This is a genomic window from Sphingobium sp., assembly GCF_049304695.1.
Classification (GTDB): Bacteria; Pseudomonadota; Alphaproteobacteria; order Sphingomonadales; family Sphingomonadaceae; genus Sphingobium.
This window is the reverse complement of record NZ_JBAQOK010000045.1, coordinates 57,672-115,342: the sequence shown is the minus strand read 5'-3', so window position 1 is coordinate 115,342 and position 57,671 is coordinate 57,672. Positions and strand designations below refer to the sequence as shown.

The window sequence follows — 57,671 nt, the reverse complement described above, 5'->3', positions numbered from 1 at the left end:
GGCGCTGTCCATCTGCTGTCGCCGCGATTGGCGCGGGTCAGCATCTCACAAACGGATCGCCCAGAGCCATGACATCATCCCCCGCCATATTGCTGGTCCACCCCAGTGACAGCGTTGCCGTCGCGATGACGGCCCTGACGGCGGGGCAGACCGTTGTCGTGGCGGGGACCGACATTGTCGTGGCGGAGGATATTGTGCAGGGGCACAAGATGGCTGTGCGCGCCGTGGCGACGGGCGATCCGGTGTTGCGATATGGCTTTCCGTTCGGGGTAGCGACCACGCCGATCGTGCCGGGCGTGCATGTGCATAGCCATAATGTCCATACGGCGCTGGGCACCGGCAATGACTATCGCTATGCCGCCCCGTCGCAACAGGATGCGCCCGGCCCCAGCACGCGCACATTTGAGGGCTATGTCCGCCCTGACGGCATGGTGGGCACGCGCAACGAAATCTGGGTCATTCCTACGGTCGGCTGCGTCGGACGCACGGCGGAGCGGCTGGCCGCGCAGGCGAGCCGTGCGCTGCCGCCCGGTATCGATGGCATCCATGCCTTTCCCCACCCCTTTGGCTGTTCGCAGCTGAGCGATGATCTGAGCGGCACGACTGGCATCCTCGCCGCACTGGCGCAGCATCCCAATGCTGGCGGTGTGCTGCTGTTGGGGCTGGGTTGCGAATCCAACCAGATGGCGTTGATGCTGGATCGCATCCCCGAAGGGCGTCGCGACCGCATCCGCACATTGGGCGCGCAGGTATCGAGCGACGAAATGGCGGACGGGCTGGCTGCTATCGCGGAACTGGCTGCGATTGCCGGGCAGGATCGGCGCCAGCCCGTGCCACTTTCTGCCCTGCGGTTGGGTGTCAAATGCGGTGGTTCGGATGGCTTGTCAGGATTGACCGCTAACCCCTTGATCGGGCGTGTCGCCGATGCGGTGGGGCAAGCGGGCGGCAGCGTATTGCTGACCGAAATTCCCGAAATTTTCGGCGCGGAACAGATATTGATGGATCGCTGCGTCGATGAACCGACGTTCGACGCGCTGGTCGATCTGGTGCGCGACTTTAAAAATTACTTCGTCGCGCATGGTGAGCCGGTGTCGGAAAATCCCAGCCCCGGCAATATTCGCGGCGGCATCACGACGCTGGAGGAAAAGTCGCTGGGCGCGGTGCAAAAGGCAGGGCATGTGCCTGTCACTGGCGTCATCCCCTATGCCGGGCGCGCCAGCAAGCCGGGCCTGACCGTGCTGGAGGGGCCAGGCAATGACGCCGTGTCTACAACGGCGCTGGCTGCGGCGGGCGCGACGCTGACGCTCTTTTCCACAGGGCGCGGCACGCCGTTGGGTAGCCCGGTTCCTACGATCAAGATCGCGTCGAACAGCGCGCTGGCGACGGCCAAGCCGGGCTGGATCGATTTCGATGCGGGCGCGGTGCTGGACAAGGGCATGGAGGCAGCTACCGATGATTTGCTCGATACAGTCGTGGCGATCGCATCAGGCCAGCTTGCCCGCAACGAGGTGAATGAAGAGCGGTCCATCGCCATCTGGAAGCGGGGCGTAACGCTGTAAGACTTTGGGCATGTGACTGGCATGGCCCCCGCCTGCCTGGTAAAGGCTCCCTTGTGACACTTTACCAGCGGGCAAAGTGTCACGGGCGACAAAATGCATGAGTGGTTAAAAAAGCGGATTCCCTTCCGAGTCGCACTGTGCTTGATTCACGATATGTTTCACGCCCCCCTCTCTCCGCGCATTCCCCAAGGCAGCGACCTGTCGCAATTGCTCGATCAGCTATCGCACTGCTGTTCTCGCCCGCGCTATGCCTTCATGCTGCTGACGCTGATCGCCGATGTCGCCAAGCCTGACGGCAGCGCGGGGCCGATGGTGCGGGTGGGACAAGCGCTCGTTCCTCTGCGCGATTGGCTGTGCGATGCGTTGACGCCCATGGGACATCGCGATCCCCGGCGCATGGCGCTGGTGGAGAGAGTGCGGGAGGAATTGCGCAACGACGGTCGGTTGACGGACGAGATGGCGGCGGACGATGCGCTGGTCCAGGCAGAAGTGCGCGACCAGGTGCGCGCTTCGGGTAAGACGAACTTGAGCCGGGCGGCATCCGAGCTGGTGAAGGCGGGGCTGTTGAAGCGGCATTATCAGGGATATCGGGTCGATCACCTTAATCGCGGGGCGCAGCGGCAAGCGGTCTATACGCTGACCGGGCGAGCGCGGGCGCTGGTGAACGCGCCCGCCCCCACCGCGCGGGACGGCAGGAGCGTCCGACCGCGACAAGGTGATCTTTTTGCCAGCTAATCATCCGCTTGTGCAACGTGCATGGCCTGTGCGAAGTTATGAAGCATGATGACAGACATAATATCCAATCCCCTGCTTGACGCTCAGTTGCACCCACGTTTCGGTACGATCGAACCGGCGCATATCCTGCCAGCCGTGGAGAGCGCGATCGCCGATCATCGTGCCGCAATGCGCCGATGCGCCGATGAACAGGGTTTCGCTGCCGTATTTCTGGCCAAGGAAAGCGCCGATGCTGCGCTCAGTCGTGTATGGGCGACGGTCAATCACCTTGTCGGTGTGGCCAATACGCCAGAGCTGCGCGCTGCCCATGCGGAGGCGCAGCCGTTGATCGATGCCTATTTCGCCGAAGTGGGTCAGGACCGCGCGCTCTATGATGCGCTTTTTGCGCTGCCCACCGACGATCTGGGCGAAGCGGAATCCCGTGCGTTGTCGCTGACGCTGCAAGGCTTCATCCTGTCGGGCGTGGCGCTGGATGGCGATGAGCGGGAGGCGTTTGCGGCCAACAGCGTGGAGCAGGGGCGCATCGCGACCGAATTTGCCAATGCGGTCATGGACGCGACCGAGGCGTGGACGTTGCTGATCGAGGATCCGGCGCGGTTGGATGGCGTGCCGGAAAGCGACCGCGACGCGATGGCGCGGGCGGCGCAGGCGCAGGGCAAGACGGGCTGGCTGGTCGATTTGCATGCGCCATCGGTGCGGGCGATTACCGGCTTCGCGCAGGACCGCGATCTGCGACATGCAGTCTATGAAGCCTATGGTACGCGCGCGTCCGATCAGGGACCGGATGCGGGGCGGTTCGACAATAGCGACCGGATCGCGCGGCTGCTGGCGTTGCGGCAGCAATCGGCGGCGTTGCTGGGCTATGCCGATAGCGTCGCCCTTTCGCTGTCGACCAAGATGGCGCGTGATGGCGATGAGGTGGACGCGTTTCTTGTCGATCTGGCTGAACGCGCACGGCCGCGCGCGCAGCAGGAATTGGCGGAGATTGCGGACTTTGCCCGCGATTTTCTGGGCATCGACGAGCTACAGCCGTGGGATATCGCGTTTGCGACGGAACGGATGCGGCGGGAAGTCCATGCGCTGGACGAGGCAGTGATTCGCGCGCATCTGCCGCTTTCCAGGGTTCTGAATGGCCTTTTCGCGTTGGTTGGCGAGCTTTATGGCCTGGAGGTGCGGACCTCTGACGCGCCGGTGTGGCATGATGATGTGCGCTATTTCACGCTGCACCAGCAGGGCGAGGACGAGCCAGTCGCTGCGCTTTATTGCGATGTGTTCGCGCGGTCGGGCAAGCGCGGCGGGGCGTGGATGGACGTGTGTCGTCCGCGTTTGCGCGAAGCCGATTTCAGCCAGTTGCCGATCGCCTATCTGGTCTGCAATTTCGCCAGTGGCAGTCCCGATCGCCCCGCGCATGTCACGCATAATGAGATGGTGACGCTCTTCCACGAAATGGGTCATTGCCTGCACCATCTGCTGACGCAGGTGGACTTACCCTCGGTCGGTGGCATCGCCGGGGTGGAATGGGACGCGGTGGAATTGCCCAGCCAGTTCATGGAGAATTTCGCCTGGGAGCCGAACATGCTGCGCCGGGTGTCCGCGCATGAGAACACGGGCGCGCCGCTGGATGACGCGATGATCGGGCGTATGCTGGCGGCACGGCGTTTCATGGGCGCGTTGGGCCTGTTGCGGCAGGTGGAATTTGCGCTGTTCGACCTGCGCCTGCATCGCGCGGCGGCGCAAGTGGACGGGCCATCGGTCGGAGAGGTGCTGAACGGCGTGCGGCAGGAGGTCGCCATGATCCAGCCGCCGCACTGGCATCGCTTCGCCCATGGGTTCAGCCATATTTTCGCAGGCGGCTATGCGGCGGGCTATTACAGCTATTTGTGGGCGGAGCGGCTGTCGGCCGACGCGTTTGAAGCCTTTGCCGACGCGAAAGCGGATCGGGCCGTGTTGGGCGGCCAGTTTCGCGACCATGTGCTGGCGCGGGGTGGATCGCGTCCGGCGCTGGACAATTTCGTGGCGTTTCGCGGGCGGGAGCCGGACTCGGCAGCACTGCTGCGCGCATTGGGACTGGCGGCCTGATCTGGCGCGCCCTTTTGCGCCCCTTGATCACGGCCCGCATACCGCCCTATGGGCGACAGCCTTATGATCCGGTTCGATAGTCTTTCCAAACGCTTTCCTGACGGCACTGCCGCGCTGACGGATGTGGATTTTGCGATTCCCGCCGGGGCGATCTATGGCATTATCGGGCGGTCGGGCGCGGGCAAGTCAACGCTGTTGCGGCTGATTAACGGGCTGGAACGGCCCAGTGCCGGCGATGTTGTCGTCAATGGCGCGCCGCTGTCGACGATGGATCAGCCATCGCTGCGCGCGTTGCGCAGGCGGGTCGGCATGATCTTTCAGTCGTTCGGCCTGCTCGCCAACCGGACCATTGCAGGGAATGTCGCTTTGCCACTGGAGTTGGCGGGCGTTGCGCGGGCCGAACGGGATGCGCGCGTCGCCGCCCTGCTCGACCGGGTTGGCATTGCGGACAAGGCCGACGTCTATCCATCGCGCCTGTCCGGCGGGCAGCGGCAGCGGGTGGGTATTGCGCGCGCGCTGGCGACGCACCCGGATATCTTACTGTGCGACGAAGCGACCAGCGCGCTCGACCCGGAAACGACGCGATCGGTGCTGGACCTGCTGCGTGATTTGAATCGTGAGATGGGGCTGACCATCGTATTAATTACGCATGAGATGGAGGTCGTGCGCGCCGTGTGCGATTGCGTCGCGGTGCTGGATCAGGGGCGTCTGGTGGAGGCCGGGCCGGTCGAGGCTATCCTGTCGGGGTCGCGTGAACAGGCGACGCGCGCGCTGCTGGGGGACGCGCGATGATGGACGGATTTTTTGCCAACATCGTCTGGTCCGACATCGGTCAGGCGACGATGGATACGCTGACCATGCTGGTCGGGTCGCTGGTGCTGACGATCCTGTTGGGCGTTCCGCTCGGCGTGCTGCTGTTCTTGACGGATCGCGGGCAGATGGACCAGAATATTGCGGTCAATCGTTTGCTGGGCGTAGTGGTCAATATCCTGCGTTCCATTCCCTTCGTCATCCTGCTGATCGTCATGATCCCGCTGACGCTGATGATCGTCGGCACATCGCTGGGCGTTGCAGGTGCAATCCCGCCGCTGGTGGCGGGCGCGGCGCCCTTTTATGCGCGGCTGGTGGAAAATGCGTTGCGCGATATTCCGCGCGCCACGATCGAGGCAGCGCAGGCGATGGGGGCGAGCCGGATGCAGATTATCGGCAAGGTGCTGCTGCCCGAAGCACTGCCCGGCCTGATTTCCGGCGGCACGGTGACGGCAATCGCGCTGGTGTCTTTTACCGCGATGGCGGGCGTCGTCGGGGCTGGCGGTTTGGGCGATCTGGCGATCCGCTATGGCTATCAACGCTTTCAGGCGGACGTGATGCTGGTGACGGTCGTGCTGCTTGTCCTGCTGGTGCAATTCATCCAATGGTCCGGCGACTGGCTGACGCGCCGGGTCGATCATCGTTAAGGATTTCCGCCATGCTGCGCCGCTCGTTTTTCTATATCATGCCTGCGCTGATCCTGGCGGGTTGCGGTGGCACGGGCCAGAATGCAGCGTCCGATCCGGCGGTGCTGACGGTGGCTGCGACGGCTGTTCCCCATGCGGAAATATTGGAGCATGTCCGCCCGGTGCTCGCGAAGAAAGGCGTGAAGCTCGATATCCGGGTGTTCAACGACTATGTGCAGCCCAATCTTCAGGTCGAACAGGGCGCGATCAAGGTCAGTTATTTCGAGACCGGCCCTTATCTGGACGAATTTAACAGGGCGAACAATACGACGCTCAAAGCCATAGCGGGCATCCATATCGAGCCGCTGGGCGCCTATTCGCGCAAGTGGAAGAGCCTGGACCAGTTGCCGATCGGCGCGACCGTCGCCATTCCCAATGAACCGAGCAATGGCGGGCGTGCGCTGCGTCTGCTTCAAAAGGCGGGGTTGGTGCGGTTGAAGCAGCCGGACAATCCGCTGTCCACCATCCACGACGTTGTCGCCAACCCCAGGAAGCTGGTGTTCCGCGAACTGGAGTCGGCCACCCTGCCCCGCACGCTGGGCGAGGTCGATCTGGCGCTTATCAACACCAATTATGCGCTGGACGCCAAACTCAATCCGACGCGCGATGCATTGGCGATCGAGGACAGCAAATCGCCCTATGTCAATTTCGTCGTGGGCAAGCCCGGCGCCGAGGCCGATCCCCGCGTCCAGAAACTCGTCGCTGCCCTGCGCAGCGACGATGTGAAACGTTTCATGGCGGAGCGGTACAAGGGCGCGGTTTTACCCGCGTCCTGATCGCGCTTATTTGAGCAGCACCAGCTCCTCCGCCATGCTGGGATGCAGGGCGACGGTGTCGTCGAACGCCTGTTTGGTCAGGCCAGCCTTGACCGCGACTGCCGCTGCCTGAAGAATTTCGGGGGCGTCAGGGCCGATCATGTGCAGGCCGACGACGCGGTTGGTGGTGGCGTCCACGATCATCTTGTAGAGCGCGCGTTCTTCACGTCCGGCCAGAACATTCTTCATCGGGCGGAAGTCGGACATATAGACCTTCACCGTGCCCAGCTTGTTCTTCGCCTCCGCCTCGGTCATGCCGACGCCAGCGAGCGGGGGATGGCTGAACACGGCTGATGGCACACAGTTGTAATCGACGGTTCGCGGATCATTGCCGAACACGGTGTCGGCAAAGGCATGGCCTTCGCGAATGGCGACGGGGGTCAGTTGCAGCCGGTCAGTCACGTCGCCTACGGCATAGATGCTATCGCAACTGGTGCGGCTATAGTCATCGACCTTGATCGCGCCCTTGTCGGTCAGTTCGACCCCGGCGGACTCCAGACCTAGCCCGTCTACATGCGGCTTGCGCCCGGTCGCGAACATGACGACGTCACAATCGATCGGATCGCCATCCTGGAAGCGGACATGCAAAGAGCCGTCCTCCCGCTTTTCGATAGCCTCCATCTGCGCGTTGAAGCGGAAATTGATGCCCTTCATCGTGGAAATCTGAAGCAGGCGATCGCGGATGCTTTCGTCATAGCCGCGCAGCAGGGTGGAGGATCGGTTGACGATCGTCACACGGCTGCCAAGCTGATGGAATATCCCGGCAAATTCATTGGCGATATAGCCACCGCCGACGATCATGATGCGCTGCGGACATTCGTCCAGATGAAAGATTTCGTTGGAGGTGAGACCATGTTCGGCGCCCTCGACTTCCGGCGTGATCGGCCAGGCACCAGTTGCGATGAGGATATATTTGGCGGTGATGTCGCGCCCGCTCGCCAGTTTCACACCATGCGGGCCAGTGATGGTCGCCCGTTCGCGAATGACTTCGACTTTATTGTTGTCGAGCGTGTTGCCGTATAATCCTTCGAGCCGATCCACCTCCGCCAGCACATTGTCGCGCAGCACCTGCCATTCGAAACCACAGTCGGGGACATTCCAGCCGAAGCGGCGCGCGTCTTTCAGATCTTCGGCGAAATGCGCGCCATAGATCAGCAGCTTCTTTGGCACGCAGCCGCGAATGACGCAGGTGCCGCCGACGCGAAATTCCTCCGCCACAGCGACCTTTGCGCCATGGCCGGCGGCAACGCGCGATGCACGCACGCCGCCTGACCCCGCACCAATGACGAACAGGTCGAAATCATAGTCGCTCATGGCTGCCTCCGCTGCGCCGTTGATCGGATCGCGCCCGCATATGGCGCGTCGGGCCAAGAGTTACAAACGGCTTTTGGGGTAAGGTCAGACCGGCAGCGCAGTGGTATATTTGGTCATCGACAGCGCGAAATGCGACGCCGCGCCCGCGACTGTCGCTTGAGCGAGCAATGTGTGCATCAGGAAGAGATTATAGTCGGCCACGTCGCTGACCACGATCCGCAGCAGATAATCCCATTCCCCCGACATGGAAAAGCACTCCACGATTTCCGGGCGACTATCGACAAAATCCTCGAACGCCTTGCGCGCGTCAGGTGCGTGGCTGCGCATGCGGATGTTGCATAGGACGTTGACGCCCCGGTCGATTTTCTGAGGGTCGAGCAGGCGCACCGATCCGGCGAGGATGCCCGCAGCTTCCAGCGCCTTGACCCGTCGCCAGCATGACGCGCTGGATGCGCCGACCTGCCCGGCCAGGTCATTGTGGCTGATGGAGCCATCCTCTTGCAAAATTGAAAGGATTTTCCGGTCTATCTCGTCAATATGCTGTGGCGGCTTCATCATATGTCCAGATCATGAGGTCTGGTGTCATTCTGGCATAGCCGCCACGTTGCGGGAAATGTTTTTGGCCTTGCGCGGTCAGTGGGCGGGCATCACCATGGCCCTGCATTCGCCAAGGCCGATCGCGACGAAGCCATCCGCATGCGCCCGCGCCCGCAGGATGATTTCGTCGCCATCCTCTACAAAGGACCGGGTTTCACCATTGGGTAGTGTGATCGGCTCCCTGCCCCCAACCGACAATTCCATCAGGCTGCCGAAACCATCGCGGGTCGGTGCGGAAATGGTGCCCGTGCCGAGCAGGTCGCCGGGATTGAGATTGCACCCGTTGGACGCGTGATGGGCAACGATCTGCTGCACGGTCCAATACATGCTGGTGGCCGGGCCATGGCTGAGGCGGATGGCGGCAAGTCCCTCCTCTCGCATGCGGGCGGTCAGCAAGTGGGCCTCCAGCGTCAGGGCCAGCGCGCCATGATTTTGATCGGCGGTGTCGAGCAGATGCGGCAGAGGCGCCGGGTCGCCTTCCGGGCGAGCGGGCTGAGCGATGCGGAAGGGAGCCATGGCTTCGGCGGTGACGATCCAGGGAGAGATGGTGGAGTGGAAATTCTTGGCGAGGAACGGGCCGAGCGGCTGATATTCCCAAGCCTGAAAATCGCGCGCGGACCAGTCGTTGAGCAGGCAGAAACCAGCGATATGATCGCCAGCTTCCCTGATCGGAATAGGCGCACCCAGCGCATTGCCTGCACCGATCCACACGCCCAGTTCCAGTTCATAGTCGAGCCGGGCAGTCGGGCCGAAGCTGGGCGTGTCCCGATCGGGCGTCCTGGATTGGCCGGAAGGACGGCGCAGCGGCACCCCCGACGCACAGATGGAGGAGGCGCGTCCGTGATAGCCGATCGGCACATATTTATAGTTGGGAAGCAGCGGATTGTCGGGCCGGAACTGTTTGCCCACATTGTTGGCATGGTGGATGCCGACGTAGAAGTCGGTATAGTCGCCGATCCGGGCTGGGACATGCAGCGTGCAGTCTGATGCCCGATGCAGCAGCGGCGACACCAGATCGCGGTAGGCCGGATCGCTGAGCAGCGCGCTGATGCGCCGTCGCAGCGCGCGTCGGTGGCCGCTGGCAAGGCCCAGCAAGCTATTGACGCTATCCGACTGGCACGGACGGTGGATATCTGCCTCCAGCAGCCCCGCTGCGACGCAGGCGCGCAGGTCCAGGATCATCGCGCCAATGGCGATGCCGATCCGTGCTTCCTGCCCGGCAGGCGCAAACAGGCCCAGCGGCAGGTTCTGGATGGGGAAATCGGGATGGGTATCAGTGCCTTCGACCCAACTGGTGCGGGCGGGATCATGGGTCTCGTCGGTGGTCCACCAGCTCATCGGTTTTCGTTTCCTACGGTAGAAAGATCGGCCTTTTCAAAGCCTTTCCAGCAATCGTCATAATCGGATTGCAACAGTGGAGTGGTCATCCCCCAGCCGGTCGGCGCGATCGGGTAACGGCTTTCGATCATGAAGGCCATGCTATCTTCTATTCGCTGAGGCGTTAGCGCGGTGGCGCTCGCTTTCGCATGGCTTTGGACATCGGGTCCATGCGCCGACATGCAATTGTGCAGGCTCCCGCCACCCGGCGCAAAGCCGCCTGCCTTCGCATCGTAACTACCATCGATAAGGCCCATATATTCACTCATGATATTGCGGTGAAACCAGGGTGGCCTGAACGTGTCTTCGGCCACCATCCAGCGCGGTGGAAAGATGACGAAATCCATGTTGGCGGTGCCCTCAATGTCGCTGGTGCTGGTCAGGACGGTGAAGATCGATGGATCGGGGTGATCGAAACTGACCGTACCCATCACATTGAAGCGCCTCAAATCATAACGATAGGGGGCGATATTGCCATGCCATGCCACAACGTCGAACGGGCTGTGCGGCAATGTGGTGGACCAGAGTTGTCCATGGAATTTGTGGATGACTTCGCAAGGGCGATCGACATCCTCATAGGCCGCGACGGGACATTCGAAATCGCGCGCCTGAGCCAGCCCGTTGGCCCCGATCGGACCCAGTTCGGGCAGACGCAGCAACTGGCCGTAATTTTCACAGACATAGCCATGCGCCACATCGTCCAGCAGTTCGACCCGGAAGCGGATACCGCGAGGGATGAGGGCGATCTGCAGGGGAGCGATGGTCAGCACGCCCATTTCCGTCACGATCCGCAAGCGACCCGCGCGGGGGACGATCAGCCATTCGCCATCGGCGGAAAAGAAGGCGCGATCTACCATCGATGCGTTGGCGGCGTAGAGATGGATGCCGCATCCCCATCCCGCCCCGACATCGCCATTTCCGGCATATGTCACCAGACCGTCGATGAAATCGGTGGGCGTTACGGGATCGGGAAGCGGATTCCAGCGCAGCCGGTTGGGCGACGGGGGATGTTCGGTAAATGGCCCGGACCGCAGCAGGCTATGGCGCGCATGGGGCGTGAAGGGTGCGTGGCTGGCCGTGGGGCGCATCCGGTAGAACCAGCTGCGACGGTTCTCCGCACGCGGCGCGGTGAAGGCGGTGGCGGAAAATTGTTCGGCATAGAGGCCATAAGCCGGGCGCTGCGGCGAATTGCGCCCGACCGGCAAGGCGCCCGGCACCGCCTCCGTTTCGTGATGGTTGCCGAAACCTGTCATGACCGGCTCAACCGCTGCGCTCGCCATGGTCTCCACGCCTTGCCTTACGCCTCTACGCTAACGACGCCGCGCCGGATCTGGTCCAGTTCGATACTTTCGAACAAGGCCTGAAAATTGCCGTTGCCAAAGCCTTCATTGCCTTTGCGCTGAATGATTTCAAAGAAGATCGGACCGAACATATTTTCGGTAAAGATCTGGAGCAGAATCCCCTCATCCGTTTCCACGCTGCCGTCTATCAGGATGCGGTTTTTCTTCAGCCGCTCCATATCCTCGCCATGGCCCGGCACGCGCTGGTCCACCAGTTCATAATAGGTTTCGATCGTGTCCTGCAACTGCACGCCGCGCGCGCGCAGGCGTTCGACCGTATCGTAAATGTTGTTGGTGGTAAGCGCGAGATGCTGGATCCCCTCACCATTATATTGGCGGATGAACTCTTCGATCTGGCTCTTGTCGTCCTGGCTTTCGTTGAGCGGGATACGGATCGCGCGATCAGGCGCGATCATGGCCTGACTGAACAGGGCAGTCGCCTGCCCCTTGATGTCGAAGAATTTCTGTTCCTCGAACCCGAACAGGGTGCGGTAAAACTCGCTCCAAACCCGCATGTGGCCGCGCCGTACATTATGGGTCAGATGATCCAACAGGTCGAGGCCGACATTGTTGCGCGCTTCCGCTTCCTGCCAGCCGGGAAATTCGGCCCAGTCGGCATAGGGGTCCACGCCGTCATGTATGAAATAGAGATAGGAGCCGCCGATCCCCTGAATGACGGTATCATCCTCTTCCGTGGGCCTGGCGCCATTGTCCTGCGCCCATGCCATCGCCGCATGCGGATCGGCGACGCGGAAAGCCATCGCGCTGGCGGACGGGCCATGTTCGCCACGGAATGCGGCGACCCGGCCCGCATCGTCGCGGTTAAGCATCAGGTTGATGCGGCCCTGCTTATAGCGTGTGATATTCTTGGACGGATGGCGGTGGGTGGGCACGAAGCCCAGTTGCTGAAACTGCGCGGCCATTGCTTCGGGGTCGGGCGAGGTAAATTCCACGAACTCGAAGCCATTGAGGCCCAGGGGATTGTCATGCGCATTGGTCATCGGGCGATCCTCTCTGTGGATTATGTAATGCTGGTTGCGGTTCGGCGGGAATGGGCCTGCGTGCCGAGATGATGCACATGGTCGTCAGGCAGCACGACGTCGGGCGCGATGTCGCTTTGCCCTTCCAGAGCGCGATATAGTGGCGCGAAGTCGGTATCGAGCGTCTGCTTCAGCAGATCCTCGAAACTGTCGACGATGAAATAGCTCTGCTGGAAGTCGTCGATCCGATATTGCGTGCGCATCAGCCGCTGAAGATTGAAGTCGATGCGATGGGGCGAGGGATCGTCCAGTGCAAAGCACGATTCCGCATGGGAGGAGACGATCCCCGCGCCGTACAGCCGCAATGCGCCATCGCGACGGATCAGGCCGAATTCGACCGTATACCAGTAAAGGCGCGCCAGCCGATCAATCGCGCCCAGTCCCTGTGCCCGCAAACCGCCTTCACCATAGGCCTGCATATAATCAGCAAAGACCGGGTTCGCGAGCAACGGGACGTGGCCAAAGACGTCGTGGAAGACATCGGGTTCTTCCAGATAATCGATCTGGTCGGGCGTGCGAATGAAGCGCCCAGCGACGAAGCGGCGATTGGCGAGATGTTCGAAAAACACTTTATCGGGGACCAGTCCCGGCACGGCGACGACCTGCCACCCCGTCCGCTTCATCAGTCGTTCCGACAATTCGCCGAAGTCCGGGATGCCGGGGCGGGCGATGCGCAGGACGTCGAGGCCGTCGATAAATTCTGGCACAACCCGGTCCGGCAACATGCTGGCCTGTCGCGCGAACAGCCTGTCCCACATGGAGTGGTCCTGCGGCGAATAAGAAGCCCAGTCCTGTCCTATGGTCCAGTCATTTGCAATGCCTTCCGGCGGTGCTGGCTGTGCATGTGTCATTTGCAGACTATGCCATATCCCAGATGAAAAGAAGTTTCTTTATCGGTTTTTTCGCCAGCTGTTCTGAAACGATTTCACCACAAAAGCGGCATCAGTGATATGAATATATCAGTTCGATGCAGCGCGCCTGATTTCGACACTGATCTGGCCAGCACATTTGCAACGGCACGGAAGGATAAGATGTATAAGCCCTTTTGCACCAGTCACCTTTGACAAAATGCAGGATGATTGTCACAACAGTCGCCGAAAGGTCGGCAATGTTATCGACCAACATATAATCATGACAGGATATAATATGGCCGACAGCGCACAGCCGGATATCACGATTTTGACCGTTCAGTTGCTGAGCGCCTATGTCACTAACAATCTGGTTCCCAGCAATGAACTTGCCGCGCTGATCCAGACAACACGCGCCGCACTTGTGGCCGACACTCCGGAAGCCGCGCCCGAAGTCCCCGCGCATGTGCCGGCCGTCAGCATTCGCAAAAGCACAGCGTCGCGCGACCATATCATCAGCCTGATTGATGGCCGCCCCTACAAGACGCTCAAGCGTCATCTGGCGACGCATGGCCTGACGCCCGACACCTATCGCGCGCGTTACGGATTGCCCAAATCCTATCCGATGGTCGCGGCGGACTATTCCGAACAGCGGCGGGCTGTGGCGCAAAAGCTGGGCCTGGGCCAGCGTGGCACGGCGGCGCGGATGAGCGGGGCCAATGCAGCAGCCGTGACCAGTGCCGACACGGCACCGCCGCAGCCTGCCGACGAAGCAAAGCCCGTTGCGCGCAAGGGTCGTGCGAAGGCCGACGGCAAAGCGCAGCCAGCCGTTGCGACCGAAGTCAGCGCTCCTGCAGTCGCCGCGCCTGCAGCAGCAGTGGAGAAGCCCGCGCGCCGTGCCAAGGCGGCCGCCAAGAGCGCGGCGGACCAAAGCCCCAAAGCCCCTAAAAAGGCGAAGGCCGTTACCGCCCCTGCGCAGGATAGTGCGGCGCCGGCAGACAAAGCGGCGCCCAAGTCTTCGCGTAGCCGGTTGAGCATCCGGGCTGGCAAGAAGGTTGCCGAGCCGTCCTGATATAAGAAGCGCGCCGGGCCTATTGGCTGATCGCTGATTGCGCCTGCCTGATCTGCCTGCGATGGCGATCAGGCAGGCGTTTCGGTCAGTGCCACGATTTCGAAATCATGCCGCGTCCAGCCGCGCATGCGGGCCGCGTCCTGCAAAGCGATGCGCTTCTTTTTCGCTTCGGCCAATGACCGGCTATGGCCCCAGAAGATTTCGGTCTTGCCATTTTCCAGAACGGCAACGACGCGCCAATAATGGGTGAAGGCGTCCGTCGTCGGCCCGATCGTCTTCACATAACCATCGGCCATCGTGGCGGTGAGATAGCGGCGCGTCTTCGTCTTCATACGTGCAATGCATAGCTGCATCGGCTTGCCGCGCAAATACTCGACGGCGCTTTGACCAGAGGTTAGCATCGCCCATGACCTTATCACCAGAATTGGCCATCCGGATGCGGCGGGCAACGTTCAATGCGGCGCTGGCCGAAGGCGACCTGACGATGATCGGCACGCTGCTGGCGCCCGGCGCGATCCTCGTCACCGGGACCGACAGCGCGCTGCTGCCCAATCGCAAGGCCCAGCTTGCCGCGTGGAAGCAGGAATTCAAGGCGAAGGCGCCGACCCTCTATGTCCGCACGCCAGACAGCATACAGATTTCGCCAGTCGAGCCGGTCGCGATGGAGGTAGGGCATTGGCAGGCCAGTTCCCCTGACAATCGGACGCTGGCGTCCGGCAGCTATAGCGCCAAATGGCGGGAAGTTGCGGGGGCATGGATGATCGAAGCGGAAATATATGTGACGCTGGCCTGACGTCGAAGGGAATGAAGATGCAGGGTTCGGGCGGGACGGACGCTCCCATGTCCAGGCGATCGATCGTCGTGGCGACGCTGTCGACGGTGGTCGAATGGTATGACTTCACCCTCTATCTTTATCTGGCGACGGTGCTGTCCCGCACCTTCTTTGGCGGCGGGGCCGGGGCGCTGGACGATGCGCTGGTGGGATTTGCCATCGCCTATCTGATGCGGCCGCTGGGGGCGATCCTGTTCGGGCATATCGGCGATCGCTATGGTCGGCGGGTGACGATGTTGCTGTCGATGGCGTTGATGACGGCGGCGATGCTGGCGACGGCGCTGTTGCCGACCTATGCGCAGGTGGGGCCGTGGGCAGGATGGATGCTGCTGTTCCTGCGCTGTGTCATGGCCTTTTCAGTCGGGGGTGAATATACCGGCGTGGTCGCCTATCTGATGGAGGGCGCGCCGCGACATCGGCGGGGGCTGGTCACGTCGCTGGCGGCGGCGGCGAGTGAGATTGGCGGATTGCTGGCCGTCGCCCTGTCCGCAATCACCGTCGCTTCGCTCGATCAGGCCAGTCTGGACGCGTGGGGATGGCGGGTGCCGTTCTTCGTCGGCGCAGCGCTGGCGGCGATGGTGTTGCTGGCGCGATCGACGATCGAGGAGTCGCCCGATTTCCTGCAGCAGCAGGCGAAGGGCAGCGTGCCGCGCAATCCGCTGCGCCACAGCCTGACCCACCATCGCGCCGCGATCGCGCGGGGCTTTGCGATTTCGGCCCTGGGGTCGATCACCTATTATGTCGGCATCGTCTATGTGCCGAGTTTCCTGACCAGTACGAAGGCAATGGACGAGAGTATGGCGTTGCAGCTGTCCACCATCGCTGCAGTCGCGGTCGTGCTGATCACGCCGCTGGTGGGTTTGCTGGCCGACAGGATCGGGCGCAAGCCTGTGCTGGTCGCGCTGGCAGTCATCGGCACGTTGCTGCCGGTGCTGATGTTTTCGATCATGGCCAACGGACCCTATGCGCTGGCGCTGGGCGGGGCGATCCTGCTCGCGTGCCTGGGCGGGGGCGTCAGTGCAGTGGGGGCAGTCACGACGGCGGAGCAGTTTCCGGGCGAAGGGCGATTGAGCGGGCTGGCATTCGGGGCGACGAGCGCGACGGCGATCTTTGGCGGGCTGACGCCCTACCTGTCGCATATGCTGGTCAGCAGGACAGGATGGATGCCAGCGCCCGGCGCGATGATTGCGATCGTGGCGCTGTGTGTATTGCCGGTTTTGCTGCGTTTGCCGGAGACGGCGGGGCGGAAAAGGGCGTGCAATTTCCAGAGTGAGACATAGGCATAAACGCCTATCTGGAAATCAGGTCGTTGCGCTTCTGTAACGATCTCGCTTTGCCTGTACCGCGCGGCGCGCTTCGGCAAGGGCGCGTTCCTCCGTGGCGAAGAGCAGGCTGTCGAGGACGGCGGACAGATGGGCGCGCATCGCCGTGCGAGCCGCAGCCGCGTCCCCCGCACGCAGGGCGTCGAGCACGGCACGATGTTCGTCCACCACCGGCTTGATATTGGCGGTACGCGCCTTTTCATGCAGCAGCGAGGCTTCGGGCGAGGAGAAGCGCAGCGTCCACAATTGTTCGACCGCCTGATAGATGGCCTGATTGCGGGTCGCACGGGCGATGGCGAGGTGGAAGGCGCGATCAGCCTCCACCGAACCGGACGGATCCTGATTTTCACGCGCAATTTCCACGATCAGCGCTTCGATCTCCGCCAGATCCTGCGCGGACACCTGAGTCGCGGCGAGCGCCGCCGCCTCCCCTTCAAACAGCAGGCGCGCTTCGGTGAGTTCGAAGGCGGAAATGCCGAAGCCGGGAATGTCCCCTGCCCCCGGCAGGCGCACGACATAGGCGCCCGATCCCACCCGCACTTCGATCAGCCCCTGCACTTCGAGCGCGATCATCGCTTCGCGCACGGTGGGGCGCGAGACGCCGTGAACGGCGGCCAGTTCGCGTTCGGCCGGCAAGCGCGTGCCGACGAGATAGCGGCCCTGCGCCAGGTCATCCAGCAACGCGCGGGCAAGATCCTGATATAGTCGCTCCTGACCCACCGCCGATTGTCGCTCCCACTTGTATAAACTGTTCTGACCACTGGTCGATGATGCGACGATGGTCAACTCAAACGCCGTGCCTTGAGCAGGTTATTCGCAGGGGAACCGGGCCACCCCGGCTATCTTTTCCGGCAATCGGAACGATCTTTTGCGATGTGGGGTTGAGATGGGACAAATGATTTGGCCGAATGTCTGAAAGGAGACATGGTGGAGCAACGAGACGACTGGCATCTGACGGACGCAGTGAAGCATGGTCCCGGTCGGGGCGATCCTTTTGCAGCCGCAGTGCGGGCGACGCGGATGCCCATGGTCATCACCGATCCCGCGCAGCCCGACAATCCCATCATATTTTGTAACGAGGCGTTCCAGAATTTGAGCGGTTATGGCCGCGATGAGATTATCGGCCGCAATTGCCGGTTCCTTCAGGGGCCAGACACAGACCCGGCGTCCGTCACGCAAATCCGAAATGCCATTGCGGAAAAGACCGACATTGCGATCGACATATTGAATTATCGCAAGGACGGATCGACATTCTGGAATGCGCTTTATCTCAGTCCCGTGCGCAACGATGCGGGTGAGGTACAGTTTTTCTTTGCCTCGCAACTGGACGTAACGCAGCGGATCGAGGCGCAGAAGGCGATCAGCCAGCGGCACGACGAGATCGAGCAGGAGGTGCAGCGTCGCACGGCGGAACTGAACGCCGCGCTGGAGGCCAAGACGCTGCTGCTGCACGAGGTCGATCATCGGGTAAAGAACAACCTGACGATGATCGGGTCGCTGTTGCGGTTGCAGGCCCGCATGATCGAGGATCCGGCGATCGCCGCCAAGCTGGAGGCAATGCTGGAGCGGATCGACGCGCTGGCGACGGTCCATCGGCGGCTGTATCAGTCCGATGATGTCACGCGGTTTGACGTCGGCGCGTTCACCGCCAATCTGGTCAGCGACGTGATCGGCGCGAGCGGGCGCGAGGACATCGAGGTCGTGACTCATATCGAACCCGTGGAGGTGCCTTCGGGCGTCGCCGCCGCGCTGGGGCTGGTATTGAACGAGGTGTTCACCAATGCGGTCAAACATGCCTTTGCCCATGGGCGGCCGGGCACGCTGATCGTGGAGGTGAGCAAGGCGGATGGCGAGGCGACTATCGTCATCACAGACGATGGTCCGGGCATCGGGCCAGCGATGGAGCAGGCCGATGGTTTGGGCCATATGCTGATCCAGCGCCTGTCGCGTCAGGTCGGGGCGACCGTGACGTGGAACGACCATAACCCAGGGACAGTTGTCCGCATTATATTCCCGACAAAGGATTGATCATGGCGCGCGCCAAGGCACCACTTGCGGTCCTTATCGTCGAGGATGAAGCGTTACTGGCGATGGACATCGAATATATGATCGAGGATGTCGGTCATCGGGTCATTGCAGAGGCGGCGTCGCTGTTCGATGTCGAGGCACTGGCCCCGGATTTATGCCCCGACATCGCTTTTGTGGACATCCAGTTGGCGCGGGACACGAACGGTATCGACGTGTCACGCCTGATCCGGCAACGCTGGCCCAAGACGTTTATCATTTTCGTGACAGCCAATCCCAAGAAAATTCCCGAAGATTTTGCCGGGGCGCATGGCGTCATTCCCAAACCCTTTTCCAAAAGCGGGCTGGTGTCGGCCATGCGCTATATCGAGGAAGGGGTGTGCGATCCGCCGCCGACTTCGCCCCAGCCTTCGAGTTTTCTGGCGTCTCCGGCTTTTGCGCAGAGTTGGCAGCGATAAAGGCGTGGGAGTTTAAAGCTGACATCACGCCCCATCCTTTCGGCTGAAAAATTTAATCGCGGCGCTGGTGACTTCTCGACTTCGCTCGAAGCGAACGGAGGGAGGCGATGAGCCAAACTATCGTTTCCGGGGCGACGGAGGCGGAACGATTGGCCGGCCTGGCGGTTGGGATTTCCACACAGGAGAAATTCGCATGCCCGAAAATACCAGCGGCCCGACCGACACCGCTCCGACCAACCTGCTGCTGTCTTCCAACAAAGTCGATAGCACCAAGGTAGCGAGCCGCGATGGCGATTCGCTGGGTTCGGTGCATAGTTTCATGGTCAACAAGCGGACCGGCGAGGTGACCTATGCGGTGCTGAGCCTAGGCGGCTTTTTGGGCATGGGCAAAAGCTATTACCCGCTGCCGTTCGAGTTGCTGTCCTACGACCATGTGGCGGACGGATATATCGTGACGGTCGATCGGCGATTGCTGGAAGGCGGGCCTAGCTGGTCCAACAATGCGCCTGATTTCAATCAGGCCTATGCCGACCGCGTGTCCAACTATTATGGCGTCGCGCCGCAGGATCTGTCGCTGACCTGACGGCAGGGCCGGCACAGAATCGTTATCATCCCGCACGCTGGCGAAGGCGCGCGCCCCCGAATGAATGGAGATCATCGCATGAAGAATATACTGGGCACTGCCATCGGCGCATCGATCGACCGTCGTGATGGCGACAGTGGCGTAAAGGGCGCGTTGCTGGGCTATTTTGCGTCGGGCGCGGTCAAGACGGTTGCGAAGCTGGGCATATTGGCCGCTGTCGGCGCAGGCGCGGTGCATATGGCACGGCGTATCGCCAATCGATAAGACAACTATCCGGTCGCGATGATGATAGGGTGCGTGCATGCCCGATTATGTGACCGACCGGATCGTCCTGTCCCCCGACGACATCGACCTGTCCCGCTCGCCTTTACGGGCGACGCTGAACGCTGACACGTTCGTGCTGGGGGTGTTCAATCCGGGGATGACCCGGTTGGGCAATGGCAATATTCTGCTGATGGTGCGGGTGGCCGAAGCCTTGTCCGTGCCGGTGAAAGACGGCCATATCCGGGCGATCCGCTGGCAGGACGGGCGCTATCTGCTCGATAGCTGGTCGATCGACAGTGTCGATACGGCCGATCCGCGCGAATTTCTGTTGCGCGGGCAAAGCTGGCGCGTGATGGGGCTGACATCGCTGTCCTGGCTGTTGCCGGTGGAGATGTCGCCTGACGGGCTGGACATCGTCGCCATCCATTATGATCGCGCGATCGCGCCGGTGGCGGACAGCCAATGCTATGGCATCGAGGATGCCCGGATCAGCCGGATCGACGGTCACTATTGGATGACGACCTGCACGGTCAGTCCACAGCGGCATGGGACGACGTTATATCGGTCGGACGATGGGCTGGACTGGCGCTGCGAAGGGCTGGTGCTGGATCATCAGAACAAGGACATGCTGCTGTTCGAGGGGCTGATCGACGGCAAATTCTGGGCGCAGACGCGACCGCTGGGGCATCTTTATTTCGCCTATCCGCCCGACAGCGAGTGGCGGGCGGGTCCGTCGATCAATCTGGCGACATCCCCTGACGGGCTGCACTGGCGGCCCCACGAGCAGCCGGGCATCCGGCCCCATGCCGACACGCTGGCGACGGCGCGGATCGGGGGTGGCGCGCCACCGATCCTGACCGACGATGGCTGGCTTACGCTGTGGCATGGGGTGGAGCCGAATGAGAGCGTCGGCACATATCGCACTTACTGGTCCATGCTGGACCGGGACGATCCGGCACGGGTCGTGCGGACCGACCATGCGCCGTTGCTGGAGGCGTCCCCTGCCCTGACCGCGCCGCTGGCGGACAGGCTGTATGTGCAAGACATCGTGTTTACGACGGGCATCGTGGATGCGGGCGATCATTATATCGTCGCGTCGGGCGAAGCGGATCTGGCTTGCCGCATCACTCATGTCCCAAAGGACATATTTGTCACGCAATAAAGAATCTCACTGATCCAGATTAGTTGTTGCTGCGCTGCGGCAACTTTAGGACTAGAGGATGCGTTAAGCTGAATAACCATTCATGCGTGTTTCGCGCAAGATGGGTCAGCAGGATGATAAACGATGAAGCAAAGGCCGCTGGATACGCTCGTCACTAATCCAAAGCATATCGCGTTGATCGGCAATAGTATGCCGCGCCGCTGTGGCATCGCTACGTTCACGACGCATTGCCATGATGCTTTGCACGAGGCCTATCCAGAGATGCGCATCGACAGCTATGCGATGGACGATGGCGCGGACGGGATCGTCTATCCCGCCGCCATCCACGCCATCGCCCGCGACGACCGCGCCGCCTATGCCGAAGCGGCAGCCCGTATCGAGGATGGCGGCGCGCAGGCGATCTGGTTGCAGCATGAGTTCGGTATATTCGGTGGACCTGCCGGGGAGATGATCCTGCATCTGCTCGAACGCACGCGCCTGCCGCTGGTCGTGACGCTGCACACCATTTCCGAAAAAGCCAATGCGGACGAGAAGCGTGTGCTGGCTGCCCTGCTGCGTCGCGCGAGCCAGATCATGGTGATGGCAGGCCAGGGCCGCCGCATCCTGATGGAATCCTATGGCGTGGACGAGGCGATCATCGCGGTCATCCCGCATGGCGTGCCAGACCGGCCCTATATCGCGCCTGCCGCGATGAAGCCGACATTCGGCTGGGACGGGCGGAAAATCATCCTGACCTTCGGCCTGCTGGCGCCGGACAAGGGCATCGACCATATGATCCGGGCTATGCCCGCGATCGTCGCTGAACATCCCGACGCGCGCTATGTCGTGCTGGGCGCGACGCACCCCAATTTGATCCGCGAACAGGGCGAAGCGCTGCGCCATGGGCTGATGCAACTGGCACAGGATCTGGGCGTGGGCGAGAGCGTGGAGTTCATCGACCGCTATGTCGCGCAGGAAGATCTGCTCGATTATCTCCAGGCGGCCGACATTTATGTGACGCCTTACGTCAATCCCGCGCAGATCGTGTCGGGGACGCTGAGTTATGCGATCGGCATGGGCAAGCCAGTGCTGTCGACGCCTTATGTACAGGCGGTGGAAATCCTGGCGGAAGAGCGCGGCGTGGTCGTCCCCTTCCGCGATCCTGACGCGATGGCGGCGCAGATCGTGCGGCTGCTGTCCGATAATGCGCTGCTCGATAGCTATGCACAACGGGCCTATGGCTATGGCCGCGAGATGATCTGGAGCGCGCTGGCGCGGCGGGTCAATGACCTTATCAAGGCGGCGATCGCCGTACACCCGGCCCGGCTGGTCCCCCGGCGCAGATATGCCGTCCTGCCCGCCGATGCCACCGCCGTGCTGCGCATGAGCGACGCGACGGGCATGTTGCAGCACAGCATATTGACGATTCCCGACCGCAATCACGGCTATTGCATCGACGACAATGCCCGCGCGCTGATCCTGATGACGCAGATCGAAGATATGGACGAGGATCTGCGCAATCACTGGATGACCACCTATGCCAGCTTCATCCAGCATGCGTGGAACCCTGATTGCGGGCGCTTCCGCAACTTCATGGGTTATGACCGGCGCTGGTGCGAGGAAGAGGGGTCGGAGGATAGCTGCGGCCGTACCCTCTGGGCGCTGGGCGTCACCATACGCGACGGACAGTTCGCCACGCATCGTGAGTGGGCCGCCCGGTTGTTCAACGTGGCGCTAGACCCGATGGCGTCGGTTCATTCGCCGCGAGCGCAGGCTTTCGTCATATTGGGCGTGGGTGCGCTGCTGGATCATGACCCCACTCATGTGCGGGCGCGGGAAGTGATGGAGGACTTCGCCGATCGCATCGCTGCGTTGATGGATGTGTCGCGGCGGCCCGACTGGGCATGGTTCGAGGCGGTGCTGGCTTATGACAATGCGCGGTTGCCCGAAGCATTGCTGGTCGCGGGTCGGCATCTTGACCGGCAAGACCTGATCGATCGCGGGCGGGATACGCTGGCGTGGATTGCCGACAAGCAGCAGACGCCCGAAGGCTATTTCCGCGCTGTCGGATCGGAAAGTTTCGGGCGCGCGCACAAGGCACCCCTGCCCTACGACCAGCAGCCGCTGGAAGCGCAGGCGACGGTGGATGCAGCGATCGCGGCGTGGACGGTCGATCCCGATCCGCGCTGGATCATGCTGGCGGATGCGGCCTATCGCTGGTTCCTGGGGCAGAATGATCTGGATACGCCGCTGGCGACTCCGACGACCGGCGGGTGTTTCGATGGACTGACACCACTCGGCGCGAACCTTAATCAGGGCGCCGAATCGCTGATCGCGCTGCAATTAGCATCCTGTGCGATGAAGAGGCTTTCCCAAAGCCTGTCAGTCGTGGCAGAACGCGATCCGACGGGAGCGCCTGCTCTCGCCTGATCGGCTATGACTGCACGGGATTGTTTTTTTGCAGAAGATTGATGCGCTGCCGCTGCGTTTGACCGCCGATGCCACACGAGTCGTGGTTCGGCCTTTTCACTTGAGCTGGCAGTCGCAGCCGGGCACGCCCAGCCGCACGCAGCGCATCACCGAAGCGGTGCTGGCGCTGAGCGAGGCGCAGGTCAACGATCAACTGACGCATGTCCTGTTGGGATTCGACGCACGCCACTGGCAGACGCGGCGCGTGTTCATGACTCGCTTTGCCGAGATCGCCAAGCTGATGAAGCTGGACGACCGGGGCATCAGCGACGCGCGATGCCAGTTGCTGGGCGCTTATTTCTGCCACGAATATAGCTATGCCGCCGCCGCCCTGATGAACCCCAGCGTCGTGCCGCACCCCGACCAGAGCGGCATGGCCAAGGGTAGCCAGCGTATCGTCATTTCCCTGCGCGCAGTGGGTGAAGGCCATATCAGTTCCATCGCCTTTCGCGAGGGCATCATCACGCAGGACGGCGACCTGCATCTGGCCCATGAACCGCCCTTCGCCACGGCGGCGGATGCGCTGGGCGACGAGGAAACCGAGCAGACCGGGCCGGTCACCATCTATCGTCATGCCGACAGCACATTGTCGGGCACGGTCATATTTCCAATCACGTCGGCGCAGGCCAATGGACTGGAAGATCTGCGGATGGTCCAGTTTCATCATGATGACGGATCGACCGAATGGCTGGGAACCTACACCGCCTATAATGGCCGTGAGATTCAGTCCGAGATGTTGCGCACATCGGATTTCCGCAGCTTCGACCTGTGCCCGCTCAGCGGCAGCGCCGCGCGCAACAAGGGCATGGCGCTGTTCCCGCGCAAGGTGAACGGCAAATATATGATGATCGGGCGGCAGGATGGGGAAAATCTGTTCCTGATCCAGTCCGACACGCTGACCGAATGGGGCGAAGGCGAACTGATCCTGACGCCGCGATATCTGTGGGAACTGGTGCAGATCGGCAATTGCGGCGCGCCGATCGAACTGGACGAAGGCTGGCTGCTGCTGACCCATGGCGTCGGCGCGATGCGCGAATATTCGATCGGGGCTGTGCTGCTGGACAAGGACGACCCGTCGAAGGTGCTGCGCCGGTCGATCGAACCGATCCTGGCGGCGGCGGAAAATGAGCGGGAGGGCTATGTCCCCAATGTCGTCTATACATGCGGCGCGACGCGGATCGGGGACAAGATCTTCATGCCCTATGGCGTGGCGGACAGTTCGGTCGCGTTTACGTTTATCTCGATTTCGGAGATGTTGTCGTTGATGGATTGAAGGGGGTGCTCGGGTTGCTGAAAAAGATTAATCCGTCGTGCAATGGCCGGTTGCGGAATGACCGGAACATAGCCGGGTTGCAGAGATAACTGATGTTTACGGTGTCGGGTGTCGGCCACCTCACCCCATTCAGCAGTGCGGCAATGAACGTCAGGTTAAGTCGAGAACCCTCGGTCAGGCTTGACGTGCGCCAATCAGACATCCGGGCGAGCAACCTTGACGTGAGTCTCCCAGCCTGACAATAGAAAACTCGGATGATATTGTAATGGAAACACGCCCTCCGGGGAGTCTAACTGGGTTCGATTCCCGGTCATCAAAGGGCATTTTCTAAGTGCCTTTTGATGACCGGGGATGACATGAATGCCAGCAACGCCTGAGAATCTCTACAAAGCTCATGTGAAGAATTTGCGCGCGGTAGATACGGCGCTCGAACGAATGCTGCGTGAGCTAAACGGATCCCTAGCTCGGTGCGACGACACCACCTCCGATGCTTTGCTCAAGACGACAATGCTTCTGCTCGGCGCTTGGGCTGAGGATCGTCTAAGGAAGATGCTTTTTGAGCCCAATGGATTCAGTCCTGCCGATCGGCTCCAGATAACAAGCGCGGGTTCACAAATTGAAATTTGGAAAGCAGCGTTGGAACGAGGATTCAGGAAGCGATATCAAATTCCGTCCGCTAATCTGTCACAAATGCTGCCTTTTACTCCAAGAGCCCGTTATGCAGCGCTCTTGAGCATTATAAACGATGACCTACGACCAATAGTTGAGGTGCGAAACAAGCTCGCCCACGGGCAGTGGGTAAGGCCGCTCAACTCCGAAAACGATGATTACTCGCCGACACATACGCAGCAGATAAACGGAGAGAATGCTCATTCTGTTAAATGCAAGCATCGGCTTCTTGAATACCTCTCTCAAATTATTCACGATTTGGCAGTCGGCGTTGGAGCATTTGAGCGTGACTTCGATGAGCATTATTTAAATTTGGAACATGCCAAACGTGAAATTACTTCTCGCTCTTATCCACAATGGCTTGAGGCGATGCGCGCCAAATATCAGAGAGGGCGTCTTCGGCGAGCCTTGTAAGTGTTAGATGACCTATTTGCCGGTAGGAGGCTTGGATGCTCATCGGCACCCTTATCATACCGAGAAGACGTTTTAAAATTTTGTCCAGAATTTTTCGTTTGGTCGGGCTCCGTGCCTCTCGAATTGCCAGCTTATCAGAACTCCACCATGCGCGGCACTGCCTGCGAACAGATACTGTGTCACAAACCTAGTCATAATTCGAAATTCCGCTTTCGAGAACGACAGTATCGCTGACGAACTACGAAAAATTGAGCATAGCTTCTCTTAGCGGTTCAAACGCATCAACGAATCTCTGCCGAAGACATCGAAAATAGCTTTCGACAATAATCAATCGGCCTGCCAGACGTACTTGCTATGCAAAAGAAAATGGAACCTTAATTTCATGAGTTCCATTTACTTTCATACTTGCGCGTCTCCGGGCCAATAGACCCAGAGACGCGCAGTCATTTCCATCAGGCCAAGATACGCACGCCCGGTTCGCGGTCGTAGAAGCGGGCGCTGGCGGCGGTGATGAAACCGTCGTTCAGGCCCGTTATACCCTGGTCGGGTTCGACGCCTGCCTTGTCCAGCAGCGGCTTGGCGGCTTCGTTTGCGCCAATCGCCTTTAAGTGGCCGAAGGCGTTCATGGCGAATTCTACCGCTGCGCCTTCCTTCATCAGCATCGCGCAGCCTTCTTTCGACAGGATGATCGCTACTGCGTCGAACAACTGGCTGGGGGTGCCGGCGAGTTGGCCGTCGGCCTTTTGCTGCGATCCGTCGGACAGTTTGGCGCCGCCGACTTTGGGGGCGACGATGACGGGCTTGCCCTTGGCCTTGTCGATCATCGCGATCGTTGTCTTGAGTTCTGCGGCGTCAGTGCCGTCTGCGATCAGGATGCCGACGGCGCGGCCTTCCAGCGTGGGCTTCATGTTCTTGTGGATGGAGAGCGCATCCGACGGTGGCATGTCGACCGGCGCTTTGGCAGGTTTGGCGGCGGCGGGGAGTGGTTTGGCGAGGCCGTCGGCGACGCGCTTGGCGAGATCTTCGTCCACGTTGCGCAGGTTGGCGAGCATGCGGCCCGGCACCTGATCGAGCAGGCCGACCTTCGAAAGTTCGAACACGAAGGAAGAGGCGATATGCGCCTGCTCGCTGGGGGTTTGCGAAAGGTAGAAGAGGCGCGCCTGACTGTAATGATCGGCGAAAGTATCGGGGCGCACGCGCAGCTTATCGCCGCTTTCATGCTCGCCGGTCGGTGCGGTCGTGGTGGCGAAACCGCGTGCGGGGCTTTCGCGCGGGCCACCTTCCTCACCATGATCGGCCAGGCTGTTGGGTTCGTAGTTGGCGCGGCCCTTTGGAACATTCATCTGCATCTGGCCGTCGCGCTGGAAATTCTGGAACGGGCAACGCGGGGCGTTGACGGGGATCTGGTGGAAGTTGGCGGTGCCGAGGCGCGACTTCTGTGTGTCGAGATAGGAGAAGAGACGACCCTGCAACAGCGGATCGTTCGAAAAATCGATGCCCGGCACGATATTCGCGGGGCAGAAGGCGACCTGTTCGGTTTCGGCGAAGAAATTATCGACATTGCGGTCGAGAACCATGCGACCGATGATGCGGACGGGGATATCTTCTTCGGGAATCAGCTTGGTGGAGTCGAGCACGTCATAGGGCTGCGCATCGGCGAAGGCCCGGTCGAAGACCTGAATCCCCAGTTCCCATTCGGGGAAGTTGCCGGTGTCGATCGCTTCGAACAGGTCGCGGCGATGATAGTCGTTGTCGGCGGCCTGTAGTTTCAAGGCTTCGTCCCAGATGGTCGATTGCAGGCCGAGTTTGGGCTTCCAGTGGAATTTGACATAGCTGGCGTTGCCCGCTTCGTTGACCAGCAGGAAGGTGTGGATGCCAAAACCCTCCATCGTGCGCAGGCTGCGCGGCAGGGTACGGTCCGACATGGCCCACATCAGCATATGGGTGGTTTCGGGCATGAGCGAGGCCCAGTCCCAGAAGGTATCATGCGCGCTGCCCGCCTGCGGATAGCCGCGATCGGCCTCCATCTTGACTGCGTGGACGAGGTCGGGGAATTTGATCGCGTCCTGAATGAAGAAGACAGGGATGTTGTTGCCGACGAGGTCCCAATTGCCCTCGGTCGTGTAGAATTTGACCGCGAAGCCACGCACGTCGCGGGGCGTGTCCACTGATCCCGCGCCGCCAGCGACGGTCGAGAAGCGGGCGAAGATTTCGGTCTTTTCGCCCTTTTTGAACAGGGCGGCCTTGGTCAGGTCGGAAATGTCGTCGGTGGCTTCGAAATAGCCGTGCGCGCCCGAACCGCGGGCATGGACGATCCGCTCTGGAATACGTTCATGATCGAAGTGAAAGATTTTTTCGCGCAGGACGAAATCTTCCAGCAGCGTGGGACCGCGTGCGCCGGACTTCAGGCTGTTCTGATTGTCGGAAACGGCAATGCCCTGATTGGTGGTCAGGACGGTGGCTGCGTCGGCGGATGCGCCCGCGACCTGATGCGTTTCGCCGCCAGTGGTTGTCGGGGCGCTTTTCGATGTGTCGGCCATGCTATGTCCTCTTGTGATTATTGTCGCCGAAATGGCGAGGGTGTCAGGTCAGGCGGCGATGTCCATGCGCGCTTCGCGAAATCGCGTGGCAGCAGTGACCTCGTCGGTGTGGACGTGGAAGCTCACCAGATCGACAGGGCCAAAAGCAGTGGTCAATGCGGTGTCGGCAGCGTCGCGGCCACAGGCCATCAGGATGCGGCCGATGCGCGGCACGCGATGGCGGGCGTCGAAGGCGTGCCACTGGCCACCCAGATAGACTTCGAACCAGGCGTGAAAATCCATCGGGATATCGACCGGATCAATGCCGATGTCGCCCAGATAGCCGCTGCAATAGCGAGCGGGGATGTTCATGCAGCGCGCGAGGGTCACGGCCAGATGTGCGAAGTCGCGGCATACGCCAACGCCTTCGCGATAGGCTTCGGCAGCGGTGCGAGTGTTGCGGGCGTAGCAATAGCCATAGGTCAGGTGATTGTGGACGAAATCCACGATCGCCTGCACCCGGTCCCAGCCGGAGTTTATATGGCCAAACGAACCCCAGGCAACGTTGGACAATATGTCGGTTTCGCAATAGCGGCTACCCGACAGATACATCAGCACGTCCGCTGGCAAATCGCTCACGTCATGCTGTTGCGCATGAGGACTTTGCGGGTCGATCAAGCCGCTGTCCTCGATCATGAAATCGCAGGACAGGCGCGTGATACCGGGTTGGAGCGTGAAACGGGTGCAGATGTTGCCATAAGCATCGGTAAAATCCTGCAACGCCATGCCGCGATCATTGTCGATGATATGGGGCGTGCGCAGATCGGCCAGCCGATCCGGGCGCACCGACAGCATGGAGATCATCGGGGTTGGCGCATAAGCCCGGAAAGCAAGATCATAACCAGCACGAATGAGCATGAGCAACTCCACCTGTCGGATGTTTCAGGGGCTATCCGCCCGGATCGATAAGTTGGCCTAAACCGCAATAGGTCGGATCGATTGCAGAAGAGAGGAAGCCAGTCGCCCGGACACCACTTGCTAGCCTGCTCAAACCCGCATGATGTGGAGCGGTTGGCGCGAAGGATTGTTCCGCCCACTGATTTAGATTATGACGAAAACCGGATCACCGGGATCCTGTCAGGACGGGTCGACCGATTGCCCGCGCGCATGGATGGCGGCGCGGATCAACGCCTGCCCTGTTTGTTCGGCGGCATCCGCCGTCATGGAGACGGCGACGCCATTGGGGCCATCAAGCAGCACGACGCCATGATCGGCCACGGCGTTTCCGGCTTTATCGTGAACATCGGTAATGCGCATAGCGTCTCCTCCAGACTGGCGTCCTGAAACGGAGGAGGATGCTTGCTGGTTCCTCAACTCATCCTTCGATATATAGATAGGCCGGATCGAATTCACCCAGTTGCGCCAGCCCGGCGCGGTTGAGGACATGCACCTGCCGCCCCTGCACGTGCAAAAGCCCCCGATTTTTCAGGACGCGCAGCATGCGGTTCATATGTACGGGGGTGATGCCGCAGGCTTCGCCAAGATCATGCTGCGTCATGGGAAGGTCGAAATGCATGCCATCGCTGAGGCCCACGACGCGCAGCTTCGCTTCGATCTCGCAGAAGAAATGTGCGACCCGCGCGGCGGCGTCCAGGCGCCCCAGGCGGAATATCCATTCGCGGTGCATCGCTGCATCGATCAGGGTGCTGAACCAGAGCAGCTTGGCAAGCTGAGGCCTCTCCCGCACCAATATGTCGATATTGGCGTGGGGCACCGTGGCGATCTTGCATGCGGTGATGCTGGCCATGTCGTGGTCGAGATATTTGAGCGGATAGCCGTGAAGATCGACGAAATCACCGGGAACATGCACCGCGACCAACTGCCGCTGCCCTTCCCGATCGTCCATATATCGGCACAGCAGCCCTTCCATCAGATAGGTGCTGACATGTACAGGTTCGCCCTGACGGATGAGGGTCGTACGCGCAGGCAGGGTGCGCACGTCGCTGACGGAGGCTTCAAGGGCGGCGCGATCTTCGGGCTGCATCTGGTCTTTTCGACGGTGGCTGAGAAAATCGTTGAATATCATATGCCCTCATTGCACCAGCGCGCAGGACCGGACGGCTGGTACACACAGCATAGAGGGTTTTGTCATTGCGCGCGAAAATTTTTACCGGCCGTCAAAAAGGGATGATTGCCCCAGGATGTGATGGCCCGACGCCGTAAAATTCCAGCGCCGCTCCGGCGAAAAGCCGATCGTGCGCTGGGCCATCCACCCCCGCCAATGCAGCGGCTGTGCGATGCCAGTCGGCATAGTCGTCGCCAGCCAGATGCACGACGGGCCAGTCGCTGCCCCACATCAGGCGATCGGCAAAATAGTCCAGCAGATGCGTGGCATAAGGGGCCAGATCTGCAGATGACGCGCCAACGGCCTGTTCGGTGCGCAGACCCGAATATTTGCACCATAAGTCCCGCGTCGGCCAGCCGCGCGATGTCCGCGCGCCAGGGATCGAGGCCATGAGCCGCGATCAGAGGCTTGGCAGCATGATCGATCACGATCGGCAGGTCCGGCCAGCGCCGCGCGAAGCGGTAGAGCATGGGCAGATGGCGCGGCTGGATGAGGGCGTCGAAGCGCAGGCCATGCGCAATCATCGCTTCGATCGCGGGCGAGAGGGCATCGTCCAGCAACCATTGCGTGTCGGCGATCGATTGGAGCATGGGCCGCAGCCCGCGCAATTTGGGGTGCCCGGCCAGTTTTGCGATGCGCGCCGGGGCTTGCGCGTGGGCCAGATCGACCCAGCCAACTACGCCCAGAACGGAGGCTTCGCGGTCGGCGAGCGCGAGCATCCAGTCGGTGTCCGCATCGGTCGGTTGCGACTGGACGAGGATGGTGCCTGTCAAGGACAGGCGGCCCTTCACTTCGGCGGCAAGATCGGCAGGCCCGCGATCGCGATGGATAGCGGCTTCGGCGGAAGTCGGCCAGACATGGCCGGGGGTGGACAGCGACCAATAATGCTGGTGCGCGTCGATGAGCTGCATGGTGTCTATCCTGCTGGCAGGGCTGGCTGAATGGGCGCGTCGTCGTGCAGGATGCCGGCCTGTTTGAGGTCCGTCCACAGGTCTGGCGAGATGGGATGGGCCATCCAGTCGACGGCCTTTTCCACTTGATCCGCGCTGCGAAAACCGGCGATGACTTTGGATATGGCGGGGTGATGGAGCGGAAATTGCAGGGCAATGGCGGGGAGCGCGACCCCGTGCCGAGCGGCGATGGTTTCGATCGCGTGGACTTTGGCGATGATGCGTGCGGATGCCGGGGCATAGTCGTAGATCGGCATGAGCGCCTGCGTTCCGGTCACGAGGATGCCGCCGTTGAACGGCGCGGCGAGCCAGACCTGCGTCCCGCTGGCAAGGCAGGCGTCCAACAGGCGATCCAGCGCGGATTGATCGAGCAGCGTGTAGCGGCCTGCGATCAATATGGTGTCGATCCGTATTTCCGCCATGACAGCCAGACAGGCATCGATTTCGTTCACGCCGACGCCGATCTGCGTGACGCTGCCCTCCCCCCGCAGCCTATCCAGCGCCTTCAACCCGCCCCCGGACGTCAGCGCATCCCAATGGCGGTGATTGTCCGTGCCATGCGTCATCGTGCCGATGTCGTGGACCAGAAGCGTGTCTACGTGCGTCAGGCCGAGGCGATGGAGGCTGGCTTCGTGCGAGCGCAGGATTCCGTCGGCGCTATAATCATAGCTAGTGCGGAAAGGCATGGGCGATTGAAAGCCATCATGCAGTTCACCTCGTCCCATGGCGGCATCCGGGTGCAACAGCCGCCCCGCCTTGGTCGAGAGGCTGTAGCCATCGCGTCCGCGCAGCATGTCGCCCAATCGCCGTTCCGACAGACCACGGCCATAATGAGGGGCGGTGTCGAAATGGCGCAGGCCGCGCGTCCATGCGCGCTCCAGCGTTGCGCGCGCTTCGTCATCGCTGACGGGAGCATAGAGATTGCCCAGCGAACTCGCGCCGAAGCCGAGTTGCTGCAGGAGAGGTGTGTGCGGGATGTTCACGCCATTATGCGACGCGTGCCGCCGTGCGTGCATACAGGGCGACCACAATAAAGCAGAGGATGGGCAGGAGCATCGAGAGGTGCAGCGATCCGGTTTGCAGCGCGATCTGCCCCATCAGTGGCGGAATGATCGCGCCGCCGACTACGGCCATCACGAGGCAGGAGGAGCCGAGCGGCATCAGCGGGCCAAGGCCAGTGACGCCCAGCGAGAAAATCGTGGGATACATGATCGACATGAAGAAGCTGGTCAGCGCCAGCGCACCGACGGCGATGTATCCGGTTGAGGCCAGCGCCGTTCCCGTCAGGGCGATGTTGATGAGCGCGTAGAGGCCGAGCAGGATCGCAGGGCGGACCCGCGTCATGAGCGCCGCCCCCATGAATCGCCCGATCATGAAGAGGATGAGGCTGAACGACAGGAGGAAGGCCGCCTGCTTTTCGCTGACCATCGGGAGCGTATCCTTCACGAAGTCGATGAAAAAGCTCCAGATGCCGACTTGCGCACCATTATAGACGAGTTGGGCGATGACTGCGCCGCGCAACTGGGGGCGGGAGAGGACGCGGCGCAACTGGCCCTTGCCCGCTTCGCCCGGATCGGCGCCATGATCGAGCTTCGGCAACCGGGCGAAGGCGAAGGCCAGCGCGACGAGCAGGACGAGGCCGCCGAGCATAAGATAGGGAAGCTGAACAGTCTGCGCCTCCGCCGCGCGATAGGCGGCCAGCTGGGCCGGGGCCATGGCGGCGATCGCCTGACGCGAATGTTCGACGCCGGAAAAAATGAACAGGCCGCCGATGACAGGGGCCAGAAAGCCGCCCACGCCATTGAAGGCCTGCGCCAGGGTGAGCCGCTGCGACGCGCTGGCGGGGTCGCCAAAGGCGGTGATATAGGGATTGGCGGCGGTTTCGAGGAAGGCTGCACCAGCGGCGATGACGAACAGGGCGGTCAGGAACATGGGGAATGTGCGCGCAATGGATGCGGGGAAGAACAGAAACGCCCCTGCTGCGTACAGGCCCAGCCCCACGAGGATGCCGGCCTTATAGCCAAAGCGCCGCATGATGAGGCCAGCGGGCATGGCCATGGTGAAATAGCCGATATAGAATATGAACTGAATGAAACCGGCCTGCGCCCGGTCCAGCCCCAGCGATTTCTGAAACTGCCGGATCAGTATGTCGTTCAGGTTATTCGCCAGCGCCCATAGAAAGAACAGGCTGATGACCAGCGCGAAGCCCAGACGGTATCCGGGCAGGATGAAGGATTGTCTGGTCGCCCCCACAACCCCATGCGGATCATGCCCCGGCGATGGCGCAATATCCATTCCTTCTCCCATCCTGCATCCCCCATTTTCATTCCATGTTTTTGCGATTTTTTCAGGTCAGATGATCGTGATCGCCTTTAACACATGTTCGGCGTCCGCGATCAGTTGCGGCATTTTGGTGGGCATGTCGTCCATGTGAATCGAGTGCGTATGCAGGACGTCGATGGGAATGTCTCCGTTGCGAATAGCGTCGATAACACGCCTGAAATCGGCGCTCAACGCGTTGCGGCAAGCGAGCAGCGTCGTTTCGCGCTTGTGAAATTCGGGGTCGGCAAAGACCAGATCCCCGTTGACGATGCTGACCAGCGCATAGGTGCCGCCATGGGCGACATAATCGAGACCGCTGCGCATGGCGTGGATATTGCCGGTCGCGTCGAACACCGCATCGAAAAATTCGCCATCAGTTTCAGCCGCAAGCCGTGCGGGTGCGTCGTCACCGGCCAGCAGCACGTCGGTGAAGCCAAGTACCGAGCGGGCGAAATCCAGACGTCCCTGCCGCGTGTCCATCAGCGTCACGCGCGCGCCATCCAGCCGTGCGAACAACGCGGTCGCAACGCCGATCGGCCCTGCCCCCACGACCAGTATCCGGTCGCCCGACGCCACGCCGACACGGGCGACGGCGTGCGCGCCGATCGACAGAAATTCGACCATCGCGGCCTGATCCAGCGTCAGGCCATCCACATCGATGACGGCATGTGCAGGGACGGAGATGACGTCGCACATGCCGCCGTCGGTATGCACGCCCAGCACCGCGATGTTGACGCAGCAATTTGGCTTGGCGCGGCGACAGGCTACGCAATGGCCGCAAGGCAAATAGGGATTGACGGTGACGGCCTGCCCCGGACAAAGGGCTGATTGCGCTGGTGCCTCAATCACTTCGCCGCTGATTTCATGACCCATGACGCGGGGGTAGCTGAGGAAGGGCTGGTCGCCGCTGAAGATATGATAATCGGTTCCGCACAGGCCGACGCGGCGGACGCGGATCAGCACTTCATCGGCCTGACGGACGGGTGCTTCGCGACTGGTCGCCAAAAGTTCGAACGGCTTTTGGCACACAATCGCTTTCATGGATGACCTTCCCCAGGTAAATTATTAATTCCAAATATGAAATATTATTCCCGCAAATGCAATGACGCTTTTGCGATATGGCAAAGGCGCGCGGATATGCGGGATCGGTGAAGATCCCGTCGAGCGGCGACAAATCACTGGAAGGCGCGACTAACGCGCGGAAACGTCAGTCCGGCTTGTAACCCATGGCGACGGACATATCGCTGGCAGCAGCCTTCAGCAGCGCCCTGGCCGTATCCATATCCACCATCTGCGATCCGTCGATCAGTTCCAGAAAGGGAATGGTGAGCGCAGCGACGACGCCGCCGTCGAAGCCGAAGACGGGATAGCTAAGATCGGTGACGCCGCGCGTGATGGGGCTTTTGCGCTTTTCATGGCCCTGTTTGCGGATAATCGGCATCCGCCGTTCCAGCGCCACACGATCGATCCGGCTGCTGGTCGCGCCGATGGCGCGGTCGATGACATGGTTGCGGACTTCTTCCGGGGAGAATGCCAGCAGAACCTGACCCGAACAGCTGGTCAGCATATCGACGGGCGCGCCCATGCGCAGGGAAAAGCCGCGTGTGCCGGGATTTTGTTCGCGCGCGATGACGAGGCCTGCGTCATCGTTGATGACGACCAGATGGCAGGATTGCCCGCTGTCCATCGCCAGTTGGCGCATGGCTGGCTTGGCGATGGCGACCAGATCCTGTGCCGGGGTGGCGCGATAGGCAAGGTCGAGCAATTTATAGGCGACGGTGTAGCGGTCGTCCTTGGGCGATTTTTGCAGATAGCCCATTTTTTCGAGCACGATGACGATGCGGAATATCTCACCGACGGAGCGGTCCATCAGGACCGCCATCTCGCTGATCAATGCGCCACCGGGCTGGTTGGCCAGAAGCTCCAGGACTTCGAATGCCTTTTCGACTGCTGGAGCCGCATAGCTTGCTTTAGGGCCGGTGCGCATCAATGTCCCTTCCCCCGCCGTTGGAGACGAACTCCATGATATGGCGCAGGCCGCCTGTCAAATTCGGCGGCCTTATTGCAGTAATTCCGCGTCATAAGGTTTGAGATCAAGCTGGCCGGTATAGCGGCGATTGCCGATCACGCCTGTCTTGCTGCCCTCGATCGGCACGCTCTTGGCCGTGTCGGTCGTGTTGACGTAAAGCGTGCGCCCTTCGACGTTGCGCGCAACGACGCCTTCGGGCGTGACAGGGCCGCGATCGATCCCCAATTCGCCATAGAGCGATCGGATGAGCGGTCCGAGAAAGGCCGATTGCGGGGCAGTGGCGAGGTAGATGGCGCGGCCTTTGCCGAAACGGTTGACGGTGATGGCGGGGCTGCGTTCGGCGGTATTGGTGAAGCTGGCCAGCATCTTTGCGGAACTGGGTTCCAGCACTTCATAATAATCGTCGGTGCCGGTAAGCGCATCGCCACCCAGCGACACGGTCAGCGGCACTTTCGACCGGTAGAAGGCATTGGTGCGCACGCCAAACACGTCGGTCAAGCCGCCCGGCAGCGGCGTTTCGAACCATTTGCCGGTTTCATCGACCTTCGCGGAATAGCCGGTCATGATAACGGTGCCGCCGCCCGCGACATATTTGCGGATGGCATCGGTCGTCTGCTTGTCCATGACATAGGCGCTGGACAGCACGACCAGCTTATATGTGTCGATGGCGTCGTGGCCGATGTCAATCACGGCGGCATCGATATTGTCGCGGTAGAGCGGTTCGAACCCGGCCTTGACCTGTTCGCCATATTTGCCCTTGAAATATTCCTGCATCGTATTGGGACCGGGCGGCGGGCTGGTCAGCCACATCGTATCGAAGGAATAGTGGATCGCGACCTGGGGCGTGCGATAGCGGGGGAAGCCCATCGTCTTGAGCTTGCTGAATTCCTTGGCGAACTGGCCGAATTCGTTCACTTTCCATGACGGACGGCCATCATGATCGACCAGCCCGAACAATCCCTGTTCCTCGCCACCGATGTGTGAATTGAACGTCCAGGCGAGGAAGGTCTGGGCATAATAGAGCAAGCCGAAATAGGCCCACATGCGCGATCGGCCGGGCGTACCATAATAGCCGCCACCGCCTGCGGTAAATTCGTTGAACCAGACAGGCGTCGGGTGGGACGCCTTGTTCATCATCACTTCAAAGCCCGCGCCCATCGGATCGCCGGGGTAAAAGCCCTGCGCGCCGTAGGTGGACACTTCGTCCCACGAGCGCAGATAATCGAAGCCCTTCGTCCAAGCGGTCGGCCAGAAATTGGATGCGACCGGCAGGTTGGGCGCGAAGCGCTTGCGGATCGATTCCAGATCCTTGAGCGCGCCGATCGTATCTTCCGACCAATAGCGTTTGAGGTCGAGATAGCGTTCGTTGGGACCGGGGCCGTTGCCATAGGGCAGGTCAACCTGATCCCAATTGTTGATCCGCCGTGACCAGCGCTGCGTCGCCCAGGCTTTGTTGAGCGCGTCGATGGTGCCATATTTCGTCTTGAGCCAGCCAACGAAGCGCAGGCGGTCCGCTTCCGAATAGGACATTTGTCCGTTGCCGATTTCATTGTCATAGCCCAGCGCGATGACGGCGGGATTGTTGGCATAACGCTGCATCATCTTTTCGCCGAGGCGCTTGGCGAGGCGGCGATAGTCGGGGTCGCTGATATTGTCCCAATAGCGAGTCGCGGCGTTGAGCGTTGCGCCGTCCTGATTGACGAGATTCACGCCGGGATAGCTTTTGTGCATCCAGATCGGGGCTGGCTGGCCGGGAATGTCCACGACGACCCTGATTCCTGCCTTGTGCATCTGGGCGATGACATCATCGAACCATTCGAAGGTGAAGCGCCCCTCCTCCGGCTCAAAGGAATCCCAGGACAGGTCGCCCATTCGTACCAGGTTGAAGCCCGCGCCTTTCATGATGGCAATGTCCTGCCGGATCTGTTCGGGCGAGCGGTCGATCGGCTGATAGCAGGCGCCCACGAACAGGTCGCCCTTGCCTGGCCAGTCGGGATGCCCCTGCGCGCTTTGCGCGGCGGCGGGGGCGGTCATAGGCGCGATGGCGGCGGCGGATAGCCCGATCGTCAGGGCCATGCGCGCTACGGAAGAAAGACGAGGAAGCATCGGATTGAACATCCCAAATAAGAAAGACTGGAGCGCAGTCAGGCGAAGGTGATTTCAAATGCGTTGGCGTGTCGCGACGGGAGCGTGCCGGGCATGGTGATGACCAGCGCCTGTCCAGTCTGCTGAAAGGCGATCGTGCCGCGATGACCCAGCAGGCGGACCCGGCGGACGCGACGGCGCTCATGCGGGTTGTCGCTGGCCAGCGCCGTGATCGCCACGCTGCCAGCCGGTTCACCCAGCGCGATGGCGTAGAGGGTGTCGCCCCTGGTCGTGAAGCGGATGTCGCGGGCGGTATAGTCGACCTTTTCCTTGAACATCCCCTCGGCCGCTTCGGTTGGACCTTCGCCATGGATTTTCCATGGACGGGTGCCGTGGATAGCGGTGGCGTTGATTTTCATCCAGGCGGCCAGTTCGGCCAGCAACTGTTCGGACTGGGGCGGCAGGCTGCCGTCGGGATATTGGACGACGTTCATCAGCATATTGCCATTCTTGCTGACGATGTCGGCCATCATGGTGATGACCTGTGCGGGCGTTTTATAGTCGAAATTGTCGCTGTAGAACCAGTCGCCGTTCGACGTGTCCGTCTGCCATGGAGAGGGATTGATGCCCTTGAGAACGCCGCGTTCGACATCCTGGACGACGGCTTTGCGATGAAACTCGCCCGATCCTGAATCCTTGCAGGTATAGACGGCGTTCAGCTTTCCGGTGCGGCTGATGCTCTTATTATAGAGATGAGCGACGAGAGAGCGACCGACTTCGCCAAAGGGCAGGCCGCCATCGGCGTAGAGAAGATCGACGTCATAATTGTCGATCAGGTCGCTGATGCGGCGAAACCAGAGTTGATGGAAGGCGGCGTTGCGCGTGTACCAACTTTCGGGCGTATTGCGGAAGGGTTCGTCGCGATTGTCGTGATAGAGATCGGCAAAGCGGGGGTCCGCACCGTCATAGGCCAAGCCCAGCTTCGGCCAGAACTGGTCATAAAGATGATTGGGATACCACCAGCTATAGCTGGCGGCGAGATGTTCCGACACGCCAAAGCGCAGGCCGCAGCGACGCGCGGCCTTTTGCCATGCGCCTACAATGTCGCGCTTTGGCCCCATAGCGGTTGCGTTCCAGCGATGATGGCGGGAATTCCACAGGTCGAAATTGTCATGATGGACGCCCATCGACACGAAATATTTTGCGCCTGCGGCCGCATATTTGTCCATCAATGCTTCAGGATCGAAACGCTCCGCCTTCCACAGGGGAATGATGTCCTTATAGCCAAATTCCGATGGGTGGCCGTAGGTTTTGACATGATGGTCATAATGGGGATGGCCGGGCACATACATGAAGCGCGCGTACCAGTCGCCCTGTCGAGGCACGGCTTGTGGTCCCCAGTGCGACCAGATGCCGAACTTGGCGTCGCGAAACCATTCGGGCGCGTCATAGCCGTTGAGCGATTCGACGCTGCTGTCGAAACGTCCCCTGGCGATCGGAAGGGCTTGCGGGGCCGGTTTGGGCATTGTCGGTGGCGCGCCAGCGGCGCGCGCGGCCGCGCCCATACCCAGTGCCGCCATCGATCCGGCCAGAATATCGCGCTTGCTGAACCTGCTCATTCCCGCCCTCCCCTTCTTATCGCCCGCCATGCTTACAGGATCGGACATCCGTAGCCACCAGACGACGTAAATCGCATATTTGCAAATATGTTTTCATATTGCAAATATTTCCTGCCCGTCGATATACGCCTTTCAGATGACTATGCGAAGGCGCAAGCGCATGAGATCACTGCGAATTTCCGCGCGATCATGCCGCAGCGCGCGACGGCGATGATTTTTATTAGTGCAATAGCTTTTTCTTTCAGAAAAATAGGACTATCGTGCCATCGACGAATTAGGCGGTCGAACGGGCAACGGGCATGGCCTGCATCCGTGCAATATGCGCCGACGCCATCGCCAAGGGAGGGGACATGAAACAGTTTCGGATTTTGGCCGCGATGACGGGCCTGATGCTTGCGTCGCCCCTGTACGCTGCCGATGCGGATGTCGCCACGCCCATCCCCAAAATCGAAAGCCGCAATGGGCGGCACGCGCTGATCGTGGATGGCGCGCCGTATCTGATGCTGGGCGCGCAGGCGAACAATGCCAGCAACTATCCCGCCTATCTCGACACGATCTGGCCAGTGCTGGACCGGATCCATGCCAATACGCTGGAAATACCGGTCGCCTGGCAGCAGGTCGAGCCGGTCGAGGGGCAGTTCGACTTTTCCTTCCTCCAGACATTGCTGGATCAGGCGCGGGCGCACGACAAAAGGCTTGTGCTGCTGTGGTTCGGGACATGGAAGAATACCGGCTATGCCTATACACCCGACTGGGTGAAGATGGACAGCCGCCGCTTTCCACGCCTCAAGACCAAGACTGGTGAGGATCATGGCGTGTTGAGTGCGCATGGCACGCGCACGCTGGAGGCGGACAAGCGCGCCTTCGTCAAGATGATGGAATATCTGCGCGATCATGATGCGCGCAACAGCGTCATCATGGTGCAGGTGGAAAATGAGACTGGCAGTTACCGCATGCCGCGCGATTATAGTGCGGAGGCGAACAAGCTGTTCGCGCAGCCGATCCCGGCTACTCTGGCGCGTGCTACCGGCCATAAGGGCACATGGGCGCAGGCGTTCGGCCCGCAAGCCGACCGCATGTTCAACACATGGTACACCGCCATTTACGTCAATGCGATTGCGGTGGCGGGCAAGGCGGTCAAGCCGCTGCCCATGTATGCCAATGCGGCGCTCGCCGGGCCATCCAACGTTCCAGACCCCTATGGCGTCGCGAGCGGCGGTCCGCAGCAGGACGTGCTGGACATATGGAAGGCCGGGGCGCCGGCCATCGATCTGGAGGCACCGGATATTTATGATGGGAAGAGCGACAATGTGATGCTCTACCTCGACAAATATGCGCGTCCCGACAATGCGCTGATGGTGCCGGAAATCGGCAATTCGCTATTGTTCGCGCGCTATTTCTATCCCGCGATCGGGCGTGGCGCGATCGGCTTTGCGCCGTTCGGCATGGATCGCAGCGGTTATATGAATTACCCGCTGGGCGCCAAGGCGCTGGACGAGGAGATATTGGACGCCTTTGCCCTGCCCTATCGATCGGTCGGATCGATGATGCGCGATTGGGCGCGGATGGCGTTCGAGCATCCGACATGGGGCGGATCAAAGCCCGACGACGGATCGGCCATTTCGACGGTCATGGGCGACTGGGCGATCAAGGGCGAATGGGGCCAGTGGCAGTTCGGCATGAAGGAATGGACCTTCTTCAAGGCCGATCCAACGCCAGCGGCCGACAAGCCGGTCGGGGGCTTTGCCGTGATACAATTGTCGGCGGACGAGTTCCTGCTGGTGGGCGATCATGTCCGGGTGTCCTTCGAACCCAAGCCCGGATCGCCGCGCAACGGCATCATGTTGCGGGCGGAGGAAGGACGATTCGACAATGGCAAATGGGTCATGTCGCGCATCTGGAACGGGGACCAGACCGATTATGGGTTGAACCTGACCGATCGGCCGCAGGTCCTGAAAATCACCATGGGCCATTATCGCTGATGAGCGTGCGGGCGATGATCGGCGCGATGGCATTGGGCGCGGCGCTGCTGTCGAGTGCGACGCCGGTGGCCGCACAAGCGCAGCGGACGATCACGGTCGATGTGGCGCGCGCTGGGGCGCCGATCGACCGGTTTTTCGACCTGTCGGTGGGGTCAGATTATCCCGGCACGCTGATGCGCGACGACAGCATGGCGCAGCTGACGACGGCGCAGGCGGAACTGGGGTTTCGCACCATCCGCTTCCACGCGATCTTTCACGACGTTCTGCGCACGGTGCGGGTGGAAAAGGGGCGGACGATCTACGACTGGAGCGGGATCGACAGGCTGTACGATCAGTTGCGGGCGCGTAACCTACGCCCCTTCGTCGAGCTGGGTTTTACGCCTGAAGCGCTCAAGACGTCGGACAATTCGATCTTTTACTGGAAGGGAAACACTTCTCACCCGCAGATCGACGGCTGGCGCAAGCTGATCGACGCATTCGTGCGCCATGTGCGGCAGCGCTATGGCGTGGACGAGGTGCGGCAATGGTATTTCGAGGTGTGGAACGAGCCTAATCTCGACGGATTTTGGGAGGGCGCCGACCAGAAAGCCTATTTCCAGCTTTACGATGTGACGGCCAAGGCGATCAAGGCGATCGATCCAGCGCTGCGCGTGGGTGGCCCATCGACGGCGGGCGCGGCGTGGGTGCCCGAGTTTCTGGCCTATGCAGCCGCGCATCGCGTGCCGGTCGATTTCGTGACGACCCACACCTATGGCGTGTCGGGCGGTTTCCTGGACGAGCAGGGCAAGGAGGATAACAAGCTGTCGGCGGACCCCGACGCCGTGATCGCAGACGTGCGCAATGTGCGCGCGCAGATCCAGGCATCGGCCTTTCGCGATGTGCCGTTGTTCTTCACCGAATGGAGCACCAGTTACAGCCCGCGCGATTCGGTCCATGACAGTTATATCAGCGCCGCCTATATCCTGACCAAGTTGAAGGCGGTCGAGGGCATCGTGCAGGGCATGAGTTATTGGACCTATAGCGACCTGTTCGAGGAGCCGGGGCCGCCGACCGCGCCGTTCGAGGGCGGATTCGGGCTGATGAACCCGCAATCCATTCGCAAGCCTGCCTGGTTCGCCTATAAATATCTGCATGCGTTGCAGGGGCGTGCGGTGCCGACGGTCGATCCGCATAGCTGGGCCAGCAGCGACGGGCGCGGCGTCCGGTTGCTGGTGTGGGACTGGCATCAGCCGGTGCAGCCGGTCAGCAACCGGTCCTTTTTCACGCGGATCGTCCCGGCGGAAAAATCCGCGCCCGCTGCGGTACATGTCGTGGGATTGACGCCGGGCCGATACCGGTTGCGCACATACCGGACGGGCTATCGCCATAATGATGCCTATTCCGCCTATATCGACATGGGCAGCCCCAGGACGCTGGATAGCGGGCAGGTCGCCCGTCTTCAGGCAATGACGCAGGATGGGCCGGAAGCCGATGAGATGGTCAGCGTGGCGGCCGACGGGCGGCTGGACCGGACGCTGGCGTTCGACAGCAATGACGTGATGCTGGTCACGGTCGATCGCGTGGATGGGAAGAGCCAATGACCGAAGCCACGACGCGCCATGTGCTGGTGCTGGACATCCATCCCGATGACGAAAGCATCGCCGCCTATCGCCGTTGGCATCGGGCGGGTGGTCCGCCCGACGCTGTCACCCGATCCATCCGCGACAGCGACATCGCATCGCTCGAAATCTGGCATGTCGGCGATCGACTGGTCATGATCATGGAAAGCGGACCGGGCTTTTGCGCGAGCGCCAAGGCGGCGGCTGACGCTGCCGATCCTGATGTGCAGGCGTGGGAGACGCTGATGGACCGGTTCCAGCGGCGACTGCCCTTCGCCCCGGCGGACGTGAAATGGGTGGCAGCCGAGCGCATCTACACTTTGGACGAGCAGCCCTGATGCAGCGTGTCAGGCGGCGGCTGCAGACCCGCCATGATCGCGGATATAATCCATATGCCGAGGCAAAGCCTGCGCGCCGCGCGTGACAAGCCCGCGCATGCGATCCAGCTTTGCGCGCACGTCATCTTCATCGAGCAGATCAGCCTGCGGATCATAGCCGCGCGGGACAAGGCCCTGCCCCAGCATCACCGCGACCCAGCTGGTTTCGGTGAACAATTCGCCCGGCTCCAGCAGGATGCGGCCATTGGCGGCGAACAGCGCCATGCGTTCGTTCAACGTGTCGGGCACGGCCATGTCCGCCACATGCCGCCAGAACGGCGTGTCGCGGCGCAGCGTTTGCTTGTAATGGAGGATCACGAAATCGCGCACGCTTTCAAAGTCGTTGCGGATCATTCGGTTATAGCAGGCGACCTCCGCCGGATCGATGCGGTCGGCGGGGAAGAGCGACAGGAGCGTCGTGACCCCCTGCTGCACGAGATGGATGGAGGTGGATTCGAGTGGTTCGATGAAGCCGGACGCCAGGCCGAGTGCCACGACGTTGCGGTTCCAGGCCTGCTTGCGCCTGCCGGTGACGAAGCGGAGCGGACGGGGGTCGCCCAGCGGCTTGCTGTCCAGTTGGGCCAGCAACTGCGCACCAGCGTCTTCGTCATTCATGAACTGGCTGCAATAGACATGGCCGTTGCCGACCCGATGTTGCAGCGGGATGCGCCACATCCATCCGGCGTCGCGCGCGGTCGATCGGGTGAAGGGATGCGGTGCTTCGATCGATTCCGATCCGACTGCGAGCGCACGGTCCATCGGCAACCAGTGCGACCAGTCCTCATAGCCGGTCTTGAGCGCGTCTTCGATCAACAGCCCCCGGAAACCGGAGCAATCGATGAACAGGTCGCCCCTGATCGTGCGCCCATCGTCCAGCGTCAGATGCTCGACAAAGCCGTCCGCGCTGCGCAGGTGAACGTCGGTAATGCGCCCTTCGACATGAGTGACGCCATTGGCGATCGCCGTTTCGCGCAGCAGTGCCGCATAGAGCGTCGCGTCAAAATGCAGGGCGTAGGAGATGCGCGAGAGGACGTTGCGCGGATCATCGACCGGGCGGGCAAAGCGCCCGGCCTGCGCGGCGGCGGCGGGCAGCGAATAGTCGGCGATGTCGCCCTGCCCCGTGCGCAGCCAATAATGGTGGAAATGGACGCCGTTCAGGTCGGCGCCGACCGATCCGAACGGATGGAAATAGCGATGGCCGCGTTCGCGCCAGTCGCGAAATTCAATGCCCAGCTTGTAGGTGGCCTGCGTGCGCCGGACGAGTTCATCCTCATCCAGACCGAACAGCGCATTGAGTTTGAGGATAGGCGGGATCGTTGCTTCGCCCACGCCCACGGTGCCGATGGCCGAGGATTCCACGACGGTGATCGAAACCCGGTTCCGCGCCAGTCCGCGCGCCAGAACCGCAGCGGCCATCCAGCCAGCCGTGCCCCCGCCCACGATGATGACATTGCGGACGCCGCCTTCGCTCATGATCTCTCCTCCCCCCATGCCGTCTATTGCGCGCTCAGACAGGGCGTGCAGACCCTGCCCGAGCGTCGGGACGGACACAAGGCGTCCGTCCGAACAGGCGTTAGAAGCGCATGCGCACGCGTGCCGACAGTCGGCGATCATCATATTTGAAGTCGCGGGGATTGTTGGGCGCGCCAAGGTAGCTGCGATAGGTCGTGTTGGTGATATTGGATGCGTCGATGGTGAAGGACAGGTTCTGGGTGATGTCGTAGCTGGCCGATGCATCCAGTACGCCATAGGGACGCACGAATTCCGGCAAGGTCTGGGTGCCTACGCCCGTCGTGGTCAGCAGATATTTGCCGCGCCAGTTATAGGCGAGGCGAAGATTGATGCCGCCTTTGTCATAAAGCGCGATCAGATTGTAGCTGTGCTTGGACAGGCCGATCAGGGGCACCTCGACCAGATTGGTGCTGCCGACCGTCCCCTGCGCAACGACGCCTGCATTGCTGTCGGCGAAGGTGTAGTTGGCCTGGACACCGAAGCCCGACAGCCATCCCGGCAGGAAGTCGAAGAAGCGCTGGCCGCCGATTTCAAAGCCCTTCACGCCGCCTTTCGACACGTTGACGATCGACGTGACGTTGAATTCGACATTGCCCAGACCTTCGACATTCTGCGTCAGGCCATAGGTGCGGTTATCGAGCAGATCGCGCAGGTTCTTTTTGAACAGCGTTGCGAAGACGTAGCCTGTGGGGGCGAAATACCATTCCACCGACGCGTCGAACGATGTCACCCGTTGCGGTTTCAGGTTGGGATTGCCCGCCACCGTGCCGGTCCCGGCATAAGGGTTGGTCTGCGCGTTGTAGGGCAGGTTTACGTCGACTGTCTGGGGCGTGTTGCTGTTGCCGGTGTAGATCGGGCTGAGCGTGAAGCTGGGGTTGATCTGGGTAAAGTCGGGGCGGTAGATATTCTTCGAGAAGGCGAAGCGCGCCTGCAACTGCTCCGTCATCTTGAGCCGCAGATTGAGGCTGGGCAACCATTTCGTATAGGTCTGGTCGCCGACATAGGGGTCCATGAGCGTGGTGGTCGACGGCGGCGTGATCGTGCCGTCGGGGTTGGTCACGGGCGTGGAATTGGGCGCACGATAGATGAGCGTACGGAAACCGCGACCCGACTGTTCCGTGCGGACATAGCGGACACCCGCATTGCCATCCCAGTCCATGCCCAAGAGCGTCGATCCGAACGCTGCACGGAAATAGGCGGAAGCATCCTTTTCCTTCACCGTGCCATTGAAGGCGTCAGGCGCGTCGAAGGATCGGAACGCGATATTCTGACCTGAAATGGTCTTCACGTCGTCAAAGGCCTGCTGTGGATTGGCGGCGGAACTCAGGCGCCATTGCAAGACCTTGCCAAAGACGCTGTCCGATGCCTGGCCGCGTAGCAGCGAGCTTTGCAGGGCGTTGGGTTCCATGAATTGCGGGAAGTCCGCGCCGGTAAAGCAACTGGCGCGCGACGACCAGTTGGCACAGGTCGATCCGATCGTGGTCCAGGTGCCCCAGGTCGTGTTGCGGTTGATCGCCTGTTTGTCCGAATAACGTGCGCCCACGCTGATCTTCTTCAGCAGGGAAGCGTCATCAAAGTCCCAGTCGAGGTCGGCACGGATCGTGTCCGCATTCGCCTTATTATCTTCGGCATAGGGCTGAATGGCGGTGTAGCCGTAGTTGGCGGGGTTGGCCAAATATCCCGGATTGTCGATCAACAGCGAAGGGATGTTCCCCCGCGTATCGAACACCAGATTATAATTCTGTCCAAGGCCAGCGACAGACCGGGTCGGATTCAGCACGCTGAGGGTCAGGTTGACCTGCTCGACCGATGCAGTCGACTGAATATGCTGATAATCGATCGATGCATGGAGGTTGTCGGCCAGTTCCCACTTCATGCCCGCCGAATAGTCATTGGTCATCGTCTTGCGATTGCCCTGATAGACGACCGCTGCGCCATCCGGGTCGGACAGGGTGCCCGACGTGGCAACGCCATCCTCGACCGTGAAGGTGGAGCCGGGCGTGGGGTTCAGGGGATTGTTATAAGCGAAGAAGGACAGGCCATAGTCGTGATAGCGATAATGGGCGCTCAGGAACTGGGCGTAAAATTCCAGTTTGTCGGAGGGTTTCCACTGCAGTGCCGCTGCGGCGCTGAACCGCTTGCGGTTACCGACGGCATCGTTGAAGCCGCCGCCATGGGGCACCTGAATATTCTGATTTTCATAGCCCGGCACGGGCGAGTCGATGACCGTGGCCCCTTCGATCGGGATCGGGCCGTGGAAATAATAAGGCTCCATCTGCACCGCGTCCTGCCGGAACGAGGTCTGCTGCCAGGACGCGTTGACCAGGAAGCCGATTTCGCCGATGCCGGTTTCCCAGCGATTGCTGTACAGGCCCGATCCGCCAAAGCGCTGCTTCTTGGCGAAGTCATAATAAGTGGTGCTGCCGATAACGGACACGACCTGGCCGGGCGCGTCGAACGGCATGCGGGTACGCAGGTTGACGGTGCCGCCCAGCGATCCTTCGATCAGTTCAGCCGACGGGTTTTTATAAACGTCGATGCCCGACAACAGGTCAGGGCCGATTTCTTCAAAGGATAGACCGCGTCCACCATTGGCGGAAAAAATGTCGCGTCCGTTGAGTTCGGTTCGCACCTGCGTCAGGCCGCGAATGGCGATCGCGCTGCCCTCGCCCCGGTTACGCTGGATCTGAATGCCAGAAATGCGTTGCAGCGCTTCGGCGACGTTGGTGTCGGGCAGGCGACCGATGTCCTGCGAGGTGATCGAATCGACCAACTGTTCCGCGTTGCGCTTGATCGCCTGCGCTGACGCAAGGCTCTGGCGCAGGCCGGTGACAACGATGTCTTTTTCGGTCGAAGAATCGACCGCCGTGTCGTTCGCGCTGGTTTGCGCAGATGCTGTATTCTGTGCGCAAGCCAGCGCCAGTGCCATGACCGACACGCTGCCGAAAATATGCCCCATCGTTCTCATCGACGATCCTCCCCTGTAATTGGGCTGCCCCTCGCAGCGCCAGATTATGAGTGGCCAATAGCGCGTTTTTACAAAGATGAAAATAGTAATTCATTCATGAAAATGATATGAATATGCCGTTCGGTTCGGATGGGCCGTCGAAACAGGGAGGGGCTGGACGCTGCGGGGTAGGAAATCGGGGTCGTAAAAGCGGCGTTTGCCTGCGATCCTTTCGACTCGAGCGGACCGGCTTCGACCGTGTCTTTGATAACAGGGAGACGATGTATGAAGAGTGTGAAGTCGCGGTCCACGCTATGGGCCGCCTCCACCGCGCTGATCGCGATGGCCAGCCCGGCGCTGGCCGAACCAATGGCGCTGCTGGACCGGCATGGCAGCCGTGTGGCGATCGAACCCTATGCGCCCAATATCGTGCGCGTCACGATCGCGCTCGACCCCGCGCTGGCTCAGGCGCCGCCGGGCGATGGTCCCAATGCCAAGTCCGATGCGACCGGCTGGACGCATCGCACGGACGCCAGCGGCGACATCTTCACCTCCGCCGCGCTGTCGCTGACGGTGGATGCCAAGGCGTGGCCCAAGGCGCCCAGCCAGATGGAGCGCTATTTCGCGCCGTCGCTGCCACCGGTCAGCCTGTCCGTCCGGGACGCGACCGGCGCGACACTGACCAAGATGACCGGGTGGGAAATGGCCCCGGTGACGGTCAATGGCGAAAAGACGTTCAAGGTCGGCGCCAGTTTCGACGCGCCGGCCGACGAACATTATTTCGGGCTGGGGCAGAATCAGGAAGGGACGCTGGACCTGAAGGGACGGCAGATCGATTGCGCTCACAGTTATGATGCGCCTGCCGGCGAGACGGTGTGCGTGCCCTTCATGGTGACGAACAAAGGCTATGGCATCGTGTGGGACAATCCCGCACGCACGCTGGTGTGGCCGGGGCTGCACAGCACGACCCGCTGGCAAAGCCAGGTGGGCGAGCGCGTCTCCTTCTTCGTTATCACGGGCAAAACGACCGACGAGCTTTATGCCGGTTATGCCAAGCTGACCGGTGAAACGCCGCTGCCACCCAAAGCGGGGTTCGGCCTGATCCAGAGCAAGGCGCGCTATGAGAGCCAGAAGGAGTTGCTCGACATCGCCAATGGCTATCGCCAGCGGAACCTGCCGATCGACGTCATGGTGCTGGACTGGTTCTACTGGACGCGGATGGGCCAGATGGACATCGACCGCACCTATTTCCCCGACCCCAAGGGGATGAACAGCCAGTTGAACGCCATGGGCATGCGTTCCATCATCAGCGTGTGGCCCCGGTTCGAGCGGGAATCGCGCTATTTCGACATGCTGGCGAACAAGGGCTGGTTCCTGCACGACAAGGACGGGAACCCGATCGACGGCCTGCCGATGCGGTTCGACCGGGCGGGCGCGCTGCTGGACAGCACCAACCCCGATGCGCGCAACTGGTTCTGGGGCAAGATCCGCGACAACATTGCGAGCGAAGGGTTCGACTGGTTCTGGCTGGACGAGACGGAGCCGGACCTGATCCCCGACGGCTATTTTTATGCGAAGGGGTCGGGCGACCGATACCATAACCTGTTCCCGCTGGTGCATACGACGGGCGTTGCGGAAGGATCGGAACGCGACCGACCCGGTTTCCGCAACATGATCCTGGCGCGCGCTGCCTATCTCGGGTCGCAACGCAATGGCGGCCTGTTCTGGTCGTCGGACGTCAAATCGACATGGGAAGCACTGCATCGGCAGATCCCCACGGGTCTGGGCTTTACCGCGTCGGGGCTGGCCTATTGGGGCAGCGACATCGGCGGATGGCAATGGCCGAGCGGTCCCAAGGCCGAGCATCCCATATTGGTCGATCCGGCGGGCGCGACCGCGATGGACGCGACCTACCCCGATTACCCCGAACTCTTCGTGCGCTGGTTCGAATATAGCGTGTTCACCCCCACGCTGCGTATTCACGGGCAGCGGCCCGGCACCGCATTGTGGGAATATGGCACGGCGGCCGAGCCGATCCTGGCCGACTGGTTGCGCCTGCGCTATACGCTGATGCCTTATATTTATGCGCTGGGGCGGCACACCTATGACACGGGTGCGCCGTTCATGCGGGCCTTGTTCATGGACTTTCCGAACGATCCCAAGGCGACGACCATCGGCGACGAATATATGTTCGGCCCTGCATTTCTGGTCGCGCCGGTGACGGAGCAGGGGCAGACGCGCAAGTCGGTTTATCTGCCGGCTGGTACGGCATGGTATGATTATTGGACCAACCAGCGCCATGAAGGCGGACAAACGGTCGAGGTGGATACGCCGATCAATCGCATTCCCCTGTTCGTGAAGGCCGGGTCGATCGTCCCGATGGGCGCGGCGATCAACAGCACGGCCGAGAAACAGGCGATTTCCAGCATTCGGGTCTATCCGGGCGCGGATGCGCGCTTTACGCTCTACGACGATGATGGAAAGACCAACGCCTATCGATCAGGCGGGACCAAGGCCGAACTGGTGTGGGACGATCGCAAAGGCGCGCTGACCAGCAAGACGAAGCTGCCGACCGGACAGGCATTAAGCGGTCTGGTGCAGGTGGTTGGCAAATGACGGGAGTCAAAGACATGACAGGTTTTAACCGCCGCGAACTGGGTCTGGGGATCGGCGCGGCGGCGCTGGGCGCGGCAATCGCGCCGTCGGCTGGCATGGCAGCACAAAGCGGGGCAGCGGATGCGGGATCAGGCGCGCGATCCTTTCCGCCCGATTTCCTGTGGGGCTGCGCCACTGCGGCCTATCAGATCGAGGGGGCGGCGAAGGAAGATGGCCGTGGCGCGACCAACTGGGACATATTTTCCCATACGCCCGGCAAGGTCGCTAATGGCGACACAGGCGACGTCGCGTGCGACAGCTATCATCGATACAAGGACGACATCGCCCTGCTCAAGGCGCTGGGTGTCAAGGCGTACCGCTTTTCAATCGCCTGGTCGCGCATCTTCCCAGATGGAACGGGACAACCGAACCAGAAGGGCGTCGATTATTATAACCGGCTGATCGACGGGCTGCTGGCGGCTGGCATCACGCCGCATGTCACCCTGTTCCACTGGGATCTGCCCGCCGCGCTGCCGGGCGGGTGGCAGAACCGCGACACTGCCTACGCCTTTGCCGATTATGCCGCCTATATGGCGGGCAAGCTGAATGACCGGGTGAAGCATTTCATGACGGTCAACGAACTGCGCTGCTTCACGGACTTAAGCTATATGACCGGGGGCAAAGCGCCGGGGCTGAAGCTGCCCATGGGGCAGGTCAACCAGATCCGGCATCATGGCGTATTGGCGCACGGGCTGGGGGTGCAGGCACTGCGCGGCGCGACGCGAAGCGGGACACAGATCGGCATTGCCGACAATCCCAGCGTCTATGTCCCCGCGATCGAAACGCCCGAGCATATCGACGCGGTGAAGAAGGCGGTGCGCACGGAAAACGCCATGTTCCTGACAGCGATCATGGAGGGGCGCTATCTCGACAGCTATCTGACCGCGCAGGGCAAGGATGCGCCCAGGGTCAAGGACGGCGACATGAAGGTGATCGGCAGTCCGATCGATTTCCTGTCGGTCAATGTCTATACCGGCAATAGCGTCCGGGCCGACGCGTCCTCACCCGCAGGCTATACCATCCTGCCCCACCCGGCCCAAGCCCCGCGCATGCCGTCCCCCTGGTTGTTCGTCACGCCTGAAGTTATTTATTGGGGCATGCGGGCGATCCATGAGATGTGGAAGCCCAAGGCGCTTTATATCTCGGAAAATGGCTGCTCCGCCGACGATAAGGTGGCCGAAGACGGCAAGGTCTATGACACCGATCGCGTCATGTATCTGCGCAACTATATGACCCACCTCCAGCGTGCCACGCAGGAGGGGATACCGGTCAAAGGCTATTTCGTGTGGAGCCTGATGGACAATTTCGAGTGGGAGGATGGCTATACCAAGCTGTTTGGCATCCACCATGTCGATTTCAAGACGCAGAAGCGCACGCCCAAGCTGAGCGCCGACTGGTATCGCGAACTGGTGCGGACCAACAGGCTGGTGTGAGGACCGGGAACTGCGGCGTCAGTGCGTTTTGGACGCTGACGCCGCCGTCTTCACGCCGCTGGCGTCGATGACGCGTTGAGCCTGCGCGGGCCAGTTGCTGCCCTTGACCGCGACATTCCCTTCGACACTGTTGTTGAGATAGGGCGTCCATTCGCCGTTCAGCCTGCCGCTGTTGTACCAGTTGCCGATCGCCTGATTGTCGAGCGCGGTGCGTTTTGGCGCTATGTGCGACTGCGAATTGAGGTTCAGCCAGACACCCCCTACCCGGTCGATGACATTGTTGCGCACAGTCACATAGCGCGATCCTTCGTCCAGATAGATGGCGATTCCGCCCGAACCGGCAACGTCTGATATGTAGTTTTCCGCGATCAACGCGCCGGGGTCCGCCGACAGGTGATAGATGGCGCCGCCGTCGGGGAACCATTGCTTCACGCGCGACACGCGGTTGCCCATGATGACGGTATCGCGCAGGGTCGTGGGCGTATCATAGACTATGTTGCCCGGCTGGTCGTAATAGCCGCGCTGATTGCGCCAATATTCGGCGCTGCCGCCCGGATCATTCGCGCCCCAGCCCCAGCCCACGTCGATCCCGTCATAGGGGGTGTCCGATACGTCATTGTTCATGATGATCGTGCCGGACGCATAGGTGACGAGGATCGCCGACTGTTCCTTATAATCGCGCGACACATGATCGATCCGATTGTTGCGGATGATGATGTCGCGCAGCCCCATGGCGGGCAGCGTCGGATGATGCGCGTCGGCGCGAGTGCCGCCCACCATCACCGCCCCGCCAGCCAAGTCGGTGAAACGGTTGTTCGTCACCTCGATCGCCGACGTGCCAAGGCCGATGCCGCTGGCATTCGCGTCAGGGTTGTTGCCGATGCCCAGCGCCACCTGCCCCAGTTGGGTGAACAGATCGTCGTCGAAGACTATGCGCTGCGCGGCGGCGACCTGAACGGCGGCGGGTTGCTGGTTCCAGCGGTTGCGCATCCTCTCGAACGACCAGCATCCCCAGCTGCAATCGCGAATGGGATCGGCTGGATAGTCGGTCAGGTCGCCTGCGAGGTAGGCACCGCTTTGCTGGCTGGGATAGCCGCCCGGTCCCGATGGGCCGAGCCAGCTTGTATGGCTGAATTGCAGGTGCCGGAATTGCAGGTCTCGGACGGGCGCGTCATAGCTGCCCCCGATGGAGAGGAGATGATCGAGCCGTGGCAGAACCACTTCGATGTGGTCCATGTCCTCGTCGGGCTGGGGTTTGTAATAGAGCAGGCCCGCTTTGGGATCGGCGAACCACTGGCCCGGTTCGCGCAGGAAGGCGAGGGAGCTGACGAGAAAAAGGCGTGCGACTTCGGCCGATACGGGCCGCGCGATCGTGTCATAGCCGACCAGATTGTTGCGCCAGCCCGGTTGCTGCATGACGATGCTATTGCCCTCGATACGATCGACCATGGCGTGGCGATGGGTGAACCAGCTCATCCCCTCGACCTCCAGCCGCTTTTGATCGGGCAGTTTCGCAAGGAAGCGCCAGGCGGGATCGGTTATCTCCAGACCCCATGGGTGGAAGGAAAGCGCGGCGCGGGGGATTTCCACCTGTGCGCGAGAGGCCAGATGCCCGGCCACCGAAAGTTGACGCGGGTCCATGCCGGGCGGGATCGATGCGGCCCATATGTTGCGTTGGCGATCGACAAGGCGCCAGTCGGAAACCGGCACGCCGCCCGACAGCGTGGCGCGCGCGCCTGGCATCCCCTGCCAGCGCACGGTAAAGCCGTTCTGTCCGCCATCGCGCGCATCGAAGCGCAGCGGGGTGGTCAGCCGATACAGGCCGGGTGCGATCGATATGGTGACGTCATGGGTGGCGTTGACCAGCCGCACGGCTTTTTGTGCGCGGGCGAAACTGGCGAACGGCTTTTGGGCCGACCCGTCACCCTCGTCCGATCCCTGCCGAGCGACATGGATGATGAGCGGTTCAGGGTCTGGACGGTTGGGAATGACGATTTTGAAATGATGATCCGCCGCATGATTGGGCGGCGACACCTGCGGAATGTCGGGCATGGGCGGCAGTTGCGCCGCGATCGGGCCTGTCCAGAGCAGCGCCAGCGCCCACATAATCCGCCGCATCATCATCTTAGGGTTCGATCCTCACAATCACCCGGCGATAGCGAGTGAGTGCGGGCGTCCCTTTGTCGGTAACGGCGACGATGAAATGCGCCTCGCGCGGCTCGCTTACGGCCGGGGCAGTAAAATCCACGGTGTGAATGTTGGGCGCAATGCCGGACAGGATCGGTGCCGACCATCGGCCGATTTCTGGATAATGGAACCAGTAGTAGCTGAGGCTATCGCCGTCGGGGTCGGTCGATCCGCGCGCGCTGAGGATAAAGCGTTGTCCCGCCTTTACCGTCAGCCTGTCGGCATGGGCGAGTTGAACGACGGGCTGGTGGTTGGCCTGCGCGTAGGACTGCGTCGTCCAGTCCATGCGGGCGGCAAAGTCATTCTGAAACGCCGTGCGCCAGCGCCAGAGCGTAGCGCGGAAATCCTTGATCGATCGATCGGCCGGGGCGACGGATCGGCCAAAATCGGCAGGCAGAACCGGCGTAACTGTGTCGATGGCGTTGGTCCAGATCGGTCGGGTTTCCGGTTCGATCGGCACGTTGCCGGTAAAGCCGCTGGGGTCGGTGGTCGCGACGGCTGGAGTGTAGAGTTCATAGCGCCCGCCCCAGCCGCCCCAGTCAGGATGGTCCGGGACATTCAGGCCATTGGGAATGAGCGACAGATAGGCAGGCGTGTCCCCTTCCATCCCATAGGAGACATCGGGATAGGCCGCGCCCAGCGGGCCGTGCCCCTGCTGAATATGGTCGCGCAGCCAGCCGTTGGAGATCACCTGATTATCCGCGCCGTCGATCCGGCTGTGGATTGCCGTCCATGTGCCAGCGCCATAGCCGCCGGGACTGACGATGTAGAAGAGGTCGGGAAATGTCGCGCGAATCCACGCCCCGCTGTCGTCCTGATCGGAGATGGTATAGACGCGCAGCCTGGCGATCATCCGCGCTACGGCTTCGGGCGAACGGGTCGCGCGCAGGCTTTGCAGAGCCTGCGCCAACGTGTTCGCCCCGCCCCAGACGGATATCCACAGCGGGCGCGGATCGGGTCGATCGAGCGCTTCGACGATCAGCCGCGATCCGTCGGTATCCTTGCCGACGCCCACCGCCGCCATGCCGTAGGTCGGCTGCCCCGTACGGACCAGCGATTGCAGTCGCGTGGCCGTGGGGTAACCGGGTGCATGCAACGTCAGACTGGGCTGCACCCTGGCATAGTCGCCGATGATGCGGCGAATGGAATCGGGATGCAGATCCTGCTTCATGTGGGTGGAGGTCGTGGCGACCAGACCCTCCAGATCAATCTCATTGGCGTAGAGAAACAAGCGGATGAACGATTGGGTGTCGTCCGGGTCCGCCTCTATATCGCTCAGAACGATCATACGCTGATGTTCGGAAGCATTGGCAGAAGAAGGGGGAGAGGCCGCAGGCAGTGCGGTAGGGGGGAATAAAGCCACAGCCGCCATGATGAAGGCAAATCGTTTCATTCAGGTCTCTCCCCAGTTTTCATGGGCTATGCGGGTTGCAGATCGCCATGATCCGCAACCCGCATGCCTTGCATGTCAAAAGCGGAAGCGAACACCCGCGCGATACATGCGCCCGACGACATCATAGAGCGCCGGATTGACGAAGTAAGGGGACTTGGCCGGATCGCGGTCGAACAGATTGTCGATCTTGGCATAGGCCGTGATCGCCTTGGTGATATTATAGGTGCCGCCAATGTCCATATAGAATGCGCCGGGCATGAAATTCTGGTCGATCGTCGGCGCATTGTTGGTGGATTGAGGGCAACTGCCCGGCTGGCACACGACATATTGGTTGCCCAGCACGCCATCGCTGAACCAGCGTTCCTGAATCATGAACGAGAATTTGTCATTCTCGTAGCTCTGGATCGCCAGCCATTTCCAGTCGGGCGTGTTGCCCAGATTGACCCCGGCGGAATCGACAGGGATGGTGCCGATGATGCCGGTGTCGGTCACGAACTTGCGAATGTGAGTCGCCAGCGCGCGCACGGTGAAGCTGCCCGGCAGGCCGAGCGGCTGCTGCCAGCGATAGCTTGCTTCGATGTCGAAGCCGCTGGTGTCGATCGACGCCAGGTTGAACGCCTGGACATTGATGAAGTTCGGCCCGTTCTGGTTGTTGAGGTTGAACGCGCTGCAGGTTTCGGGCTGCACATTCTGGAAGCACAGGTTGACGATGTCGCCTGCGCCGATGCTGGAAATCACGTCCTTGATCTTGAGCTTGTAGTAATCGAACGACAGGCTGAGGCCGGGTAGCCAGGATGCACCCGACAAAGACACGCCGAAGGTGGTGTTACGTGCAGTTTCGGGGCGCAACTGTGTGTTGCCGATCGTGTTCTGGATCGCCAGCACGTTACGACCGGTGAAGGGATCGAAGAAGTTGGGCAGGGTCGTCGTGACAGGCGCTGCGAACAGTTCCGACAGGTTGGGCGCACGCACGTCCTTCGACGTTACGCCGCGCAGACGCACGCCTTCGATCGGCAGGTTCCATGTGCCGCCGATCTTCCACGTCCAGTTGACGCCCGACGTGCTGTAGTCGGTGACGCGGACGGCCCCGTTGATGTTGGCTTTGCCCAAAGTGTCGGAATTGATGACGGGCAGGTCCGCCTCGAAAAAGGCTTCCTTGACGCCGTAGCCGCCCCGACCGTTCTTGTAATTGCCCGCATACCAGTTGTTGCCCGTCGCGATCAGCGTGGGGTCCGTCGGATATTCGGCAGAAGGACCGGTATTGTCGAAGCCCGCTCCATAGGGATCGGCGCGCACGCGATAAAATTCATGGCGATATTCGCCACCGAACGCGATCGAGAGCGGCCCGGCCCACAGGTCCACCGGCGAACCGGAGAAATTGATGCTGACCACGTCCTGCGTCTGGCGCGTGCGCTGATAAGGGCCGTTTTGCGGGATGATATAGTCGAGCGCGGCCTGCGACGGATTGCCACCGAAGATGTTGAGCGGCTGGCACCCGTTCGCCCGCGCTGTTGCATCGGCGCATACGATCTGGCCGTTGATCGTGGTCGCGTTGATTGCCTGATTAAAATGGTTCGACAGCATGATGTTGGACACGCTGATGTCGGTAAAGTTGACACCATGTTCAAAATAATTGTCATAGCTCCAGTCCGTGCCGAACAGGCCGAACTCGCCCTTCGCGCCGATCACGCCGCGATACTGGCGACGGTCGGTATGAACCTGGGTATTGCCGAGCGCGGCGTTGCTGGTGCCATATCCGAAACTGGTGATCCCGGCCGTCGTGCAGGCCGCCTTGATCGAATCGGGTACGAAGGGATTGGCGCACTGAATGGTCAGGCCTGGGCGATTCATACCGCCGACTGGCTGATTTTGCGTCTTCACCTGACCATAGTTGAAGCTGAAATAGAGTTCGTCATTGTCGGCAAAGTCAAAGCCCAAACGGCCATAAGTGTTGATGCGTTCGATCGACGACTGAAGCGTGCGACCTGCGTCGACATTGCCCGACAGGTCGCCGCCGACGCAGAAGCCGGGGAAGCATCCGTTGACCGCACTATTGGTGCCGCTGCGCACCGGAACGCCGTTGGAGCCATATTGGAACGCAAACGGGTTGCCCGCCTCGTCAAACGCAGTCCCCTGCAACGGTCCCGAGGTGATCAGGCCATATTTGGTGTAATTATAGGCCTGCGCATTATCGCGCAGGACAAAGCGTGGCGATC

At 61.3% G+C, this 57,671-nt stretch carries 47 protein-coding genes and 1 pseudogene (2 of these 48 cut by a window edge); 23 read left to right on the top strand and 25 right to left on the bottom strand.

Features of this window, described 5'->3' with window-relative positions:
• The 7 genes from WA070_RS06780 to WA070_RS06750 all read left to right on the top strand — a co-directional run.
• On the top strand, positions 1–72 hold the 3' portion of the coding sequence (locus tag WA070_RS06780) for an MFS transporter (protein ID WP_422633345.1). It extends 1,221 nt beyond the left edge of the window; 72 of the gene's 1,293 nt are visible here — the last part of the coding sequence; its start codon lies off the left edge, out of view; it ends in the stop codon at positions 70–72.
• Positions 69–1,559 (top strand): UxaA family hydrolase, encoded by a 1,491-nt coding sequence (locus tag WA070_RS06775; protein WP_422633326.1) that lies wholly within the window; start codon positions 69–71, stop codon positions 1,557–1,559. The genes WA070_RS06780 and WA070_RS06775 overlap by 4 nt, the downstream gene beginning before the upstream one ends.
• A 153-nt stretch (positions 1,560–1,712) precedes the next feature.
• Positions 1,713–2,294, top strand: a complete 582-nt coding sequence (locus tag WA070_RS06770; protein ID WP_422633325.1) for a hypothetical protein — start codon at positions 1,713–1,715, stop codon at positions 2,292–2,294.
• Positions 2,295–2,342: 48 nt separating this feature from the next.
• The gene (locus WA070_RS06765; protein WP_422633344.1) at positions 2,343–4,373 is read left to right on the top strand and encodes a M3 family metallopeptidase; all 2,031 of its coding nucleotides are present in this window, start codon (positions 2,343–2,345) and stop codon (positions 4,371–4,373) included.
• Positions 4,374–4,421: 48 nt separating this feature from the next.
• Complete coding sequence (locus WA070_RS06760; protein WP_422633324.1) at positions 4,422–5,165, top strand: methionine ABC transporter ATP-binding protein; 744 nt, start codon at positions 4,422–4,424, stop codon at positions 5,163–5,165.
• Positions 5,165–5,830 carry a methionine ABC transporter permease gene (locus tag WA070_RS06755; RefSeq protein WP_422633343.1) on the top strand — a complete coding sequence of 222 codons (666 nt, stop codon included), beginning with the start codon at positions 5,165–5,167 and terminating at the stop codon, positions 5,828–5,830. Before WA070_RS06760 ends, WA070_RS06755 begins: the two co-directional genes overlap by 1 nt.
• Before the next feature lie 11 nt (positions 5,831–5,841).
• Entirely contained in the window at positions 5,842–6,645 is an 804-nt protein-coding gene (locus WA070_RS06750; protein ID WP_422633323.1) for a MetQ/NlpA family ABC transporter substrate-binding protein, read from the top strand.
• Between the two features lie 6 nt (positions 6,646–6,651).
• Here WA070_RS06750 and gor read toward each other — a convergent pair whose 3' ends face one another.
• The 6 genes from gor to phhA form a co-directional block, all read right to left on the bottom strand.
• Positions 6,652–7,998, bottom strand: a complete 1,347-nt coding sequence (gor, locus tag WA070_RS06745; RefSeq protein ID WP_422633322.1) for a glutathione-disulfide reductase — start codon at positions 7,996–7,998, stop codon at positions 6,652–6,654.
• Between the two features lie 84 nt (positions 7,999–8,082).
• The gene (locus WA070_RS06740; RefSeq protein ID WP_422633342.1) at positions 8,083–8,553 is read right to left on the bottom strand and encodes an Lrp/AsnC family transcriptional regulator; all 471 of its coding nucleotides are present in this window, start codon (positions 8,551–8,553) and stop codon (positions 8,083–8,085) included.
• A 78-nt stretch (positions 8,554–8,631) separates the two neighbouring features.
• Positions 8,632–9,933, bottom strand: a complete 1,302-nt coding sequence (gene fahA / locus WA070_RS06735; protein ID WP_422633321.1) for a fumarylacetoacetase — start codon at positions 9,931–9,933, stop codon at positions 8,632–8,634.
• Positions 9,930–11,225 carry a homogentisate 1,2-dioxygenase gene (gene hmgA, locus WA070_RS06730; RefSeq protein ID WP_422633341.1) on the bottom strand — a complete coding sequence of 432 codons (1,296 nt, stop codon included), beginning with the start codon at positions 11,223–11,225 and terminating at the stop codon, positions 9,930–9,932. The genes fahA and hmgA overlap by 4 nt, the downstream gene beginning before the upstream one ends.
• A 44-nt stretch (positions 11,226–11,269) precedes the next feature.
• Complete coding sequence (gene hppD / locus WA070_RS06725; protein ID WP_422633320.1) at positions 11,270–12,313, bottom strand: 4-hydroxyphenylpyruvate dioxygenase; 1,044 nt, start codon at positions 12,311–12,313, stop codon at positions 11,270–11,272.
• 20 nt (positions 12,314–12,333) lie between these two features.
• Entirely contained in the window at positions 12,334–13,203 is an 870-nt protein-coding gene (phhA, locus tag WA070_RS06720; protein WP_422633319.1) for a phenylalanine 4-monooxygenase, read from the bottom strand.
• A gap of 280 nt (positions 13,204–13,483) precedes the next feature.
• On the opposite strand from phhA, the gene WA070_RS06715 reads away from it, so the two are divergent.
• Positions 13,484–14,272, top strand: coding sequence for a MucR family transcriptional regulator (locus WA070_RS06715; protein WP_422633318.1), 789 nt, complete (start codon positions 13,484–13,486; stop codon positions 14,270–14,272).
• Between the two features lie 68 nt (positions 14,273–14,340).
• Here the strand turns inward: WA070_RS06715 and WA070_RS06710 are convergent, their stop codons facing one another.
• Positions 14,341–14,604, bottom strand: a complete 264-nt coding sequence (locus tag WA070_RS06710) for a hypothetical protein (RefSeq protein ID WP_422633317.1) — start codon at positions 14,602–14,604, stop codon at positions 14,341–14,343.
• 74 nt (positions 14,605–14,678) lie between these two features.
• Between WA070_RS06710 and WA070_RS06705 the strand changes: the two genes are divergently transcribed.
• Together WA070_RS06705 and WA070_RS06700 are read left to right on the top strand one after the other, a co-directional pair.
• Complete coding sequence (locus WA070_RS06705) at positions 14,679–15,065, top strand: nuclear transport factor 2 family protein (RefSeq protein WP_422633316.1); 387 nt, start codon at positions 14,679–14,681, stop codon at positions 15,063–15,065.
• A gap of 47 nt (positions 15,066–15,112) precedes the next feature.
• Positions 15,113–16,384, top strand: a complete 1,272-nt coding sequence (locus tag WA070_RS06700) for an MFS transporter (protein WP_422633315.1) — start codon at positions 15,113–15,115, stop codon at positions 16,382–16,384.
• A gap of 21 nt (positions 16,385–16,405) precedes the next feature.
• Here the strand turns inward: WA070_RS06700 and WA070_RS06695 are convergent, their stop codons facing one another.
• A complete protein-coding gene (locus WA070_RS06695) occupies positions 16,406–17,146 on the bottom strand; it encodes a FadR/GntR family transcriptional regulator (RefSeq protein WP_422633340.1) in 741 nt (246 codons plus the stop codon).
• Positions 17,147–17,350: 204 nt separating this feature from the next.
• Between WA070_RS06695 and WA070_RS06690 the strand changes: the two genes are divergently transcribed.
• From WA070_RS06690 to WA070_RS06655, 8 genes are all read left to right on the top strand, one after another.
• Positions 17,351–18,454, top strand: a complete 1,104-nt coding sequence (locus tag WA070_RS06690) for a PAS domain-containing protein (RefSeq protein ID WP_422633314.1) — start codon at positions 17,351–17,353, stop codon at positions 18,452–18,454.
• 2 nt (positions 18,455–18,456) lie between these two features.
• On the top strand, positions 18,457–18,909 hold the full coding sequence (locus WA070_RS06685; protein WP_422633313.1) for a response regulator: 453 nt from the start codon (positions 18,457–18,459) through the stop codon (positions 18,907–18,909).
• 193 nt (positions 18,910–19,102) lie between these two features.
• Positions 19,103–19,492, top strand: a complete 390-nt coding sequence (locus tag WA070_RS06680; RefSeq protein WP_422633312.1) for a PRC-barrel domain-containing protein — start codon at positions 19,103–19,105, stop codon at positions 19,490–19,492.
• Positions 19,493–19,570: 78 nt separating this feature from the next.
• Positions 19,571–19,756, top strand: a complete 186-nt coding sequence (locus WA070_RS06675) for a hypothetical protein (RefSeq protein ID WP_422633311.1) — start codon at positions 19,571–19,573, stop codon at positions 19,754–19,756.
• Between the two features lie 37 nt (positions 19,757–19,793).
• On the top strand, positions 19,794–20,918 hold the full coding sequence (locus WA070_RS06670; RefSeq protein ID WP_422633310.1) for a glycosidase: 1,125 nt from the start codon (positions 19,794–19,796) through the stop codon (positions 20,916–20,918).
• 123 nt (positions 20,919–21,041) lie between these two features.
• Complete coding sequence (locus WA070_RS06665) at positions 21,042–23,327, top strand: glycosyltransferase (protein ID WP_422633309.1); 2,286 nt, start codon at positions 21,042–21,044, stop codon at positions 23,325–23,327.
• Positions 23,328–23,355: 28 nt separating this feature from the next.
• A complete protein-coding gene (locus tag WA070_RS06660) occupies positions 23,356–24,639 on the top strand; it encodes a glycoside hydrolase family 130 protein (RefSeq protein WP_422633308.1) in 1,284 nt (427 codons plus the stop codon).
• Positions 24,640–24,999: 360 nt separating this feature from the next.
• Entirely contained in the window at positions 25,000–25,722 is a 723-nt protein-coding gene (locus tag WA070_RS06655; RefSeq protein ID WP_422633307.1) for a hypothetical protein, read from the top strand.
• 452 nt (positions 25,723–26,174) lie between these two features.
• On the opposite strand, the gene WA070_RS06650 is transcribed toward WA070_RS06655, so the two are convergent.
• The 12 genes and pseudogenes from WA070_RS06650 to WA070_RS06595 all read right to left on the bottom strand — a co-directional run bounded on the left by WA070_RS06650 (position 26,175) and on the right by WA070_RS06595 (position 39,371).
• A complete protein-coding gene (locus WA070_RS06650) occupies positions 26,175–28,262 on the bottom strand; it encodes a catalase (RefSeq protein WP_422633306.1) in 2,088 nt (695 codons plus the stop codon).
• Between the two features lie 48 nt (positions 28,263–28,310).
• A complete protein-coding gene (locus WA070_RS06645; protein WP_422633339.1) occupies positions 28,311–29,159 on the bottom strand; it encodes a transglutaminase-like domain-containing protein in 849 nt (282 codons plus the stop codon).
• Between the two features lie 219 nt (positions 29,160–29,378).
• Entirely contained in the window at positions 29,379–29,558 is a 180-nt protein-coding gene (locus tag WA070_RS06640; RefSeq protein ID WP_422633305.1) for a hypothetical protein, read from the bottom strand.
• 58 nt (positions 29,559–29,616) lie between these two features.
• Complete coding sequence (locus tag WA070_RS06635) at positions 29,617–30,327, bottom strand: Crp/Fnr family transcriptional regulator (RefSeq protein ID WP_422633304.1); 711 nt, start codon at positions 30,325–30,327, stop codon at positions 29,617–29,619.
• A gap of 91 nt (positions 30,328–30,418) precedes the next feature.
• On the bottom strand, positions 30,419–30,757 hold the full coding sequence (locus WA070_RS06630; protein ID WP_422633303.1) for an amidohydrolase family protein: 339 nt from the start codon (positions 30,755–30,757) through the stop codon (positions 30,419–30,421).
• A gap of 13 nt (positions 30,758–30,770) precedes the next feature.
• Positions 30,771–31,277 (bottom strand): annotated as a pseudogene (locus WA070_RS06625) (amidohydrolase family protein); the annotation flags it as partial.
• Between the two features lie 5 nt (positions 31,278–31,282).
• Complete coding sequence (locus WA070_RS06620) at positions 31,283–32,332, bottom strand: aldo/keto reductase (protein WP_422633302.1); 1,050 nt, start codon at positions 32,330–32,332, stop codon at positions 31,283–31,285.
• Positions 32,304–33,623 carry an L-fucose:H+ symporter permease gene (fucP, locus tag WA070_RS06615; protein ID WP_422633301.1) on the bottom strand — a complete coding sequence of 440 codons (1,320 nt, stop codon included), beginning with the start codon at positions 33,621–33,623 and terminating at the stop codon, positions 32,304–32,306. Before fucP ends, WA070_RS06620 begins: the two co-directional genes overlap by 29 nt.
• 45 nt (positions 33,624–33,668) lie before the next feature.
• A complete protein-coding gene (locus WA070_RS06610; protein WP_422633300.1) occupies positions 33,669–34,679 on the bottom strand; it encodes a zinc-binding alcohol dehydrogenase family protein in 1,011 nt (336 codons plus the stop codon).
• 166 nt (positions 34,680–34,845) lie between these two features.
• Positions 34,846–35,625: an IclR family transcriptional regulator gene (locus tag WA070_RS06605; protein WP_422633299.1), complete on the bottom strand. Its 780-nt coding sequence runs from the start codon at positions 35,623–35,625 to the stop codon at positions 34,846–34,848.
• Positions 35,626–35,697: 72 nt separating this feature from the next.
• Positions 35,698–37,743 (bottom strand): beta-galactosidase, encoded by a 2,046-nt coding sequence (locus WA070_RS06600; protein WP_422633298.1) that lies wholly within the window; start codon positions 37,741–37,743, stop codon positions 35,698–35,700.
• Positions 37,744–37,811: 68 nt separating this feature from the next.
• Positions 37,812–39,371 carry an alpha-L-fucosidase gene (locus WA070_RS06595; protein WP_422633297.1) on the bottom strand — a complete coding sequence of 520 codons (1,560 nt, stop codon included), beginning with the start codon at positions 39,369–39,371 and terminating at the stop codon, positions 37,812–37,814.
• 350 nt (positions 39,372–39,721) lie between these two features.
• On the opposite strand from WA070_RS06595, the gene WA070_RS06590 reads away from it, so the two are divergent.
• From WA070_RS06590 to WA070_RS06580, 3 genes are read left to right on the top strand one after another with little or no spacing between them, the layout of a single operon-like run.
• The gene (locus WA070_RS06590) at positions 39,722–41,353 is read left to right on the top strand and encodes a DUF5597 domain-containing protein (RefSeq protein ID WP_422633296.1); all 1,632 of its coding nucleotides are present in this window, start codon (positions 39,722–39,724) and stop codon (positions 41,351–41,353) included.
• Positions 41,353–42,933: a GH39 family glycosyl hydrolase gene (locus WA070_RS06585; protein WP_422633295.1), complete on the top strand. Its 1,581-nt coding sequence runs from the start codon at positions 41,353–41,355 to the stop codon at positions 42,931–42,933. Before WA070_RS06590 ends, WA070_RS06585 begins: the two co-directional genes overlap by 1 nt.
• Positions 42,930–43,289: an L-rhamnose mutarotase gene (locus WA070_RS06580; RefSeq protein WP_422633294.1), complete on the top strand. Its 360-nt coding sequence runs from the start codon at positions 42,930–42,932 to the stop codon at positions 43,287–43,289. Before WA070_RS06585 ends, WA070_RS06580 begins: the two co-directional genes overlap by 4 nt.
• Positions 43,290–43,298: 9 nt before the next feature.
• Here WA070_RS06580 and WA070_RS06575 read toward each other — a convergent pair whose 3' ends face one another.
• Complete coding sequence (locus WA070_RS06575; RefSeq protein WP_422633293.1) at positions 43,299–44,801, bottom strand: tryptophan halogenase family protein; 1,503 nt, start codon at positions 44,799–44,801, stop codon at positions 43,299–43,301.
• 100 nt (positions 44,802–44,901) lie between these two features.
• Entirely contained in the window at positions 44,902–47,808 is a 2,907-nt protein-coding gene (locus tag WA070_RS06570) for a TonB-dependent receptor (protein ID WP_422633292.1), read from the bottom strand.
• A gap of 264 nt (positions 47,809–48,072) precedes the next feature.
• Between WA070_RS06570 and WA070_RS06565 the strand changes: the two genes are divergently transcribed.
• Both WA070_RS06565 and WA070_RS06560 read left to right on the top strand, forming a co-directional pair.
• Complete coding sequence (locus WA070_RS06565; RefSeq protein WP_422633291.1) at positions 48,073–50,403, top strand: TIM-barrel domain-containing protein; 2,331 nt, start codon at positions 48,073–48,075, stop codon at positions 50,401–50,403.
• 14 nt (positions 50,404–50,417) lie between these two features.
• On the top strand, positions 50,418–51,875 hold the full coding sequence (locus WA070_RS06560) for a GH1 family beta-glucosidase (RefSeq protein ID WP_422633290.1): 1,458 nt from the start codon (positions 50,418–50,420) through the stop codon (positions 51,873–51,875).
• Between the two features lie 18 nt (positions 51,876–51,893).
• On the opposite strand, the gene WA070_RS06555 is transcribed toward WA070_RS06560, so the two are convergent.
• The 3 genes from WA070_RS06555 to WA070_RS06545 form a co-directional block, all read right to left on the bottom strand.
• Positions 51,894–53,999: a right-handed parallel beta-helix repeat-containing protein gene (locus WA070_RS06555; RefSeq protein WP_422633289.1), complete on the bottom strand. Its 2,106-nt coding sequence runs from the start codon at positions 53,997–53,999 to the stop codon at positions 51,894–51,896.
• Position 54,000: 1 nt separating this feature from the next.
• Positions 54,001–55,350, bottom strand: a complete 1,350-nt coding sequence (locus WA070_RS06550) for a nucleoside hydrolase-like domain-containing protein (protein WP_422633288.1) — start codon at positions 55,348–55,350, stop codon at positions 54,001–54,003.
• Between the two features lie 180 nt (positions 55,351–55,530).
• Positions 55,531–57,671, bottom strand: the 3' portion of a protein-coding gene (locus WA070_RS06545; protein ID WP_422633287.1) for a TonB-dependent receptor plug domain-containing protein. The gene runs 805 nt beyond the window's last position; 2,141 of the gene's 2,946 nt are visible here — the last part of the coding sequence; its start codon lies beyond the right edge, outside the window — the gene reads right to left on this strand; its stop codon occupies positions 55,531–55,533.

Excerpts from the sequence above, each read along its gene's own strand:
- WA070_RS06565 (WP_422633291.1), top strand. The coding sequence starts at position 48,073 with ATGAAGAGTGTGAAGTCGCGGTCCACGCTATGGGCCGCCTCCACCGCG.
- WA070_RS06675 (WP_422633311.1), top strand. The coding sequence starts at position 19,571 with ATGAAGAATATACTGGGCACTGCCATCGGCGCATCGATCGACCGTCGT.
- WA070_RS06670 (WP_422633310.1), top strand. The coding sequence starts at position 19,794 with ATGCCCGATTATGTGACCGACCGGATCGTCCTGTCCCCCGACGACATC.
- WA070_RS06685 (WP_422633313.1), top strand. The coding sequence starts at position 18,457 with ATGGCGCGCGCCAAGGCACCACTTGCGGTCCTTATCGTCGAGGATGAA.
- fucP (WP_422633301.1), bottom strand. The coding sequence starts at position 33,623 with ATGGGAGAAGGAATGGATATTGCGCCATCGCCGGGGCATGATCCGCAT.
- WA070_RS06605 (WP_422633299.1), bottom strand. The coding sequence starts at position 35,625 with ATGCGCACCGGCCCTAAAGCAAGCTATGCGGCTCCAGCAGTCGAAAAG.
- WA070_RS06765 (WP_422633344.1), top strand. The coding sequence starts at position 2,343 with ATGACAGACATAATATCCAATCCCCTGCTTGACGCTCAGTTGCACCCA.
- WA070_RS06620 (WP_422633302.1), bottom strand. The coding sequence starts at position 32,332 with ATGCACGCACGGCGGCACGCGTCGCATAATGGCGTGAACATCCCGCAC.
- WA070_RS06610 (WP_422633300.1), bottom strand. The coding sequence starts at position 34,679 with ATGAAAGCGATTGTGTGCCAAAAGCCGTTCGAACTTTTGGCGACCAGT.
- WA070_RS06690 (WP_422633314.1), top strand. The coding sequence starts at position 17,351 with ATGGTGGAGCAACGAGACGACTGGCATCTGACGGACGCAGTGAAGCAT.
- WA070_RS06560 (WP_422633290.1), top strand. The coding sequence starts at position 50,418 with ATGACAGGTTTTAACCGCCGCGAACTGGGTCTGGGGATCGGCGCGGCG.
- WA070_RS06715 (WP_422633318.1), top strand. The coding sequence starts at position 13,484 with ATGACAGGATATAATATGGCCGACAGCGCACAGCCGGATATCACGATT.
- WA070_RS06760 (WP_422633324.1), top strand. The coding sequence starts at position 4,422 with ATGGGCGACAGCCTTATGATCCGGTTCGATAGTCTTTCCAAACGCTTT.
- WA070_RS06700 (WP_422633315.1), top strand. The coding sequence starts at position 15,113 with ATGTCCAGGCGATCGATCGTCGTGGCGACGCTGTCGACGGTGGTCGAA.
- WA070_RS06630 (WP_422633303.1), bottom strand. The coding sequence starts at position 30,757 with ATGGCCTCGATCCCTGGCGCGCGGACATCGCGCGGCTGGCCGACGCGG.
- WA070_RS06595 (WP_422633297.1), bottom strand. The coding sequence starts at position 39,371 with ATGAGCAGGTTCAGCAAGCGCGATATTCTGGCCGGATCGATGGCGGCA.
- WA070_RS06710 (WP_422633317.1), bottom strand. The coding sequence starts at position 14,604 with ATGAAGACGAAGACGCGCCGCTATCTCACCGCCACGATGGCCGATGGT.
- WA070_RS06585 (WP_422633295.1), top strand. The coding sequence starts at position 41,353 with ATGAGCGTGCGGGCGATGATCGGCGCGATGGCATTGGGCGCGGCGCTG.
- WA070_RS06635 (WP_422633304.1), bottom strand. The coding sequence starts at position 30,327 with ATGATATTCAACGATTTTCTCAGCCACCGTCGAAAAGACCAGATGCAG.
- WA070_RS06575 (WP_422633293.1), bottom strand. The coding sequence starts at position 44,801 with ATGAGCGAAGGCGGCGTCCGCAATGTCATCATCGTGGGCGGGGGCACG.
- WA070_RS06750 (WP_422633323.1), top strand. The coding sequence starts at position 5,842 with ATGCTGCGCCGCTCGTTTTTCTATATCATGCCTGCGCTGATCCTGGCG.
- WA070_RS06555 (WP_422633289.1), bottom strand. The coding sequence starts at position 53,999 with ATGATGATGCGGCGGATTATGTGGGCGCTGGCGCTGCTCTGGACAGGC.
- WA070_RS06705 (WP_422633316.1), top strand. The coding sequence starts at position 14,679 with ATGACCTTATCACCAGAATTGGCCATCCGGATGCGGCGGGCAACGTTC.
- WA070_RS06755 (WP_422633343.1), top strand. The coding sequence starts at position 5,165 with ATGGACGGATTTTTTGCCAACATCGTCTGGTCCGACATCGGTCAGGCG.
- WA070_RS06770 (WP_422633325.1), top strand. The coding sequence starts at position 1,713 with ATGTTTCACGCCCCCCTCTCTCCGCGCATTCCCCAAGGCAGCGACCTG.
- WA070_RS06645 (WP_422633339.1), bottom strand. The coding sequence starts at position 29,159 with ATGCTCATTCGTGCTGGTTATGATCTTGCTTTCCGGGCTTATGCGCCA.
- WA070_RS06570 (WP_422633292.1), bottom strand. The coding sequence starts at position 47,808 with ATGAGAACGATGGGGCATATTTTCGGCAGCGTGTCGGTCATGGCACTG.
- gor (WP_422633322.1), bottom strand. The coding sequence starts at position 7,998 with ATGAGCGACTATGATTTCGACCTGTTCGTCATTGGTGCGGGGTCAGGC.
- hppD (WP_422633320.1), bottom strand. The coding sequence starts at position 12,313 with ATGACCAATGCGCATGACAATCCCCTGGGCCTCAATGGCTTCGAGTTC.
- WA070_RS06680 (WP_422633312.1), top strand. The coding sequence starts at position 19,103 with ATGCCCGAAAATACCAGCGGCCCGACCGACACCGCTCCGACCAACCTG.
- WA070_RS06650 (WP_422633306.1), bottom strand. The coding sequence starts at position 28,262 with ATGGCCGACACATCGAAAAGCGCCCCGACAACCACTGGCGGCGAAACG.
- WA070_RS06640 (WP_422633305.1), bottom strand. The coding sequence starts at position 29,558 with ATGCGCATTACCGATGTTCACGATAAAGCCGGAAACGCCGTGGCCGAT.
- hmgA (WP_422633341.1), bottom strand. The coding sequence starts at position 11,225 with ATGACAGGTTTCGGCAACCATCACGAAACGGAGGCGGTGCCGGGCGCC.
- phhA (WP_422633319.1), bottom strand. The coding sequence starts at position 13,203 with ATGACACATGCACAGCCAGCACCGCCGGAAGGCATTGCAAATGACTGG.
- WA070_RS06590 (WP_422633296.1), top strand. The coding sequence starts at position 39,722 with ATGAAACAGTTTCGGATTTTGGCCGCGATGACGGGCCTGATGCTTGCG.
- WA070_RS06600 (WP_422633298.1), bottom strand. The coding sequence starts at position 37,743 with ATGGCCCTGACGATCGGGCTATCCGCCGCCGCCATCGCGCCTATGACC.
- WA070_RS06740 (WP_422633342.1), bottom strand. The coding sequence starts at position 8,553 with ATGAAGCCGCCACAGCATATTGACGAGATAGACCGGAAAATCCTTTCA.
- WA070_RS06665 (WP_422633309.1), top strand. The coding sequence starts at position 21,042 with ATGAAGCAAAGGCCGCTGGATACGCTCGTCACTAATCCAAAGCATATC.
- WA070_RS06775 (WP_422633326.1), top strand. The coding sequence starts at position 69 with ATGACATCATCCCCCGCCATATTGCTGGTCCACCCCAGTGACAGCGTT.
- fahA (WP_422633321.1), bottom strand. The coding sequence starts at position 9,933 with ATGAGCTGGTGGACCACCGACGAGACCCATGATCCCGCCCGCACCAGT.
- WA070_RS06655 (WP_422633307.1), top strand. The coding sequence starts at position 25,000 with ATGCCAGCAACGCCTGAGAATCTCTACAAAGCTCATGTGAAGAATTTG.
- WA070_RS06550 (WP_422633288.1), bottom strand. The coding sequence starts at position 55,350 with ATGATCGTTCTGAGCGATATAGAGGCGGACCCGGACGACACCCAATCG.
- WA070_RS06580 (WP_422633294.1), top strand. The coding sequence starts at position 42,930 with ATGACCGAAGCCACGACGCGCCATGTGCTGGTGCTGGACATCCATCCC.